Source organism: Clostridium sp. (assembly GCF_050717515.1).
GTDB lineage: Bacteria > Bacillota > Clostridia > Clostridiales > Clostridiaceae > Clostridium_AD.
In genome coordinates this window covers 230,686-288,356 of the sequence record NZ_JBOITL010000042.1, presented here as the reverse complement: position 1 = coordinate 288,356, position 57,671 = coordinate 230,686, and the positions used below count along the sequence as shown (strand labels likewise).

51 protein-coding genes and 2 riboswitches (2 of these 53 only partly in view) are annotated in these 57,671 nt (G+C 31.1%); of the genes, 10 read left to right on the top strand and 41 right to left on the bottom strand.

Going from position 1 to position 57,671, the window contains the following annotated elements; translation table 11 throughout:
• The 3 genes from rnr to ACREV6_RS25645 form a co-directional block, all read right to left on the bottom strand.
• On the bottom strand, nt 1–2,182 hold the 5' portion of the coding sequence (rnr, locus tag ACREV6_RS25655; RefSeq protein ID WP_431580872.1) for a ribonuclease R. 11 nt of this gene lie to the left of the window's left edge; the window shows 2,182 of its 2,193 coding nt (coding positions 1–2,182); the start codon lies at nt 2,180–2,182; its stop codon lies beyond the left edge, outside the window.
• A gap of 499 nt (nt 2,183–2,681) precedes the next feature.
• Nucleotides 2,682–3,398: a pseudouridine synthase gene (locus ACREV6_RS25650; RefSeq protein ID WP_431580871.1), complete on the bottom strand. Its 717-nt coding sequence runs from the start codon at nt 3,396–3,398 to the stop codon at nt 2,682–2,684.
• Nucleotides 3,399–3,521: 123 nt separating this feature from the next.
• The gene (locus ACREV6_RS25645; RefSeq protein ID WP_431580895.1) at nt 3,522–5,519 is read right to left on the bottom strand and encodes a triple tyrosine motif-containing protein; all 1,998 of its coding nucleotides are present in this window, start codon (nt 5,517–5,519) and stop codon (nt 3,522–3,524) included.
• Nucleotides 5,520–5,815: 296 nt separating this feature from the next.
• Here ACREV6_RS25645 and ACREV6_RS25640 point away from each other — a divergent pair, with 296 nt between their 5' ends.
• A complete protein-coding gene (locus ACREV6_RS25640) occupies nt 5,816–5,995 on the top strand; it encodes a hypothetical protein (protein ID WP_431580870.1) in 180 nt (59 codons plus the stop codon).
• Between the two features lie 202 nt (nt 5,996–6,197).
• On the opposite strand, the gene ACREV6_RS25635 is transcribed toward ACREV6_RS25640, so the two are convergent.
• Both ACREV6_RS25635 and ACREV6_RS25630 read right to left on the bottom strand, forming a co-directional pair.
• Nucleotides 6,198–6,638, bottom strand: coding sequence for a YaiI/YqxD family protein (locus ACREV6_RS25635; protein WP_431580869.1), 441 nt, complete (start codon nt 6,636–6,638; stop codon nt 6,198–6,200).
• Between the two features lie 4 nt (nt 6,639–6,642).
• Nucleotides 6,643–7,992 (bottom strand): glucose-6-phosphate isomerase, encoded by a 1,350-nt coding sequence (locus tag ACREV6_RS25630; RefSeq protein WP_431580868.1) that lies wholly within the window; start codon nt 7,990–7,992, stop codon nt 6,643–6,645.
• A 457-nt stretch (nt 7,993–8,449) separates the two neighbouring features.
• On the opposite strand from ACREV6_RS25630, the gene ACREV6_RS25625 reads away from it, so the two are divergent.
• Nucleotides 8,450–9,730, top strand: coding sequence for a LysM peptidoglycan-binding domain-containing protein (locus ACREV6_RS25625; protein ID WP_431580867.1), 1,281 nt, complete (start codon nt 8,450–8,452; stop codon nt 9,728–9,730).
• 98 nt (nt 9,731–9,828) lie between these two features.
• Here ACREV6_RS25625 and ACREV6_RS25620 read toward each other — a convergent pair whose 3' ends face one another.
• The 3 genes from ACREV6_RS25620 to ACREV6_RS25610 form a co-directional block, all read right to left on the bottom strand.
• Nucleotides 9,829–11,625 (bottom strand): ABC transporter ATP-binding protein, encoded by a 1,797-nt coding sequence (locus tag ACREV6_RS25620; protein ID WP_431580866.1) that lies wholly within the window; start codon nt 11,623–11,625, stop codon nt 9,829–9,831.
• A 1-nt stretch (nt 11,626) separates the two neighbouring features.
• Nucleotides 11,627–13,450: an ABC transporter ATP-binding protein gene (locus ACREV6_RS25615; protein ID WP_431580865.1), complete on the bottom strand. Its 1,824-nt coding sequence runs from the start codon at nt 13,448–13,450 to the stop codon at nt 11,627–11,629.
• Between the two features lie 224 nt (nt 13,451–13,674).
• Nucleotides 13,675–14,199, bottom strand: coding sequence for a hypothetical protein (locus ACREV6_RS25610; RefSeq protein ID WP_431580864.1), 525 nt, complete (start codon nt 14,197–14,199; stop codon nt 13,675–13,677).
• 189 nt (nt 14,200–14,388) lie between these two features.
• Here ACREV6_RS25610 and ACREV6_RS25605 point away from each other — a divergent pair, with 189 nt between their 5' ends.
• A complete protein-coding gene (locus tag ACREV6_RS25605; protein ID WP_431580863.1) occupies nt 14,389–16,104 on the top strand; it encodes a methyl-accepting chemotaxis protein in 1,716 nt (571 codons plus the stop codon).
• Between the two features lie 87 nt (nt 16,105–16,191).
• Here ACREV6_RS25605 and ACREV6_RS25600 read toward each other — a convergent pair whose 3' ends face one another.
• From ACREV6_RS25600 to ACREV6_RS25530, 15 genes are all read right to left on the bottom strand, one after another.
• A complete protein-coding gene (locus tag ACREV6_RS25600) occupies nt 16,192–17,799 on the bottom strand; it encodes a hypothetical protein (protein ID WP_431580862.1) in 1,608 nt (535 codons plus the stop codon).
• Nucleotides 17,792–18,502: an ABC transporter ATP-binding protein gene (locus tag ACREV6_RS25595; protein WP_431580861.1), complete on the bottom strand. Its 711-nt coding sequence runs from the start codon at nt 18,500–18,502 to the stop codon at nt 17,792–17,794. The genes ACREV6_RS25600 and ACREV6_RS25595 overlap by 8 nt, the downstream gene beginning before the upstream one ends.
• A 38-nt stretch (nt 18,503–18,540) precedes the next feature.
• The gene (locus ACREV6_RS25590) at nt 18,541–19,986 is read right to left on the bottom strand and encodes a sensor histidine kinase (protein ID WP_431580860.1); all 1,446 of its coding nucleotides are present in this window, start codon (nt 19,984–19,986) and stop codon (nt 18,541–18,543) included.
• A complete protein-coding gene (locus tag ACREV6_RS25585; RefSeq protein ID WP_431580859.1) occupies nt 19,983–20,690 on the bottom strand; it encodes a response regulator transcription factor in 708 nt (235 codons plus the stop codon). Before ACREV6_RS25585 ends, ACREV6_RS25590 begins: the two co-directional genes overlap by 4 nt.
• A gap of 138 nt (nt 20,691–20,828) precedes the next feature.
• Nucleotides 20,829–21,944: a LolA family protein gene (locus ACREV6_RS25580; protein WP_431580858.1), complete on the bottom strand. Its 1,116-nt coding sequence runs from the start codon at nt 21,942–21,944 to the stop codon at nt 20,829–20,831.
• Between the two features lie 243 nt (nt 21,945–22,187).
• Nucleotides 22,188–23,264 (bottom strand): hypothetical protein, encoded by a 1,077-nt coding sequence (locus ACREV6_RS25575; protein ID WP_431580857.1) that lies wholly within the window; start codon nt 23,262–23,264, stop codon nt 22,188–22,190.
• Between the two features lie 129 nt (nt 23,265–23,393).
• A complete protein-coding gene (locus ACREV6_RS25570; RefSeq protein WP_431580856.1) occupies nt 23,394–24,527 on the bottom strand; it encodes a hypothetical protein in 1,134 nt (377 codons plus the stop codon).
• 113 nt (nt 24,528–24,640) lie between these two features.
• Nucleotides 24,641–25,813 (bottom strand): ABC-2 transporter permease family protein, encoded by a 1,173-nt coding sequence (locus tag ACREV6_RS25565; RefSeq protein ID WP_431580855.1) that lies wholly within the window; start codon nt 25,811–25,813, stop codon nt 24,641–24,643.
• Complete coding sequence (locus tag ACREV6_RS25560; RefSeq protein ID WP_431580854.1) at nt 25,810–26,694, bottom strand: ABC transporter ATP-binding protein; 885 nt, start codon at nt 26,692–26,694, stop codon at nt 25,810–25,812. The genes ACREV6_RS25565 and ACREV6_RS25560 overlap by 4 nt, the downstream gene beginning before the upstream one ends.
• 61 nt (nt 26,695–26,755) lie before the next feature.
• Nucleotides 26,756–27,646 carry an ABC transporter ATP-binding protein gene (locus ACREV6_RS25555; RefSeq protein ID WP_431580853.1) on the bottom strand — a complete coding sequence of 297 codons (891 nt, stop codon included), beginning with the start codon at nt 27,644–27,646 and terminating at the stop codon, nt 26,756–26,758.
• The gene (locus ACREV6_RS25550; protein WP_216274345.1) at nt 27,631–28,431 is read right to left on the bottom strand and encodes a hypothetical protein; all 801 of its coding nucleotides are present in this window, start codon (nt 28,429–28,431) and stop codon (nt 27,631–27,633) included. Before ACREV6_RS25550 ends, ACREV6_RS25555 begins: the two co-directional genes overlap by 16 nt.
• The gene (locus tag ACREV6_RS25545; protein ID WP_431580852.1) at nt 28,397–28,978 is read right to left on the bottom strand and encodes an RNA polymerase sigma factor; all 582 of its coding nucleotides are present in this window, start codon (nt 28,976–28,978) and stop codon (nt 28,397–28,399) included. The genes ACREV6_RS25550 and ACREV6_RS25545 overlap by 35 nt, the downstream gene beginning before the upstream one ends.
• Before the next feature lie 121 nt (nt 28,979–29,099).
• Nucleotides 29,100–29,384: a hypothetical protein gene (locus ACREV6_RS25540; RefSeq protein WP_431580851.1), complete on the bottom strand. Its 285-nt coding sequence runs from the start codon at nt 29,382–29,384 to the stop codon at nt 29,100–29,102.
• Nucleotides 29,385–29,687 (bottom strand): DUF2089 family protein, encoded by a 303-nt coding sequence (locus ACREV6_RS25535; protein WP_431580850.1) that lies wholly within the window; start codon nt 29,685–29,687, stop codon nt 29,385–29,387.
• Nucleotides 29,688–29,980: 293 nt separating this feature from the next.
• Complete coding sequence (locus tag ACREV6_RS25530) at nt 29,981–30,397, bottom strand: hypothetical protein (protein ID WP_431580849.1); 417 nt, start codon at nt 30,395–30,397, stop codon at nt 29,981–29,983.
• Between the two features lie 459 nt (nt 30,398–30,856).
• Between ACREV6_RS25530 and ACREV6_RS25525 the strand changes: the two genes are divergently transcribed.
• Nucleotides 30,857–31,084: a hypothetical protein gene (locus ACREV6_RS25525; RefSeq protein ID WP_431580848.1), complete on the top strand. Its 228-nt coding sequence runs from the start codon at nt 30,857–30,859 to the stop codon at nt 31,082–31,084.
• Between the two features lie 254 nt (nt 31,085–31,338).
• On the opposite strand, the gene guaA is transcribed toward ACREV6_RS25525, so the two are convergent.
• The 4 genes from guaA to ACREV6_RS25505 form a co-directional block, all read right to left on the bottom strand.
• The gene (guaA, locus tag ACREV6_RS25520) at nt 31,339–32,871 is read right to left on the bottom strand and encodes a glutamine-hydrolyzing GMP synthase (RefSeq protein ID WP_431580847.1); all 1,533 of its coding nucleotides are present in this window, start codon (nt 32,869–32,871) and stop codon (nt 31,339–31,341) included.
• Nucleotides 32,872–32,905: 34 nt separating this feature from the next.
• Nucleotides 32,906–34,360, bottom strand: coding sequence for an IMP dehydrogenase (gene guaB, locus ACREV6_RS25515; protein WP_431580846.1), 1,455 nt, complete (start codon nt 34,358–34,360; stop codon nt 32,906–32,908).
• A gap of 348 nt (nt 34,361–34,708) precedes the next feature.
• Nucleotides 34,709–34,806, bottom strand: a riboswitch (purine riboswitch).
• Nucleotides 34,807–34,981: 175 nt separating this feature from the next.
• A complete protein-coding gene (groL, locus tag ACREV6_RS25510) occupies nt 34,982–36,610 on the bottom strand; it encodes a chaperonin GroEL (RefSeq protein WP_431580845.1) in 1,629 nt (542 codons plus the stop codon).
• 119 nt (nt 36,611–36,729) lie between these two features.
• A complete protein-coding gene (locus ACREV6_RS25505; RefSeq protein WP_164945202.1) occupies nt 36,730–37,017 on the bottom strand; it encodes a co-chaperone GroES in 288 nt (95 codons plus the stop codon).
• Nucleotides 37,018–37,338: 321 nt separating this feature from the next.
• On the opposite strand from ACREV6_RS25505, the gene ACREV6_RS25500 reads away from it, so the two are divergent.
• On the top strand, nt 37,339–37,995 hold the full coding sequence (locus ACREV6_RS25500; RefSeq protein WP_431580844.1) for a TIGR01906 family membrane protein: 657 nt from the start codon (nt 37,339–37,341) through the stop codon (nt 37,993–37,995).
• Nucleotides 37,996–38,077: 82 nt separating this feature from the next.
• On the opposite strand, the gene ACREV6_RS25495 is transcribed toward ACREV6_RS25500, so the two are convergent.
• From ACREV6_RS25495 to ACREV6_RS25435, 13 genes are all read right to left on the bottom strand, one after another.
• Entirely contained in the window at nt 38,078–38,791 is a 714-nt protein-coding gene (locus tag ACREV6_RS25495) for a TVP38/TMEM64 family protein (RefSeq protein ID WP_431580843.1), read from the bottom strand.
• A gap of 86 nt (nt 38,792–38,877) precedes the next feature.
• A complete protein-coding gene (locus ACREV6_RS25490) occupies nt 38,878–39,759 on the bottom strand; it encodes a DNA-3-methyladenine glycosylase family protein (protein WP_431580842.1) in 882 nt (293 codons plus the stop codon).
• Between the two features lie 19 nt (nt 39,760–39,778).
• On the bottom strand, nt 39,779–40,192 hold the full coding sequence (locus ACREV6_RS25485; RefSeq protein WP_431580841.1) for a C-GCAxxG-C-C family (seleno)protein: 414 nt from the start codon (nt 40,190–40,192) through the stop codon (nt 39,779–39,781).
• Nucleotides 40,193–40,564: 372 nt separating this feature from the next.
• A complete protein-coding gene (gene gap, locus ACREV6_RS25480; protein WP_431580840.1) occupies nt 40,565–41,605 on the bottom strand; it encodes a type I glyceraldehyde-3-phosphate dehydrogenase in 1,041 nt (346 codons plus the stop codon).
• Between the two features lie 327 nt (nt 41,606–41,932).
• Complete coding sequence (gene gltA / locus ACREV6_RS25475; RefSeq protein ID WP_431580839.1) at nt 41,933–43,315, bottom strand: NADPH-dependent glutamate synthase; 1,383 nt, start codon at nt 43,313–43,315, stop codon at nt 41,933–41,935.
• On the bottom strand, nt 43,315–44,184 hold the full coding sequence (locus ACREV6_RS25470; RefSeq protein ID WP_431580838.1) for a sulfide/dihydroorotate dehydrogenase-like FAD/NAD-binding protein: 870 nt from the start codon (nt 44,182–44,184) through the stop codon (nt 43,315–43,317). Before ACREV6_RS25470 ends, gltA begins: the two co-directional genes overlap by 1 nt.
• Before the next feature lie 237 nt (nt 44,185–44,421).
• A riboswitch (glycine riboswitch) is annotated at nt 44,422–44,524 on the bottom strand.
• A 315-nt stretch (nt 44,525–44,839) separates the two neighbouring features.
• A complete protein-coding gene (locus ACREV6_RS25465) occupies nt 44,840–46,006 on the bottom strand; it encodes an iron-containing alcohol dehydrogenase (RefSeq protein WP_431580837.1) in 1,167 nt (388 codons plus the stop codon).
• 216 nt (nt 46,007–46,222) lie between these two features.
• Nucleotides 46,223–47,071: a 3-hydroxybutyryl-CoA dehydrogenase gene (locus tag ACREV6_RS25460; RefSeq protein WP_431580836.1), complete on the bottom strand. Its 849-nt coding sequence runs from the start codon at nt 47,069–47,071 to the stop codon at nt 46,223–46,225.
• Nucleotides 47,072–47,193: 122 nt separating this feature from the next.
• Nucleotides 47,194–48,201 (bottom strand): electron transfer flavoprotein subunit alpha/FixB family protein, encoded by a 1,008-nt coding sequence (locus tag ACREV6_RS25455; protein WP_431580835.1) that lies wholly within the window; start codon nt 48,199–48,201, stop codon nt 47,194–47,196.
• A gap of 19 nt (nt 48,202–48,220) precedes the next feature.
• Nucleotides 48,221–49,003 carry an electron transfer flavoprotein subunit beta gene (locus ACREV6_RS25450; RefSeq protein ID WP_431580834.1) on the bottom strand — a complete coding sequence of 261 codons (783 nt, stop codon included), beginning with the start codon at nt 49,001–49,003 and terminating at the stop codon, nt 48,221–48,223.
• A 13-nt stretch (nt 49,004–49,016) separates the two neighbouring features.
• Complete coding sequence (locus tag ACREV6_RS25445) at nt 49,017–50,156, bottom strand: acyl-CoA dehydrogenase (protein ID WP_431580833.1); 1,140 nt, start codon at nt 50,154–50,156, stop codon at nt 49,017–49,019.
• 62 nt (nt 50,157–50,218) lie between these two features.
• Nucleotides 50,219–50,998, bottom strand: coding sequence for a short-chain-enoyl-CoA hydratase (locus ACREV6_RS25440; RefSeq protein ID WP_431580832.1), 780 nt, complete (start codon nt 50,996–50,998; stop codon nt 50,219–50,221).
• A 197-nt stretch (nt 50,999–51,195) separates the two neighbouring features.
• Nucleotides 51,196–51,834 (bottom strand): redox-sensing transcriptional repressor Rex, encoded by a 639-nt coding sequence (locus ACREV6_RS25435; RefSeq protein WP_431580831.1) that lies wholly within the window; start codon nt 51,832–51,834, stop codon nt 51,196–51,198.
• A gap of 265 nt (nt 51,835–52,099) precedes the next feature.
• On the opposite strand from ACREV6_RS25435, the gene abc-f reads away from it, so the two are divergent.
• Complete coding sequence (abc-f, locus tag ACREV6_RS25430; protein WP_431580894.1) at nt 52,100–54,025, top strand: ribosomal protection-like ABC-F family protein; 1,926 nt, start codon at nt 52,100–52,102, stop codon at nt 54,023–54,025.
• On the top strand, nt 54,012–54,287 hold the full coding sequence (locus ACREV6_RS25425; RefSeq protein ID WP_431580830.1) for a hypothetical protein: 276 nt from the start codon (nt 54,012–54,014) through the stop codon (nt 54,285–54,287). The genes abc-f and ACREV6_RS25425 overlap by 14 nt, the downstream gene beginning before the upstream one ends.
• A gap of 271 nt (nt 54,288–54,558) precedes the next feature.
• Here the strand turns inward: ACREV6_RS25425 and ACREV6_RS25420 are convergent, their stop codons facing one another.
• Nucleotides 54,559–55,830, bottom strand: coding sequence for a M14 family metallopeptidase (locus ACREV6_RS25420; RefSeq protein ID WP_431580829.1), 1,272 nt, complete (start codon nt 55,828–55,830; stop codon nt 54,559–54,561).
• 353 nt (nt 55,831–56,183) lie between these two features.
• Here ACREV6_RS25420 and ACREV6_RS25735 point away from each other — a divergent pair, with 353 nt between their 5' ends.
• The 3 genes from ACREV6_RS25735 to ACREV6_RS25410 form a co-directional block, all read left to right on the top strand.
• Nucleotides 56,184–56,318, top strand: a complete 135-nt coding sequence (locus tag ACREV6_RS25735) for a PTS sugar transporter subunit IIB (protein ID WP_503417277.1) — start codon at nt 56,184–56,186, stop codon at nt 56,316–56,318.
• A 72-nt stretch (nt 56,319–56,390) separates the two neighbouring features.
• Nucleotides 56,391–57,368, top strand: coding sequence for a mannose/fructose/sorbose PTS transporter subunit IIA (locus ACREV6_RS25415; protein WP_431580828.1), 978 nt, complete (start codon nt 56,391–56,393; stop codon nt 57,366–57,368).
• A 36-nt stretch (nt 57,369–57,404) separates the two neighbouring features.
• A protein-coding gene (locus ACREV6_RS25410) for a PTS mannose/fructose/sorbose transporter subunit IIC (RefSeq protein ID WP_431580827.1) crosses the window boundary here: on the top strand, nt 57,405–57,671 show its 5' end (the start). Its footprint extends 540 nt past the window's final position; only the first 267 of its 807 coding nucleotides appear in the window; the start codon lies at nt 57,405–57,407; its stop codon lies off the right edge, out of view.

The following is a 57,671-nucleotide window of genomic DNA, read 5'->3' as shown; positions in this document are numbered from 1 at the left end:
AATCATCTTTTATAAGTTCATTTAAATCTTTAACGGAATATTCTTCTTCTTTATCTTCTTTACCTTCATCATTTTTAATTATATCAAAATAAACCTCATGAGAAGCTAAATCAACTTTACTAACTATGATTCTTACCTCTTCGCCCAATCTATACATGTTCTTAGTTCTCTCACCTACAAGTGTTAAATGTCTTTCATCAAAAACATAATAATCATCATCTAAGCTGCTCATATGAACTAACCCTTCTATAGTATTTGGAAGTTCCACAAACAATCCAAAATTAGTTACTGAAGAAATAATACCGTCAAATTCTTGACCTATTCTTTCATTCATATATTCTGCTTTCTTTAAATCGTCTACTTCTCTTTCAGCTTCCATTGCTATTCTTTCCATATCTGAGGATTGTTTTGATGCTATCTCTACTTCTTTTCTTAATTTTTCTGTTCTTTTTTCACTTAAGCCTTCATTTATAACCTCTTTAATTACCCTATGGATCATAAGGTCTGGATATCTTCTAATTGGTGAGGTAAAATGACAGTAATATTTGGATGCCAATCCAAAATGACCGCTACATTCTGGAGAATATTTTGCTTTCATCATAGAACGAAGTAACAATGTACTTAGCACCATTTCTTCTTTCTCACCTTTTACTCTTGCTATTACTTCCTGAAGCATTCTAGGGTGTATCTCTTTTCCCCACTTTATAGGGTATCCTAAATTATGTGCAAACTCACTAAAGTGTATTAATTTTTCTTCATCTGGATCCTCATGGATTCTATACACAAAAGGTACATTAAGCCAGAACATATGCTCAGCTACAGTTTCATTGGCGATTAACATAAATTCCTCAATTACTCTATTAGCAATTCCTCTTTCATAAGGAACAATATCTACAGGTTTTCCAAATTCATTTAATAATATTTTACACTCAGTAAAATCAAAATCTATAGCACCTCTTCCCATTCTCTTTTTATTAAGAATGGCACATAAATCTTCCATATGCTTAAAATCTTCATATAAATAATCATATTTTTTGATTGTTTCCGCATCTTTATCACTTAGTATTTTTGTAACATCAGTATAAGTCATTCTCTCATTAGTTTTTATAATGGACTCCACTATCTCATGATCTACAGTTTTACCATTCTTGTCTATTTCCATAAAGCAAGTAAGAGCCAGTCTATCTACTTTAGGATTTAAACTACAAACTCCATTAGATAATTTTTTAGGAAGCATTGGTATAACTCTATCGATTAAGTATACTGAAGTTGCTCTAGTTAACGCTTCTATATCTAGTGGGTTTTTCTCTTTAACATAGTGAGAAACATCCGCTATATGAACTCCTAAACGATAGTTGCCATTAGCTAAAATCTCAATAGATACAGCGTCATCTAAATCTTTAGCATCCTCCCCATCTATAGTTACCATCTGCAAGTCTCTTAAATCTTTTCTTCTCGCATATTCTTCTTCTGGAATTTTTTCAACTATGTTATCTGCAAAGGCCTCAACTTTTGCTGGAAACTCTTCTGGCAGCTTATGTTTTTTAATTATAGTTAATATATCAATTCCTTGATCCCCTTTATTTCCAAGAATCTCTACAATTCTTCCTTCAGGATTTCTTCTTTGTTCTGGCCACTCAGTTATTTCAGCTATTACTATTTGCCCTGTTTTGGCACCATTTCTTTCTGCTTTAGGAATAAATATATCCTGAGCAATCCTCTTATCATCTGCTACTACAAAACCAAAGTTTTTGCTATCATCGTAAGTTCCTATTATTGTTTTATTAGATCTTTCTATTATTCTTGTAATTTCACCTTCACATTTCTTACCATTATTTACTTCTTTTAAAATCTTCGCAAGAACTATATCACCATTCATTGCTCCATTTACATTATCTGCTGGAATAAATATATCTGGTCTTTCTTCCTGCGCTATTACAAATCCAAAACCTCTTTGATGACCTTGGAATTTACCAATTACAATACCCATTTTCCCTGGAATACCGTAGTGCTCTGTGCGTGTTTTAACTATATCTCCGCTTTTCTCCATTTCAGATAATAAATTAGTGAACTCTTTTATATCTGCTTTTTTAATATGAAACATTTTTGAAAGTTCTGCTATGTTCATAGGTTTGTATGCTTGTTCTGTCATAAAACTTATTAGTGTTTCTTTTATCTCCATAAGATTTTCCTCCTATATAATGTTAAAATTAATTTATATTTTAAATTTTTCTGAATAATATTCATTATAGCTTTAGTATTAACTAACTATTATGGCGAATTATACATCTAATTCTATATTTACTTATCTTTATTATAATCCAAAAAATACATCTAGTATATACTATATGATTATATACTTCCCCATTTCCCATTAAAAAATGCCCACATTAAATAATTTTATTTAATGTGGGCATTTTGTCGAAATATATGTATAAACATTTCTTATCAGAAATCGACTTTTTTTTGCAAAATAAAACAGCCCTTGGGGTTGGGCTGTTTTATAATAAATAAAAAGGGGGCTATTTATCTCTCTATTTATCTTTACTCTTTAATTATATTAAACTTAACTAAATTTTGCAAGGGTTTTTGAAGATTTTATTATAAATATTTTTTAAATTCTAGGTATTTTATTCATGTTTTATTCATTTTTACCTTATTCTATTATATTATTGATTCAATTAAACCTGTTTTAATGAATTTATTTCCTCTTCTGACAACTCTCTATATTGTCCTTCTGATAAATTTTCATCTAATTTTAATGGTCCAAAGCTAATTCTTCTTAGAAATACAACTTTTTTATCTACACTTTCAAACATTCTTTTTACCTGATGAAATTTACCTTCTTGAATAGTAACCATTACTTCAGATCCATTCTCATTGGCATTTAATACTTCGAGTATTGCTGGCATACATTTATATCCGTCGTCTATTACAACACCATTCTTAAAGGTAGAAATATCCTTTGCATCTATAAATTTATTGATTTCAGCATAGTATACTTTATCTACATGATTCTTAGGCGCTATTAATTTATGATTCAATTCCCCATCATTAGTAATTAGTAGTAGTCCTACTGTATCTTTATCAAGCCTGCCTATAGGGAACGGCTTGAAGGAATGATACTGCTCATCTAGTAAATCAATTACAGTTTCATCATGATTGTCTACAGTAGCAGAAACAACACCCGCTGGCTTGTTCATAATTAAATATATGTATTTTCTATATTTAATTTCTTCACCAGATACTTTTATTATAGCCTTATCTGGATCAATCTTCATGGCACTATCTTTTGCTATGATTCCATCAATCTCTACTTTTCCTTTTTTCAATAATCCCTTTACTTCTTTTCTTGTTCCATGACCTAAATTCGATAATATTTTGTCTATTCTTTCCATGTAAATTCATCTCCTCAACTGTTTCTTAAAACCACCAGTAAAACCTATAGAATAGTAATTGTATACAATTAGTATAAACCCTTTTCTCATAAAAAAAACAGCCTTGAAAAGCTGTTTTAAATTTTATTCTAACACTTCTATCTCCATTATATCATAATCCTCATATGAAATACTCTTATAAAAATTTTTTGATAATACTAGCACTCTATACATACCCTTAATAAATGGCATAAATATATAATCATTTTTCTTACTAAATCTTTGTACTAAGGTCCATTCGCCCTTTTCCATAAGATAGAACTCATACACAACATCTCGCCCTCCAAGACTTTGCGTTACAAATGTTATCGCTTCATTAGCCCTAAAATTTGTCTTATCGCATAAAATCCTTGTATCTGTTATAGGTAATGTCTCATGTACTTGTATTTTTATTTGCTTCATACAATCATATGCCTCTATGCTAGCTTTATTTTTCGCTCTAAGCTCTATTACATAAGTTCCACTGGATTTAGGTTTAAGCTCGTAATTTTTATGCTCTACAAAATTTGTTTGTTCGACTAAATGACCATTTATTTTCAAAACATAATTCACAAGGGTATTTCTTGTATTTTCAGATATTACTTCTAGTGCAATAGTATCGCCTACCATATAATATTCTCGTGTGGGCATTAAAACATACTCTATTTTAGCTGGAATACACACTAACGCCTCAATATATACCACTGCGTGACAATCAAATTCTCTTTTAGAATATTTATCTTTTACTCTTACCTCTAATTTGAATTTTCCACTTTTCTCCGGAATAAAATCTACAAAGTCATGTGTTCCAAATTCGATTTTTTCTATTTCACTATTATTCTCAAAAATAGTAAAACTGTATCTTAAAGAAGTTCCTCCTGTGGCTTTAACTTTTACGTGAACAATTTCATTTATTAGTACGATGTTTTTCTTATCCAAAATTATATCTTCTATAATAACATTTGTATTCCCTATATCATCAATCATAAAGTCTAAACAAACACTCTTTTCATATTCTCCTTGAAAAGATAAGTCCTTAACCCATAAACAAGCTTTATATTCTCCTGCCTCGCTTGGTGTCCATACATAATTGTTTTTTCTAGTATAACCTGAATCCTCCCCATAATTTCCATTGATTTTAAATTTGTACAATAATTCTTTCCCACCTCTAGCAATACATCTCAAATTAATAGGAGTATCGCATAGTTGTGGAGAGCTTAAATCACTAGTAAAACTTTGTATGTTTATTTCTTCATAAGGCTTTACGGTATAATGAATCAATGCTCTATCATCAAATTCATGAAGTGAATACATATCCTTTGCCATACATAATAGCTTATAATTACCCATATTTTCTTCAACATAACTAACCAATTTTTTAGTTGAATAATCTTGTATACAAATACTATTCCCGCAAGGATTAATTTTTACAAATTTGTATAAAATCATTCTGCTATCCTCATGGCTTGCCTCTACGTCAAAAACTAGTTCCCTGCCTGAAAACAAATCTTTGGTCAAACATTTAAATGTCATAATTTCTAAGGATTGCACAGGCTTTACATTAAATTGTATTTTCATAAAGTCATCAAAAACATTTTTAGAATCTAAATTCTTGCATTCTACCAAAAATTCCTGCTCACCAGAATATTTTGAAGCCCAAGTCATCATATTTTCTGATGAATAATCCTTTATAAGTAACCAATTCCCCTTTTTACGTATCCAATATCTATACATAATAGGATTTTTTTTGGTTTCTACTGTTAAGGTGATTTTTTCACCTACCATTACTTCTTTTTTGTCTATGTATATATCACTTATTAACTTTTCTTCAATATCTCCAACTACATATTCTGTTTTCGACATAAAGTCAAAGGCTTTTTTGCTTTCTTTTCTTTTAGCTTGTACCATTATTGAGTACTTAGCCTCCCTTTCCGGTTTCCAAATAGCGGTGCTAGTTGCACTTAATTCCTTTAAAGTAGCCCATGTACCTTCCAGTCCTACAAGAAATTTATAGTTCAGATTATCCTCTAATTCATTTTCAACACTTATTACAATTTCCTTATGTTTTTCTTCAGGATTTTCTGTGCTAAACAAAATATTCATTTCATTCACTTAAGTTCACCTACCTTTATAAATAAGCTACAAGCTGTACATTTATTTTTTAAAAAATGTCCTCTATAATGCTATATTATACTATACTTACATTATTTGTAACAGTAATTACTTTCTTTTTTTTCTTTTATTAAATGACATAAATACTTATGATTTTAATTTAAAATAATAATTTCACAAATTTTATAATTTTTTATGGTAGTGATATTGTTATTATAATATTTATTAATAGGGTAAAACTATTATAAACTTAAAATGTTTTAGTAATTTGTGAAAGGAGAGATATTATGACCAAGGAAAAACTAGATCATTATAATCCTAATTATCCTTACAAAAAAGAAAATATAACTGTTGATAAAATCAATAAGGCTGGCTATCCTATGTTAGAGCAAGTAAATAATGCTTCACTATATCCGGAAGCTATTAAAAACAGCATAGATATGCAAGATATGAATACCTTTGATTAATTATTCACTTTAAAATTATTCGAAAAATCGCCACACACTCTCGTGGCTGTAGCCATGGTAGGTCCACTTAAACTATGCCTTAAGTTAAAAATTTTAGAGGGCTAAACAATTATAAATTGTTTAGCCCTCTAAAATAACCTTTAAAATAGCTATCACCAACAGTTCCTAGCTATGCTTATATAATATAGCAGTCATTTTACTGCTATGATTGTGCTTTTAAAATCAATTTAATTAAATTGTGATAAAGCTTTTCATCATCTTCTGATGTTCTTTTTTTAGGGCCAAAGGTTTTACCTCCACTACGTCTTACTTTACCAGACATATGCCTTTCAAATAATAGCTTATCAATGTTATCATCATCATAGATATGTCCTTTAGGTCCCATAGCATAGGCTCCTTTAGCTAAAACCATAGCAGCAACTCCAAAGTCTTGAGTAATTATTATATCTTTAGATTTTGCTTCATTAGCTACTTTCATATCAACACTTTGAAACCCACTATCCGCATACCTTATTTGCGCATAATCACTATTTAAAACATGATTAATATCACAATACATAATGAGTTCTATAGAATGCTCTATAGCCGCTTTTTCTATTAGATTTTTTCCAGGACACCCATCTGCATCAACAATAATTCTCATTTTTCTAAAGCCTTTTTTCTAGGTCTGCTTTAATATCTTCATATCCTGATTTTCCAAGAAGAGCAAACATATTCTTCTTGTATGCTTCTACTCCTGGTTGATCAAAAGGATTAACCCCTGATAAATATCCGCTTACTGCACACGATTTTTCAAAGAAATAAGCCATATATCCAAAATTATATGCTGTGAGTGTTGGCACATTTAAAATAATATTAGGTACATCTCCATCATTATGAGCAAGTACTGTTCCTTGGAAGGCTTTTTTATTAACGAAATCCATAGTTTTACCTGCTAAAAAGTTCAATCCATCTAGATCTCCACTTTCTTCTTTTACTACCACTTCTATTCTTGGCTTTTCTACATTGATAACTGTTTCAAATATATTTCTTACACCTTCTTGAATATATTGTCCCATAGAATGTAGATCTGTAGAGAAATTAACCGCTGCTGGGAATATTCCCTTTTGGTCTTTTCCTTCACTTTCGCCATAAAGCTGTTTCCACCATTCTCCAAAATATTGAAGTGCTGGCTCATAGTTAACTAGGATTTCAGTAACCTTGCCTTTTCTATATAGTGCATTTCTAGCGGCTGCATATTTATAACAATCGTTGTTATTTATATCTTCAACGCTGTATACTTCTCTAGCATCCGCTGCGCCCTTCATCATTTCATCAATGTCTATACCTGCTACTGCTATTGGAAGTAATCCTACAGGTGTTAGCACTGTAAATCTTCCACCTATATCATCTGGAATCACAAAAGTTTCGTATCCTTCTACATCTGCTAATTTTTTTAGAGCTCCTTTAGACTTATCCGTAGTAGCAAAAATTCTTTCTTTTGCTCCTGCTTTTCCATATTTCTTTTCTAATAGTTCTTTGAATATTCTAAAGGCAATAGCTGGCTCTGTAGTAGTTCCTGATTTTGATATTACATTTACTGAAATATCTTTTCCCTCTACAGCATCTAGTAAATCTGCCATATATGTAGAACTTATATTATTTCCAGCAAAAAATATTGCCGGAGATTTTCTTTTTTCGTTTGAAAGACTGTTATAAAAACTATGAGATAATGCTTCTATCGCAGCTCTTGCTCCTAGGTAAGATCCGCCTATTCCAATTACTATTAAGACTTCAGAATTACTGCTTATTTTTTTAGCTGCCTTTTTAATTCTATCAAATTCTGATTTATCATAATTTACAGGAAGGTCTATCCATCCTAAAAAATCATTTCCTGGGCCTGTTTTATCCCTAAGCATTTTGTGCGCTGTAGATACCATTGGTTGAAAATATGAAACTTCATGTTCACCTAAATAGGGAACTGTTTTGCTTAAATCTAAAGATAAAATCTTTTCCATTAATATTCCTCCTTATTTGTCTCTTGAAATCAAAACAATTATTAGTTGTTTTACTATATATATTTTCATTTAGTATATAAAATCTATAAACTTTTATTAAATTGGGTATACAACCGGTATCCTTTAGGACAGCTGGCAGTTGCCTGGCTTATAGGTTAGCTTAGTGAAATAACATACAATAATTTTAGTTTATTCACTTAAATAAATCAAGTTTTTAAATAGAATTTAGTATTTATAACATATTATGCTACTGTAATCTGTGGAACATTATAAAAATGAATTTTTAAAAAAATATCATAATTAAAGTTTTCACCTGCTTGATAGCTTTAGTATTTTCTGCGAATCTTTTTTTATTCTAATAATCTTTACATATAATAAATTAAAAATAATATAGGATGTACTTCACTGCATTATGTTGCATATATTAAATTATATTACTATATAAGGTGTGATTTTTTTGATTATTCATGTTGTAAAAAGCGGAGAAAGCTTATATGAAATTTCTAAATTATATGGAGTTTCATATAGAAAAATTGCTTCTGATAATGAGCTTACAAATCCAAATGACCTTGTAGTAGGTCAAACCCTTGTAATACTTCAGGGGACGAGGTCACATAAAATCCTTCCTGGTCAATCTCTTTACATGATAGCTAAAATGTATGGTGTAACTGTTTCAAATTTAATTGATGCAAATCCTAACCTTACAAACTCTACGCTAATTTATCCCGGTGAAATTATTATTATACCACCATCTACGCAAAAATTAGGTTCACTTGAAGTTAATGGCTATGCTCTTCCTACTACAGATATGGATGTTCTTGTAAAGACTCTTCCTAGTCTCACTTACCTTAGTATATTTAGTTATCAGATACTAGCTGATGGGACTTTAAAAGGCATAAATGATGTTCCTTTAATTGAGGCTGCTAGAAAGGCTAAAGTAGCTCCTATGATGGTAATTACAAATTTAAAAGAGGGTGGAGGCTTTGATAGTGACCTAGCCCATATTATACTTACAGATGAAATAGTGCAAAATACACTACTTAATAACATAATTAATATATTGAAAAACAAAAATTATTACGGTCTAGATATAGATCTAGAATATATCTACCCAGAAGATAAAGAAAACTATAATAATTTTTTACGTAAAACAGTAAGCAAACTAAAACCCTTAGGCTATATTGTTACAACAGCCCTAGCGCCTAAAACCTCCGGCGATCTAAAAGGATTACTTTATGAAGCTCATGATTATCCAGTTCATGGTCTTGTAGCTAACCATGTTATACTGATGACTTACGAGTGGGGATATACTTCTGGCCCTGCAATGGCAGTAGCTCCAATTAATCAAGTAAAAAAAATCCTTGATTATGCTGTAACAGTAATACCAAGCAAGAAAATTTTTATGGGAATACCCAATTATGGTTATGATTGGACGCTGCCTTACGTAAAAGGAACTAAAGCAACTGCACTTGGTAATGTAGAAGCAGTAGATCTTGCAAGAAAAGTATTTGCCTCTATTCAATATGATTATATATCTCAAGCACCATTTTTCAACTATTACGCTGCTAATGGGAAAAGACATGTAGTTTGGTTCGAAGATGCTAGGAGTATGGACGCTAAACTTAGGACTGCTCATGCATATAATTTAGGTGGGGTTAGTTATTGGACAATAGGCAAATACTTCCCTCAAGCTTGGCTAGTTCAAAATTCACTATTCGATGTAAAAAAATTGCTTTAGAGGTTTTTATTGGATTACACTATAACGAAAAGGATATGTTGCTGGAATGCTTTCCAAGCAACATATCCTTTTATTAGCATAATCTAAGAAAAAATATTCTAAACATAATACTGTGCCTGTGCTTTATACATACTTTCATACTGACTCCCTTGCTCTTTTATTAATTCCTCATGAGTTCCCAGCTCAATAATCTCCCCCTTATGAAATACGGCAATTCTATCGCAGAGCTTACAGCTTGATAATCTATGTGAAATATATATTGCTGTTTTTTCTCCTATTAGCTCATTAAATTTACTGTATATCTCAAATTCAGAAATAGGGTCAAGTGCTGCTGTTGGTTCGTCTAACACTACTATTGGTGCATCTTTATATAACGCTCTTGAAATAGCTAGTTTTTGAGACTGGCCTCCTGAAAACTCTATACCATCTTCTTCAAAGATTTTATATATATGAGTGTTTATTCCTTTTGGGAGTTTCAAAATATACTTTTCCATCCCTGCCTTTTTAAGAGCTTTTTCAATATCCTCATCCTTTGAAGTTTCATAACTATTAAGGGCTATATTTTCTTTTATACTAAATGCCATTAGCTTAAAGTCCTGAAATACTACAGATAGCAATTTCATATATTCTTCATAAACATAAGATCTTATGTTTATACCATTTAATAAAATTTCTCCTTCTGTAGGCTCATAAAGTCTTGTAAGTAATTTAATAAAGGTAGTTTTCCCTGCTCCATTTAGTCCTACTACCGATAGCTTTTCTCTATCTTTAATAACAATAGACACACTTTTTAAAGTATACTCTTTGCTTCGTGGATACTTAAAGGATACATTTTTGAATTCTATATTAAATTCATTTATACCTTCGGTTTTCTTATATCCTTCTATATTTTTAGATTTAATTTGTTCAAATTCCATATATGACTTTAATAATTTACACATTTGTCCTAACTCTACAAACGTAGTGCTAAGCTCCGATATTGCATTACTAAAATTAATAGCTGAAGATACATACATTGTATAAGAACCTATGCCTATAGCTTTTATATATACCTTATACGTCATATAAGCATAAATAACTGCCATCTGAATTTGAAGATTCACCTTATTAAATCCAGAATATTTCCATACACTTTTAAACATCTTCTTAAATTCCTTTACTGAATCTCTATAATATACTTCATATTTTTTCATAATCAAAGGACTCATATGGTATAACCTTATATCTTTACCCATAGAAAAATCTTTAATTACACCATCAAAATATTGGCCGATTCTATTTAGTGGAATTAATACTTTATACATTCCATTCCCTGCTTGCTGATATTTTTTATAGTTGAAGGAATTTAAGAATACTATAAAAAATATAAACAAAACAATATATAAATCTAAGGTTGCAATTACTGCTATAAGTCCTATAATAGTTATACTCTGTGTGAATATTTTTACTGTTGCACTTATCATTCTTCCTATAACACGATGATCATTAATGAGATATATAGCTTTTTCCTTTAAATCTAAAACTTCAGGGTCCTCTATTTTTTCAAAGTCCATGTTCATTATTTTTTTTCCTATTAATAAGTTAAACCCATTTAAAATTTCCATATTTCTTATATAAACTATAACGTCTAACCACCTATTAACTAAATTCAATATAAAATTTCCGATTATAATTATGAGCACTAGAGCTATAAACACCTTTATTCTCTTTTGATTAGTTAACTCATCTATAATAAACTTAGGTATTATTATATAAATAAAAGGAATTAACGCCTTAAATATTGATGATACAATTAAGAGAGGAATATACGACTTTGATATTCCATGGGTTAACTTTAGAAAATGTATAGTAGTACTAAAATCCTTTTTAAATCCTAAAACCCCTTCTTTGTTCATATTATGCCCCCTCATTTTCTAAGCTTTCTTCTCTGTAGTAGGAAGCTTGTACATTAAACATTTCTGCATATTTCCCATTTTTATTTAAAAGTTCCTCATGGGTTCCATATTCTTGTATTTCTCCATCTTCAAAAAAGGCTATAACATCACAAAAACGTGTACTTGCTAATCTATGAGATATAAAAAGAGCTGTTTTACTACCAATCATACTATTAAAACTTTTATATACCTTGTATTCTGCAATAGGGTCCAATGCTGCTGTAGGTTCGTCTAAAATTACAATAGGTCCATCTTTGTACAAGCCTCTTGCAAGTGCTAACTTCTGGTTTTCGCCTCCTGAAAGTTCTGTACCAGTTGAATCTAATATTTTAAGTAAGGATGTATCTATCCCATTTTCTAAAGAATTAATTTTTTCCTCCATTCCAGCGCTATGAACACTCTTTAATACCTTTTCTGTATCTATTTTATCTGTATCTTTAAGCGCAATATTTTCAGCTATAGAAAAAGCAAATATTTTTATCTCTTGGAATACTACTGAAAATAACTTATAATATTCCTCCTTACCGAAGTTTGCAATTTTTACTCCATTTAGTAATATTTCACCCTCTGTAGGCTCGTATAATCTAGTTAGTAGTTTAACAAATGTGGTTTTTCCTGCTCCATTAACTCCTACTATAGCTAATCTCTGACCCTTATTTATTTTTAAGGAAAGATTTTTATAAATATACCTTTCACTACTGGGATATTTAAAGGATACATTTTTAAATTCTATTTCATAATTCTCTTCTTTAGGAATATCTACATAATTGGAGTTTTCTACATTTAAATCAGTTTCCAGAAAATTTCTATAGTCGTTTATATATAAATTCTGTGCATTTATATGAGCTATATCATCTAATATTTTTTGCATCCAGGCTGCAAATCCTGCAATTATAGCAGAGTACATAGCGAAATTTCCTATACTCATGCCACCATATATTACCTTGTAAATTAAATAGACATATACTAGCCCTTCCCTAATAAAGAGAAGAAAAGCATCAACTACGTCTACCTTAAAATACTTATATTTAATATCCTTATGAATTTTAACTTGCTCTATGTTAAATCCTTGAAACTTATTAGCTATCCGCTGACTTAAATTAAAAATTCTTATATCCTTACCATAGGCAAAGTTATACATAATATCATAAATATATTTACCTTTTCTATTTAGTTCTGAAATATCATCTTTTTTGCTGTACTCATATTTTTTCACTTTAATAGTCAAACAATAAATAGTAGCTACATTAACTATTAAATATAATAGAACCCATGGACTTAAGGTAACTACAATAGTTACATATCCGAGAAATGCAATGCCTGCACCAAATAGTCCGAAAAGTTTGCGAAGCACTCCTTGAATACCAGTAACAGCACCACTTACAGCTATTCCTGCAGTTTCTATATCATTTAAGGTTTTAGGGTCCTGCGTATATTTAAAGTCCATATTCATACACTTTTCATTTAGAAGACTTTCAAACCTGAATCCTATATCCATTAACCTGGGAGAATAAGCCCCTTCTAAAAATGCATTTAAATAGTTTAATGCAGCAGATATAACAAAATAACTTAATAATATGGTGATTAAGCTTTTTGCTCTATTAGCTCCCATTAATTCATCAATTAAAAATTTAGGAGCAAATATACTTATAAATGGTAATATAGCTGTTACTATTGTACATAAACCAAAATAAAACAATACTTTCTTATCCCATTTACAAATGTTCTTAACTAAAAAACCAATATTATTCATAACACCTCGCTTATTGTTTTTATTATTATCCATTAATTACCTCCTTTTTTATTATGCAATTATGCTTTTAACATGTTTAAACTGCTTAAATATTCCAATACAAAAATAATCAAATTTAGCAATATTTTCTTGTACTAATAATATACCATAAACAAATGAAAATAAAAATCATCTTATGAAAACTTTAATATTTTAAGCAAAACTGTCTCCATAACTAAAATAAACCTGCATTATAATTGCAGGTTTATTCATTAATTCTAAAATATATTTCTCATTATATCTAAAAAACTTACTTTCCTTGTAACACTAAAATTAAACTTCCAGACAGCTGTATTTCCTGCATACATACCTTTATTTTCAGCAACTGTAACATCAATAGTGTATGTATTTTTTTCGGGTAGTTTTAAATCCGCAATGTTTATACTTATACCTCCAGCCCCTGTGTCGGGTACGAAGTCACGTTCTTTTGCACTTGCACTAAAGCTAATCTTTTCCTTTGTTGTACCTGTTATATTTGTTTTTTTACCTTCTTTAATCTTTTTACCGTTAATCTTTACTTCAAAACTCCACTTGTTCCCTACACTGTTGTTTTGTATTAAATTCGCACTACAAAATTGAGCCGTAAATTTCATGTTATCATCTTTAGGTATTGTGCTTAATGCCTTGCTCTTTCCATAAAAATATAAAAACCTTATTGATATTATTCCTATTATCAAGATAGTTATTAATATAATTTTATTTCTTATATTGATACCTGATGGAACAAATTTTTTAGCTCTCATTATCTACTTAAATCTCCCTATACATTTGATATATATAACTTATATTCGTAGATTTAAGTAATAATTCCACATATAAAATCAAAAAAATATTATGCTAAAATTTAAGTATTTTGTATCTATGCACGAAAATATTGTCATATTTTGCGGTCTAGAGTATAATTATTACAAACACAAAAGAAGGAGATTAAAATGAATAATTTAAAGGTGAGATTTAAACTTATAGTTTTTTCAAGCGTAGCATTATTACTTATTATCATGATGAGTGGGGTTGGATATTATTATCTTTCAAAGTCACACGAAGGTATGGCAACAATGTATAATGAACAGCTATTGAGCATTCAATACCTAAATGATAATAGAAATCAAGCTAGGGGCATAGAGGGAGATACCTATTATATATTATTGAATACATCAGATAAAGATAAACAAAATGAAAAATTTAAAGACATAGAAGTTAGGCAAAAAACATTTGCAACAAACTGGTCAAATTACAAACAAATTGATAATGATCAATTTGAAAATGATAGAATTCCTGTTATTGAAGCCAATCAAGAAAAATTTATAAAAGGAAGAGATATCGCTATTAAACTAGCAATGTCGGGAAAACGCGAAGAATCTATGGCAGAATTAAGCACTGTTGAAAATTATGAAGTGGAATTTCAAAAAGGCTTAAAAGAACTGGCCCAATATAATATAAAGCTATCTAATGCTTTAAATGTACAAAACGATAAAGATTTTAATGATTCAAAAAAAGTAACTGGGGCATTATTTTTACTTTCCTTATGTATGGGTGCAGGCTTAAGCCTTATTATAAAAAAAGCTATTTCAAATCCCTTAGTTTTAGCTGTAAATCATTTAAATCTCATAGCTAGTGGCGATTTTACAATGGATGTTCCAGAAGAGACTAAAAAAAGAAAAGATGAAATGGGAGATATAGCAAATGCAATTAACGGTATGCAAAATTCATTAAAACTTTTAATTACAAATGTAAGTCAAGAATCTAATATTATTAAAACAGTAGTACATAGCGTTTCAGAGCATGTAAAGATTTTAAATATGAATATAGAGGAAGTATCTGCAACTACGGAAGAATTATCAGCAGGAATGGAAGAAACAGCAGCCTCCACCCAAGAGATAAATGCAACAGCTGATGAAATAGAAAGAGCAGTTCAATTTATAGCAACAAAAGCACAAGAAGGGGCTATAGAAGCTCAAGAGATAAACAAAAGGGCAACTGATACTAAAAATAATGTTACAGCATCAAAAGGCAAAACATTACAAGTATTTTCAAAAACAAAAGATAAATTAGAAATAGCAATTGAAAATTCCAAAGTAGTAGCACAAATTAATGTATTATCTGAATCCATAATGCAGATATCATCACAAACTAATCTTTTGGCATTAAATGCATCTATTGAGGCAGCAAGAGCAGGAGAAGCAGGACGTGGTTTTGCAGTAGTTGCAGATGAAATAAGAAAACTTGCAGAAGAATCAAGGAATACAGTGACTGAAATACAAAGTATAACAGAAAAAGTAACTGGTTCAGTAAGGGATTTATCCGCAAGCTCTAATGAATTGTTAAATTTTGTATCGAAGGATATTCTGAATGATTATAATGCATTGTTAAATATGGCAGGGGAATATAGCAATGATGCAGACTTTGTAAACAATCTTGTATCAGAATTTAGCTCAACTTCAGAGGAGCTTTTAGCTTCGCTTCAAGAGGTGGTAAAGACCATTGAGCAGGTATCACAGGCTTCAAATGAAGGCGCAGAAGGAACCACAAACATTGCCCAAAAGGTATCTGATGTAACTGAAAGATCCAATGAAATTATTGAGGAAGTAAAAAAAACCACAGACAGTGTAGAAGTATTAAATATAGGCATCTCTGTGTTTAAAATTTAATATCTGGTTGTTCCAGGTTAAAATATAATTAAAAAGCTGTGAATTGTTAATTCACAGCTTTTTATATTGTGTTAAAGTCACATATCTCTATTTCAACTTAAAAGTTTTTGGAGCTACTCTATAGGTTAAAATCAATGCAACTCCCATATATACAATAGTCGTTATAATAATCCCTGCTGTAAAATAATATGGTGGAGTCTTAATTTGAAGACATATATAACTAGCAATATACACCACCATGTTTACAAATTTAAATAAGGGGCTTTTTACAGTTAACTCTGCTGTATAAGGTTGCAACACATAGTACATAAATAAATGATGTATAGAGAAGAAGCAAGCTAAGCAAATGACACACAAAAATAATGGCATCATGTAAATAAGCTCTGAGCTATAACCACTAGCTACTATAATACAAGCTATTGCAAGGCATAAAGTTAAAGCTGGTATCAGGTTAAGAATAACTACTCTCTTGAGCCTTGAAGTGAAGTTTGCTAAAATCACATTTGCTTCTCGATAATAACCATATCTTAATAGACTTGCATCACAATTATAAAACATAGCCTTGCAAATTCTTTCTCCCGTTGACATGAAATACATTATAAATACCAGCATGGGGATACTTTTTTTGATTTCCCTCAATAGCTCTCCCTTTTTACTTGGCATAAAAAACACCAAAGACATCCCAATCAAAAATACGATACCTATGAAAACAACTCTTCCCACTATAGGTTTTACCATTATTCTTCTAAAACGAAGAAAAAATATTGAGTTTAAATATTCATATCCCTGCTTCTTGTTATATTCCTTTGTGTTTAAATCTTCCTTACTCATTTTCTTTTCATCTAATTTTACATTTCCAAAATTCATATCTACTTTAAAAGCCTCTTTATTAAATAATTTATCTTTAGTTAATAGTGTTTTTGCTATTGTGGCATATTTATTAAATTTCCATATGTATATAAATGCTACCACTCCTAGACTTAATACAATTGTTACCACAAAAACATTAAATAATATTAAATTAAAATCAATAGTAAAGCCTAATAATGGTAATGCATATGCAAGCACAAGTCCACAAATGATTACTACCGATAAATATACACCTTTCTGTGCTAGCATTACTTCTGTCTTATCATATATATAAAGTTGTAGCCACTCCCCTACCAATTTAAGAGCTATTAATTCCCCTACAAGCACTATAGCTTTTAGTGGTGAAAATCCTATTATTAAACCTATAATTATTACTGGAAGAAGAAAGTATATAAAGTTTGCTATATTTTTATATACTACTTCTTGAAGATAGTATTCTTTTGCATCAGCCTTCATTAGGGTTATCATATTAAAGGCCGGTTTGTTGTTTTCATTAAAAATTATAGATTTCATAATTGTTCCCAAAGCAAAGCTTAAAAAGAAAAATATATGCAGAAAAATAGGTTGCATCTTTGCTACGTCCTTAGTCATTAAATAGGTGGGTAGAATAATCATTATTCCTAAATATGCAGCTTTCCCTACAAATCCACCAAGCACCCCTAAAATCTCACGTATAACCCCTATAATTATTTTAGCATGAGTTTTTTTATATATATTATCAGGAATCTTTTTTCCTAAAAGGGGTATCCTTTTAAGGAAATATATAAAGGTATTAGCTTGCTCTACAAAAGAGACTTTAAAACTATTTATAAATGTATTAATCATTACCTCCCTCCTTCAAAATCTCCATAATTCTCTCTTCAAATTCAGTACTCTTTAGAATCTCACTGTCCACTTCTTCTAAAATGCAATTATTTAAGACCAATATTTCATCACATAAATCTGTAGCCAGTTGAAGAATATGAGTGGAAAAAATAATAATGTGCTCACTTTTCATTTCCTTTAGCAAATTTTTGATTTCCAGTGCCACCACCACATCGAAAGAAGTTAAAGGTTCATCTAGCAAAATTACAGGGGGTTTAGTAATTAAAAGGCAAACCATCTGCATTTTATTTTTCATTCCATGAGAATAACCCTTCATTAAACGATATCTGTCTTCTTCTTTAATCTTTATAATATCAAAATACTCATCTATGGTAAGTAAATTTTCAATTTTATCCTTATTAATATCAATATAAAATTTCAAAAACTCATATCCAGTCAAAAACTCTGGTAGCACTGGCTCTGAAAAAACATACCCTACCTTTTTGTAATCTATTCCCTGGCTAGCTTGTCCCCCTTCAATGATACTCACGCTACCATTCTCATATTTAAGATCCCCACTGATGCAGTTAAAAAGAGTGGTCTTGCCTGCTCCATTTCGTCCTAATAGTCCATAAATTTTCCCTTTTTCAAAGGTATAAGATGCTTTTTTTAGCACCTGTTTCTCTCCATAACTTTTTTCTATATCTTTAATTACTAATTTCATTTTATTCTGCCCCCTTAATTATTTACTATTTCACAGTTTTATTTTTGTGGAATCCAGCAAGCGAAAACTGTACTATTATCCTCTGAAAATATCATTACTTCTCCTTCATGCCTTTCTATTACCAAATTAACAATGCTAAGGCCCAGGCCCACACCAGTACTTGCTTTTTTGCTTCTAGAGTCATCGCACTGGTAAAAAGGTAAAAACACTTTATCTTTATCCTCTTTTGAAATACACTCACCTTCATTTTTAATTAAAAGTATACACCCCTCATTTTTATAGAGCTTTATCTTTTCAATATCCCTCTGCTTAAGCCATTGTGTAAGATTTTTATCCTTCATTGAAAGTGCACCCATATAAATATGGCCGTTTTTAGGGGTGTATCTTAGAGCATTAGACATTAAATTATCCACCACTCTTGTCATCTGGTTTACATCCACCCTATATTTACCCTGAAGACTTATTTCGGCGCTAAGCACAATTTCATTTTTTTCACAATCTTCCGCGTAGCCTGAAAAGAGCATTTCAAAAAGTTCATGACCTTCAACCTCCACAAAATTCATTTCGTAATTTGTAGTTAGTAAGTTGTACATCAAGAGATCATCTATCATTTTTTTCATGTAATCACTTTTATTTAATATAACCGAAGCTTTATTTTTAATTTTCACCATATCTGAATCCTTTTCATTAATAATAGCTTCCGAATAAGCTCTTATAGCTGTCAAAGGGGTTTTAAGATCGTGAGATATTGCAGAAATCATATATTCTTTTGTCTTTTGCTGTGTTTCTATAGTTTTTCTTTTATCTTCTATATCTTTTTTCATGGTATTAAAATTAGTAATTATTTCGCCTATTTCATCTTTATTTTCGTACTTAACCGTATTTTCATTTCCCGTGGCAAAATTATTCATTCCCTCTACTAACAGTTTTATAGGCTTATTAAATTTTCTATTAAGTAATAATATTACTGCTACATAAATTATTATAAGCACAGCTATGAAGCACATTATTGCAATTATAGTTTTATTGTTTACCTCCTTAACAAAACTATTTCTTGCAATAGTAATTTTATAAAATCCTACTAAAGTACTATCTACAAATACTGGTTTTTTTAAGGTATAAGCCTTATATCCAGTAATCACCTTGTACAAATTGGAATACAATTCTTGTTTTGAACTATAGAACATACTACTTTTATTAGAATTATATATTTCTCCTCCTGCATCATTATATAATTCTATTAGTACTGAATTTTTATCTTTGCCTGTTACAAATTCTCTATCTTTTACTAAGTTCAAATTATATATTTCAGGGCTTTGTATTTTATCTTCATAAACTTTAAATTTACTCATAATGAGTAAATAATCTTTTAAATCATTATTTTTATTATAATCAATGATAAATTGAAACAATAATGCAGCAGTAATTATTGGTGCTAACATTACAATTAAATGAGATAAACTAAGCCATTTTTTTAGTTTCATATATTCCGCTCTCCTATAAACTTATACCCGGTACCCCATATCGTCTGAATATATGTAGGATTTTTTATACTATCTTTTATTTTTTCTCTAAGAGCTTTAATGTGCACCGTAACAGTGTTATTGCCCTTTACGTCAATATTTTTCCATATATGTTTATAAAGCTCTCCTTTTGAAAATACTTTATTGGGGTTTTGAGCCATTAAAAGCAAAATATCAAATTCTTTTGAAGTTAAGGATATTTCATAGTCTTTAAGCATCACTCTATTATCTTCTAACATTATTGTTAACCCTTTATTAAATTCTAATTTTCTATCTAGTGGAATAGTGTTTTCTCTTTTTCTATTCCTTCTCAAATGAGCTTCGATTCTAGCAGATATCTCCATAAGGCTAAAGGGTTTTGTTATATAGTCATCCGCCCCTGATTTTAGACCCTTTACCTTATCTAAATCTGTTTGTTTTGCACTCACAATTATTATGGGTACATCTTCATTTAACCATCTTATATTTTTACACAAGGTAAATCCATCCATTTCCGGAAGCATAACATCTACCATAACTAGCTGAAACTCTTCTTTCTTAAAATCTTCTAGCCCTTCTTTACCTGTAGACGACCAAAATACTTTATAATTTTCTTTTATCAAATGCTCTTTAATTATGCTGGCAATGTCCTCATCGTCCTCGACTATTAATATTTTTTCTTTCATAGGTTAATCCTCCATAATATGCTTATATATACAATATTATACCATTTTATATCTATTTAGAGGTGACAATTGCTTTTTAATAAAATTCATTGTAAAAAAACATTATATGTACAATTACTGCACATATAATGTTTTTTATTAATTTGTAAGCACTAAACCTTCCACTAACTTCTTAGCATCTTCCATGGTAAGTTTCGGATTTTCTACAATTATACTATAATTAAGATCATTTTCAATCCACCACATGCATTTAATAGACTCCATAACTGATGCTTTTTTACCTCTTATACTTATTTCCTTTTCACCTGGTATTTTTAAACTTTCTTCATTGCTATCAGTCTTTTTATTACCATCCATTACGGTAGTTAAAGTAAATGCTACAGCTCCATCTTTTTCGTAAATTTGATTTATTTCTTTATGCTCGGTTTTTTCAATATTTAAATACTTAACCTCTTTTAACTTATAAGATGCATTTTCTTTCATGTGTAATAGGGGTTTTCCTGCTATTTTATCAGCCTGCTTTAAATCTATAGTAGTTTCATTGTTTTTTGCAATATCATCTATACTTTCAACCTTAACCTCAGCTGGGAGCTTTTGTACAAATAAACTAGCCTCCAATTTAGGTGAGAAATCCAGTTTTGTATATTCTACAATTGATTTGTTATTTCCAATCTCTGAAGAAGCTTTCACTAAAAACCAATTTGACTTTTCTATCCAATAATCTTGATTTCCCATAATACTATTCTTTTCTTTTGGCACTGCTGAAACATGATAGGTTTTAAAGCTTCCAATATTTTCTTCACCTTTTAAGGTTAACCCGTGTGTTTTACTTATGTTTCCCAGTTGACTAATTAATTGATCCTTGTAGTTTGCATTTGAACCTAGGTCTAACTCAGCGCCTATTTTCATACTAAGAGCTTTTTTATCTTTTTGCGTATAGGATATAAGTTTATCTCCATCATTTGTGGTTACAACTTTTCCTGAGGTCTTATCCTCTGTTTCCATACGTGTTTTTATTTTACCGCTAGAGTTATCATTCCATTGTTTAAAAAGCATGCTTTCTTTTAGCTTGTCATTTTCGTAGCTATCCATTTTAAATTCCCCATAATAAGACTTAGTTTTCTCATTTGCTTTCATTACATTTGTTATTACATCTTCTGGTATTATTACATCCCCTTTAAGGCTGCATCCTGTAAATAATGATGCTACAAGTGCTGCTCCGATAAATATAGTCATAATCTTTTTCTTAATCATAATAATCTCCCCTTTTCTATTTTCTTAAATTAATTTTACGTATTTATTAGGTATTCGCGTAACCCCTAGTGGATATTTAATATTGCATCTCTTACAATTTATATTATATAGGAATATTTTATCTTCTTATAAAACTTAATAAATTCTTTATAATTAGAAAGCATAATTGTAAGTAGGATTTTATTCTAAGCAAAAAAAACAACCAGTATTTCTGCTAGTTGTTTTTTTATCATATTATTATAATTATTTAGTTTTTGGATCAATTAATTTCATAATATTCAATGTCTTATCAGCGTTTTTATCTGGCATAACTATAGAAGTTACTTTATTAATATCACTTAGTTTGCTATCAATTTCAAATGTTACATTACCATCCGTGTTAACAACAGCAAATTTAATGTTTATTTTAGTTATAATTTTATCTTCTATTGTAAATGTTGATACTATATCCACAGCTTTAGCAGTATCCAGTGACTTATTACACTCTGCAATAACTGTTTTTGCATCAGGGACAGTTACAGGTTCTACTTTTTCTCCAACACTTGCTGAAGATAGCCCCTCATTCTCCTTTACAGCATCTTTAAAATTACTAAAATATGTTTCATTACCGAAATAATTAGAAATTATAGTTTTAAGGTGCTCTTTTGAAAGCTTAATAGTGTATACCCCATTATTTGAAGCTGATGTATCACCAAGCTTTGCAAAGGTTTCTACTTGTTTCTTATTTTTATCTAAATAAGAATTGAATGTAAGTAGCATATCTTTTGATACTTGAGTATTCTTATTACTCTTACTGTCAAACATCTTTGTCATTGAATCCTGAAACTTTTTATACTCTTCAGCAGAACCAGCACTCTTTACATAGCTTTCTAAATCCTTAGAATTCAAGTGTAAATTTGCTATACCTGTTAAATCAGCACCTATCATACCTTTTAAAATATCAGGTACTCCTACAAATAAATCAAAGTCTAATTTAGTATTGGAACTATCAATATATACTGGTGTTTCAAAAGATACTCCTCCACAGGATACTTTTACATTGCTGCTAAGCTTCGACCTGTCGTCTGTCTTTAACATCTTTCCATTAAAATTTAAAGATACCTTTGCTGCGCTTAGCATATTTGACACACTTGAATCTAATCCTGTAGCTACTTCTTTCTTAAGCCCTGTTGTATCAGCAGATACTGTCGTGTTATAAGAACAAGACTTAATGGCCGAACTGTTTGCCATACCCGTTTCCAATTTTATTTGTTGACTGCAACCAGTGAGCCCAACAATCAAAGTCATTGACAAAACAAATAATAAAATTGATTTCTTCATAAGTTAATTCCCCCTTTATATCTATGTTCCTACCTATTATTACATTTCTTCCCTCGTTTTTCAACTAAACTATTTTCATTGTTAATTTGTATGTTATATATCATTTATGATTCTATAAATAACATCTCTCTAATATTTTATCTTCCCATAAAAATTTTTATAAGTAAATAAAACTCCTATGATTAAGATGATCATTAAAACAACTACAGCAACTATTGGATAAATAACGGGATTGTTTAAAATATTATAAGAACCATAACTACTAAAAAGATTTATGCTTGATATAGTTATTGAAGGCCATAGGGCTACAATTTTATTGCCCTTTATAAGTAATGCACCAAATGAAATCCCAAGGCCCAAGGCAAGACTTACTATGCTATTTTTTTGCCAGGCTGATATTGCACAGAATACAGCCCCTAATGCCAAGGCTGATAAAATAGTCGTGATATAGCTAATGCCGAGCCCTTGTAACACTGTGAAATTAAAAGGTGTAAACCCATAGCCTCTGATACTGTTTAATGGTATATTTATAGAACTTAAATTTTTATATGGAATTAAGCGTACAAGAGTATTGCATGCATAATAGATTGTTGTCCATACTATAACAAACATAAAAGAAGTTGCTATCTTTGCTGATACAAATTTACCGCGCCCCATTTTTGTACAAAGTATAATTCTTTCCATATTATTCTCATTTTCCTCTGAAAAAACAGGAGTAATAGCTAATATTATTGCTATTAGCATTAATGAAATACCTTTTCTAGATGTAAGAAATATATAAACTACCTGCCATCCCACATTATTATAATATCCCGGTTCTCCTATAGAACTTATCATTTTTAAATTCTTTGAGGTATCTTTATATAAATAGGTATCTTTCTTTTCTAAGGCACTACATAAATTACTTAAATAACTTACAGTGGATTTATAATCCGGATTTTTTTCTATTTTATTATTATACAGGTCAGCTAAATATATAGACCTGCCATATTCACTTTTAAAGGTTAAGCTCCTTCTTTCTTCAGGTTTAAATTTAGGATCTGCATAATAACCAGAGGTTGAATCTCCTTCTAGCTTCTTATCTATTTTGCCTTCATAGGGTTTTACCATTTCATTATATACTGCTACATTTTCAACTTGCTTATGAAAATGGTATCCATCTAGTAGACCTAAACTAAGACCAAGTATTAAAATGGCTAAGGTTGCAATTATTGTCCGCTTGCTAAAAAATAATTTACGTATTTCCCAAATAATTAATCTCATGCTTCTCCACTTCCTTTCCTTAACCACATTTTGAAGATAAATACTTCCACTTTTATATGTAAGTCTAAATCACCTTCTGAAGTGGTTAGCATTCAAGCACCCTCCGTGATAATTTAAATTTTAATTTTACGACTATAAGCTTTAAAGGTAAGAAGAATTGCTACTAATGAAGTTATTAGCAAAACTATAACAGCTAAATTCGGATACATAACAGGTGTATTCCTTATGTCAAATGAAATATAGCTCTTAAAAGGTACATTTCCCGACATAATTATTGAAGGAAAAAGAATTAAAGCCTTAGCTATTTCACCATCATCTTTTATATACATGGGAACAACCACAAATACTAAAGCACATACAATACTTGTGAAATTCTTCTTTGAAAGTGATGAAATCAGACAAAATATAATTGTTAGTGTACAAGCTGATAAGATTGTTATTAAATAAATTATTCCTAAGGCTTGCATTACTGTGAAATTATAAGGTGTAAATAAATATCCATATAAGCTGTTTAAAGGTATATTCCCACGGGTTAAAGCTCCGTAGGGTATTAGATTTACAAAGCACATTACCACATAAAACAAAGTAACCCAAGCTATTGTAAAGACTAAAGAAGCTATTATTTTAGCTGACACTATTTTACGCAGCCCTCTTTTTGTAGAAAGAATAATCTTTTCCATGTTATTCCTCTTTTCATTTGAAAATATAGGACCTATTACCATTATAAGTACAATAGAAATATATATAACTGCTGGCAAACCTGCAATATCTGTAAAAACATTCGCCCAGCCAGTAGTATTATAATATCCAGGTTCTTTAGTAGCTTTTAACATATTTAAGTTTTTTAATGTATCCGAATATAAGTAACTATGCTTTTCGCCTCTGGATTCTAGGGTGGAACATAAATTACTTAATCCTGTTACAGCATGAGGGTTATCAGGATTTTCATATTTATTGAAATTCCATATTTCAGCGTCCTCTGTTGCATAATAATAGTCCTCTTCAAAAGATTCTTTTCTTCTTTGCTCGTAACTTAAACTGCTGCTCGTATCATATCCATCTGATGATCCTGGTGGGGTTTTTATTTTGCTTGCTAATTCTTTATCTAGCTTGCCTTCGTAGGGTTGTACCATTTTATTATATATATCCACATCACCTATGTATTTATGCCAAGTATGGGCATTCGAAAGAGCACTACCAATATTTATAATTAAAACCAGCATAACTGTAATTATTGTTATTTTACTACAAAATAATTTTCTCATTTCGAAAGAAATCAATCTCATTTTGCACTGCCTCCTTTAGAAATGTGGTTAAAGTAGTATAGATAAACATCCTCTAAGCAAGGTTTTACATTGATAGCATTTGGCGTTGGCATTATTTCACTAATTATTCGAACCAAAATAAGCTCATCCTTTTGCTGCATATTCGCCACTCTATACTTACTTTCTATTTCATTTAAATCACCACTACTTACTTCGCTCTCCCAAACTTTACCCTGCATATTATTTAGAATTTTCTCAGTAGAACAGTTTTCAATAATTTCACCCTCATCAATTAAAATCACCTTATTTGCAATCCTATCAACATCAGAGACGATGTGAGTAGATAAAATTACTATTCTATCTGATGATATTTCTGATAACATATTTCTAAACCTTATGCGTTCCATTGGATCAAGCCCCGCAGTAGGTTCGTCTAAAATAAGCACCTTAGGATCATTTAATAAGGATTGAGCAACGCCTAATCTACGTTTCATGCCTCCAGAATATTTGCCACACTTTTTATCTAATACATCTGTCAAGTTAACAGCTGCTGCTAATCGCTCTATTTTTTCCTCTGTTTCTTTTTTATCTAAGCCTTTTAAAGTAGCTATATATCTTAGAAAATTGCGCCCAGTAAAATGAGGATATAAGCCTACATCCTGTGGTAGGTACCCTAGTATTTCTCTATATTTCTCTCCAAATGCTTGTACATCTTTGCCATTCCATAGGACATTTCCGTGAGTTGACATCATTGTATTTGTCATTATATTCATAAGTGTTGTTTTACCTGCCCCATTAGGTCCTAGTAAACCATATACCCCTGGAACAAATGTAATTGAAATATTCTTCAGTATTTGTGTTTTACCAAAAGATTTATAAATTTTATTTAATGTAAGTTCCAAAATTCTACCTCCCTTAACAAACTAGTGCCACCCACGTGGCAAGTGGCAAAAGTGACAAGCTCTAGTGTATAGATGTTGTCAACTTCCGCAAGCTGTTTCCTATATAATAAAAAAATACATCTTCTAAATTAGCTTCCTGAGCCTTGGCATATTCCAGTGGCTTTTCATCTCCAACTATTCTTACTACAATAGAATCCTTCTCTCTATAAGTATTTACAATCTTATATTTTGAATCTAATTCATATAGTTCATCTTCTGTAATAGTCAGCGACCACACTTTTCCCCTTAACTTCTTTATAAATTCCGAAGGTGTAGCTTTTCCTATTAAAGCACCCTCTTTCATAATTAAAATTTCATTTGCTATAAATTCTACATCTGAAACTATATGAGTAGATAAAATAACAATTTTGTCTTTTGATATATTAGATATAAGATTTTTAAATCTTATTCTTTCATTTGGATCTAATCCTGCTGTTGGCTCATCTAATATAAGTATTTTAGGATCATTTAACAAGGCTTGAGCAATTCCCAGTCTTTGACGCATTCCTCCTGATAATCTTCCTATTTTCTTATTTTTATCTTTTTCAAGATTTACAAATTTTAATAGCTCTCCTATTTTCTCTTTAGCTTCTCTTTTATCAATACCTTTTAATTCTGATATATAATATAAAAATTTTTCTGGGGTAAAGTTCTTATAAAAGCCCATATTTTGTGGCATATACCCAAGCAAATCTCTATAATCCTCTTCTAAAACTTTTTTACTCTTTCCATCTAAATATATATTTCCTTCTGTTGGAGTCATAACATCTGCAATAATTCTAAGCAGAGTTGTCTTGCCTGAGCCATTTGGTCCAAGTAGTCCATATATCCCATTACTTAAGGAAACCGATAAATTATTTACTGCTAATATATCCTTGAATTTTTTAGTCACTTTGTCTATTCTAAGTTCCATCTTGTCTCCTCTTCCAAATTTATGGTTCTTTTGTAAAATGCATGGATGCAACATAGAAATACTAAGCTTGATATTACTATAGCCACAATTAAGGAAAGAACTCCTGCACTTTCTACAAATCTTATTAAAAACTTTTGAGCAAAAGCCAGGGCGATTATCCATGCACAAATGCAAATAATAATTGAATTGTTACCAGGTAGCCTTGACACCATTAAGAAAGAAATAGAAGCCACTAGGGAAAATGGGGCCATCCAAGTAGTCATAAGCTTTAGCAAAATTTCAGTCGAAGTATTATTTGCAAAGATTCCACATAAAGTTAAATTTATAATTATTGAAAATGAACTTATTATAATTAGTCTTGATAAAACAATTTGATTGTAATTATATTTTAAACTCTTTTCTAGTTCCCACATTTTTTCTTCCCTACTTTTTATTAATTCAAATAACCCCAGAAAAATAGGTATTGGCGAGCTACAAATTAAATATTTATAGTATGATAACTCATCCTTTGAAGGTAAAAATAGAGCTATTAAAATTAAACTTAGAGATGCTAAAAAGTAAAATTTATTAATATATGTGACTTGATTTTTAATCATCATAAAAATAATCGATTTCTTTTTCTCCTTAGGCATATATTGCCTTAGCTTTTCAACAGTATCTTGAACCTCTTCTTCGCTAGCTTTTGGCACTATATAACTTTGTAAAAATCCTTCTATATCTTTATCAAATTCTTCACTACAGTTTAATGGGTCATAGGTATTTATTAATTTTATCTTTTTCTTCACACTTTCCACCTCCCATTATTTTTCTTAAATTTCCCATACCACTAAATAATCTTGATTTAATAGTTGACTCATTAAATCCTGTTACCTCGCTTATTTCTCTTATTTTCAGGTTATTGTAGTATTTCAAAATAATAGCCTCTCTTTGAAGCGTCGGCAGATTATCTACAGCTTTTTTTACAGCTTTTCTACTTTCATTTTTCTCTAATATATCAACTACTGCCTCATCTGCATAAATTTCTTCTCCATCTATATCTTTATTATTAATTCTTTGTTTATAGGCTGAACTTCTAAAATAGTCTTTACAATGATTACTAGCAATTTTTAAGATCCAGTGAGTAAAGTTACCATTTTTACAATCATACTTATCTATATTTTTCATCATTTTTATAAATATTTCTTGAGTTAAATCGTAGGAAATATTATAGTCCCCAACACTTCTAAAAACAAAACTATGTACCATGTTATAGTTATTTTTAACTAATAGTTCCATAGCCGCTTCATTACCTTTAACTATTTCTTTAATTAATTGATTACAAGATTGTGCCAAGTCTCCTCCCCCTTTCACTTATATAACGAAGTAAAACAAAAAAAGGTTTTATATAAAGCAAAAGCCATAAATACTATTTTATAAAGTATTCATGACATCTATTCTTTTATTTTAAATAATATTATAAATCCTTTATAGTCATTTTTTCTAACTCTTTTTTCTTTTTCTTTTTAACTCTATCTCTTCCACTAAAATAATCTGACATACTAAATCCTAATACCAATACCATTCTAAAAATCCATTCATTTTCTTCTCCATGTGGGACTTTGAATTTCAAAAATAAAACACCACCAATTAAAATAAATGTTGGTATTATAAGTCCAAAAATAAAGTTATTCCTTTTACTAAGAAAATCTTGAAGTACTAACCATAATATTGTAATTAAAATTAAAATTGCTATTTTCATTTACTTATCCTCCTTTTTTTCTTTTTTATATTGATCAATGATAAGTTTTGCTGTCTCCAAATCTAATTTTTCATCCAATGCCAGTTCTTTGATAAATGATGTAAAAGGTTCACTAAAATTTTTATCGTTAATTTCAATTTTCTGAATAAGTTTATCTAAGCGAAGCCTCACCGTTGGATATGAAACTTCGTAAAGCGTGGCAATCTCTTTTAAAGAACCCGAGGCTAATATAAACTTCTTTATGAATTCAGTATCCTGATTTTCCAAGTTAGCCAACCAATTGGGTAACGTTTCTATTGTCATATAGTACTCCCTTCGTTAATAAATTAATAGTAATGTAAATAATATGTTCAATAATGTTAATTATAACCTTAGTTTTATTAAAGTCAATATTAAATCAAAAATGAATTTTATTGATTGTATTGTTTTATTAGAATTACCCTATTTCCTACCTTTTTGTAACCGACATACCGAAAAGTGGCCTCTATGAAAATGCCTACTACTTTAAAAGAATTTGGAGTATAAAAAAAAGATTCAGCCTAAGCCAAACCACTTTATATAATAATTACTAATTGTTGAACGACTATTCTTATATATTATTCTTTGTATTTCTCAATATATTCTAGAAGTGCCATGCTAACTAAATCCATGCTTTTATAATCTTTATATGTCTGAGTAAAATCCTTAAACTTCTCCCAAACTTCTGAATACAATCTAACAGTAGTTGTGGTCTTAAATTCCCCATTAAGCATATCTTCATCAATTTTTAATTCTTGTGTTTGTGGTACATCAATTATAATTTTATAATCTGTTATTTGCTCTTCTTTTTCAGTTTTATCTACTACTTTTTTCTTTTCTTTTACAAAATCATAAGCTGAATCAATAGCTTCCTCTATGCTATCCGAATTAAAGCTCATACAAGGTGTTTCATCATCTAAAGTTAAACAAAATTTAGAACTTGATTGGATTTTCACCTTATATCCCGCATCTATTAGCTTTTCTAATTTATTCATTTTTCGCACACCTTTCAATTATATATTTGTTTTTAATTACTTTTTAAACCTCTTTTGAGCCATATTGCATTCTTCAGTTTGCTACCTAATATTTATTATGCCATACTTTAATATATATTATGTTTTATAATCAGCATCTTATACATCAATTAGATGGCAACTTTTCACTTATGAAATAGGGCATCTTAATCCCTTACAAAAGAAATTTTATTCTCCTTACACCACTAAAGCACACAAATGACAGTATCATATGCTTTTTAAGCTATACAAGATTAAACTTATATAACCTAAAAACACATAATTTTCTTTAGCTTAAATTCACTTTGAATATTTAAAACATTATGTAAAATAATTACAATAAAGCACTTGCATTCCAATTGGACAAGCATTATAATTAAATTGTAACTATTTTACAATTTAATTTGTTACAATCATACAAAATATTAGGAGGTAATTATAGTGAAAAAGAAATTATTAAGTTTAACTTTATCTGCATTAATGTTATGTTCTGGTGGGGTAATAGCTTCAGCAAAAACAATAGAAACTAATCATGCAAATACTACAATACAAAGTGCCACGCATACTCATCGTTGGGTGAAAGTCGGTTATTCTATTGATGATAATGGTAATACTGTAGTAGTCTTCCAATGTAAAATTTGTGATGAAATAAAAATGTCACTTAAATAACTTTAAATTTAATAGTTTTATAATTATAAGCCTATACTATTTATAGGCTTATAATTATTTTCCAAATAAATTAATCTCCTTTAGATAAATTTTTTCTTTTTCATAATTCCTAAAGAATAACCTGTTTTTCTTCCCTTTTGAAGCATTTTATTACCTCCAAATAAAAAAAAATGAAGTAGTATATAACTTACAAACTTTACGCTTGAAATCATACACTACTTCATTTTTATAAACGGCTCAAACCCTTACTAAGTCTATTCCCACTCAATAGTTGAAGGTGGCTTAGAGGTTATATCATAAACAATTCTGTTTACCCCTTTAACTTCATTAACGATCCTTCTAGATACCTTATCTAATACTTCATATGGTATCCTAGCCCAATCTGATGTCATTCCATCTGAACTAGTTACAGCTCTTAGGGCAACTGTATGACAATAAGTTCTCTCATCTCCCATAACTCCAACGGATTGGATGTTAGGAAGACATGCAAAGTATTGCCATATTTCACTTTCTAGTCCTGCTTTAGCTACTTCATCTCTGAATATTGCATCCGCTTCTCTAGTTATAAATAATTTTTCATCTGTTATTTCTCCAAGTACTCTTATAGATAAACCTGGTCCTGGGAATGGCTGTCTCCATACTAGGTAATGAGGAATTCCAATTTCTTCTCCAACTGCTCTAACCTCATCTTTAAATAATTCACGCAGTGGCTCTATTAGTTTAAAGTGCATATCTTCTGGAAGTCCACCAACATTATGATGACTCTTTATAGTAGCTGAAGTAGCAGTCCCACTTTCAACTACATCTGGATATATTGTTCCTTGCACAAGAAAGTCTAATTGTCCTAGTTTATTAGATTCTTCTTCAAAAACTCTTATAAATTCTTCTCCAATTATCTTTCTCTTTTGCTCTGGATCACTTATACCCTTAAGTTTACCTAAGAATCTATCTTGAGCATTGACTCTTATTATATTCATATCAAATTCGCCTTTGAATATTGTTTCAACTTGGTCGCCTTCATCTTTTCTGAGTAAGCCGTGATCTACAAATACGCAAGTTAGCTGCTTTCCTATAGCTTTATGTACAAGCATCGCCGCAACTGAGGAATCTACTCCACCAGACAAAGCACAAAGTACCTTTTTATCTCCAACGAGTTCTTTTATAGCTTTAATTTTTTCCTGCGCAAAAGATGACATTGACCAATCACCCTTAACTTCGCATACATCATATAGGAACTTTCTAATCATTTCTTCACCAAAAAGAGTATGTTTTACTTCTGGGTGAAATTGAACTCCATAGAGTTTTTTAGAAACATTAGCCATAGCAGCTACTGGGCAATCTTTAGTAGTTGCAATTATATCAAACCCTTCGGGCACTTTAGCTATATGGTCTGTATGACTCATCCAGCATTGATTTGCTTCTATTTCTTTGAAAATAATAGCATCTTTGCATAGGTCAACTTCTACTTTCCCATATTCCCGAACATCAGGTGTTATAACTTCTCCACCAAAGGACTGTGCCATTAATTGAGCACCGTAGCATATTCCTAAAATAGGAATACCCATCTCAAATATTTCTTTTTCCACTTTTGGAGCACCGCTGGCGTATACACTATTGGGACCACCAGTGAATATTATTCCTTTTGGATTCATATTTTTTATTTTTTCCGCAGAAAATGTGTATGGTATTATCTCGCAATATACATTATTTTCTCTAACTCTTCTTGCTATAAGTTGATTATATTGACCACCAAAGTCAACTACTAAAATTAATTCTCTATTGTTCAATGTTTTTCCTCCTTGTAGGCTTAAGGCTTTTTTCTTAGTTATTTACGCTATAATTTGGTGCTTCTTTTGTAATGTGTACGTCATGTGGATGACTTTCTCTTAGTCCTGCTGAACTTTGAATAACAAAGGTTGAAGTCTCAAATAATTGTTCTAGAGTTGCTGATCCTAAATATCCCATTCCTGAACGTATACCGCCAATCATCTGATATATAGTTTCTACAACGTCTCCTTTAAATGGTATTCTTCCTTCTACGCCTTCTGGCACTAATTTTTTATTTCCTTCTTGGAAATATCTGTCCTTACTTCCGCAAGCCATAGCAGCTAGTGAACCCATGCCTCTATATACCTTATAGCTTCTTCCTTGATAGATTTCCATTTCACCTGGTGCTTCAGTGCATCCTGCAAACATAGATCCCATCATAACTACTTTAGCTCCCGCGGCTAGGGCCTTAACTATGTCTCCTGAATATTTAATGCCACCATCTGCAATTACAGGTACTCCATATTTATTTCCCTCTTCTACGCAGTCCATAACTGCTGTGAGTTGTGGAACTCCTACTCCAGCTACAATCCTTGTAGTACAAATTGATCCAGGACCTATTCCTACTTTTATACAGTCAGCTCCTGCCTCAATTAAATCGCGAGTTGCCTGGGCCGTAGCAATATTTCCTGCTATTATTTGAAGTTCTGGGTAAACAGATTTTATTTTCCTTACTGCGTCCATTACTCCGAGTGAATGACCATGAGCTGTATCTAGAGTTACTACATCTACTCCAGCCTTTACTAAGGCTGTTACTCTCTCCATCATGTCTGAAGTTACACCAACAGCCGCCCCACACAGTAATCTTCCTCTAGAATCCTTTGCAGCAATAGGGAATTTTATAGTTTTCTCTATATCTTTTATTGTGATAAGTCCTCTTAAATTGTTTTCACTATCTACTAAAGGTAATTTTTCTATTTTATGTTTTTTAAGAAGTTGTTTAGCCTCTTCCATACTTGTTCCTTCTGATGCAGTAATTAAATTTTCACTTGTCATTATGTCTTTAATTTTTTTACTATAATCAGTCTCAAAAACTATATCTCTATTAGTAATTATTCCAACCAATTTACCCTTTGTTGTAATTGGAACTCCTGATATTCTATATTTACTCATTAATGCTAGTGCATCTTCTAGAAGGTTATCTGGTGATAGAAAAAACGGGTCTGTAATTACGCCATTTTCTTGTCTTTTTACTCTATCCACTTCAACTGCTTGTCTTTCAATACTCATGTTCTTGTGTATAATCCCTATTCCGCCTTCTCTAGCCATAGCAATAGCCATTCTAGACTCAGTAACAGTGTCCATACCCGCACTAATTAGAGGTATATTAAGTTTTATTTTTTTTGTAAGGTAAGTAACTAAGCTAACATCTCTAGGTAATACTTCTGACTTATTTGGAACTAGCAATACATCATCAAATGTATATGCTTGTTTTAATATTTTTGCCATTTAATCAACATCCTTTCACAATTCCATTTTAAATTTATAAAATTAGGTGTAAAATTAATATCCTTTTAGGATATTAATCGTTCACCTTTATAATTAGCATAAAAATACTTATATATACAACATTTTAAAATATGATAGCTTCAAACCCTTAAAATATGGGGTAAATTAAAAGTTTAAAGCTATCTAGCAAGACCTTCTAAGCAATTGAGAATTACTATTATTCTCTCTTCCTATAGTTTTGTGACTGCAAAATATAATTTTGCACTCACAACTCTACATGAGGTACAAATCATAAAAAGGCATACTAATCCTACTTTGGCTAAAGTAAAATTAGCATGCCTAAAATAAGCTCACACTAAGATTACTCATAGTGGTCAATTTGCGGCTGACCGTAGATACTCCTTGCCATATTCAAGGGATATATGAGTGACGCTATTTTTTTTAAAGTTATTATTAATAATAGTAAATGTTTAAGAATTTGTCAATGACTATTTCTTACTAATTCTATTAAATATTAAAAACATGATTTTTATTTTTAATAGAATAAAAGAATTAACTAGTTTAAACCTAGTTAATTCTTTTATTATAATATATTTTTTTAAATGATTTTTTAAATTACTTCTAGTACATTCCATCCATTCCCATTCCTGGTCCGCCACCCATTGGTGCTGGATTTTTTTCTGGAATATCCGCTACTGCAACTTCTGTTGTTAAGAATGTTGCTGCAACAGACGCAGCGTTTTGAAGTGCTGATCTTACAACCTTTGTTGGATCTACAATTCCCGCTTTTATCATGTTTACCATTTCTCCACGTAATGCATCATATCCAACTTCTCCAGCGCTTTCTCTTACTTTTTCTATTATAACTGAAGCTTCTGCGCCAGCATTTGTAACTATTTGTCTTAATGGTTCTTCTAAAGCTCTTTTAATTATGTTGATACCCACTTGAACATCTGATATATCTGATGTTAATTTGGCAATCTCTAGAATAGCATTAATATAAACTGTTCCACCACCAGGTACGATTCCCTCTTCAACTGCTGCTTTTGTAGCTGCAAGAGCATCTTCTATACGGAGTTTCTTTTCTTTAAGTTCTGTTTCAGTAGCAGCTCCAACTTTTATTACAGCTACTCCACCTGCAAGTTTAGCAAGTCTTTCTTGCAATTTTTCTCTATCGAAATCTGATGTAGTCTCTTCAATTTGTCTCTTAATTTGAGAAACTCTATCATGTATTGAATCTTTTTCACCTTTTCCGTTTACTATTGTAGTGTTTTCTTTAGATATTTTAACACTTTCAGCTCTTCCAAGCATATCAAGAGTAACATCTTTTAGTTCTCTTCCGAGTTCCTCACATATAACTTCTCCACCAGTTAAGATTGCTATATCTTGAAGCATTTCTTTTCTTCTATCACCAAAACCTGGAGCTTTAACAGCTACGCAAGTAAATGTTCCTCTTAATTTATTAACAACTAGTGTAGCTAGTGCTTCACCTTCGATATCTTCAGCTATTATAAGTAGCTTTCTTCCTTGTTGAACAATTTGCTCAAGTATTGGAAGTATATCTTGTATGTTAGTAATTTTCTTGTCTGTTATTAAAATATAAGCTTCTTCAAGGTTTGCTTCCATTTTTTCAGGATCTGTAACCATATATGGACTTAAATATCCTCTATCAAATTGCATTCCTTCAACTACATCAAGCTCTGTTCCCATAGATTTTGATTCTTCTACAGTTATAACGCCTTCATTTCCTACTTTTTCCATAGCATCAGCTATAAGAGTTCCAATTTCTTCATCACTAGCTGATATTGCAGCAACTCTAGCTATATCTTCTTTACCATTAACTGGTTTAGAAGATTTTTTAATTTCTTCAACTGCTTTGTCAACAGCCATTTTTATACCAGTTCTTATTAGCATAGGATTGGCACCAGCTGTAACATTTTTCAAACCTTCTCTTATTATAGCTTGAGCAAGAAGTGTAGCTGTCGTTGTTCCATCTCCTGCTACATCATTTGTCTTTGTAGCAACTTCTTTAACCAGTTGTGCTCCCATATTTTCATAAGGATCTTCCAATTCTATTTCTCTAGCTATAGTAACACCATCATTTGTTATTAATGGTGAGCCAAATTTTTTATCTAAAATAACATTTCTTCCTTTGGGTCCTAGTGTAATTTTAACTGTATCTGCAAGCTTATCTACACCTCTTTGCATAGCTCTTCTTGCGTCTTCTCCAAATAATATACTTTTAGCCATTTAAAACCCTCCTATACGCTAATAATCAAATAATAATTTATCAATAATTAAACAATAATAATTTAATATTATTGTTTAATTGTAGAATTATCACTTAATCATTATTGCGTTTAATTAAATTATTTTTCAATTATAGCTAGTAGTTCTTCTTGTTTTAAAATGATATATTCAATGCCATCATATTTTATTTCGCTTCCTGAATATTTAGAGAATAATATTATATCCCCTACTGTAACTTCCATTTTAATTAGTTTGCCATCCTCAACTTTTCCTGGTCCTACAGCAACTACTTCAGCTTCCTGCGGTTTTTCCTTTGAAGCCCCTGCAAGAAGTATTCCACTTTTTGTAGTTTCTTCTGCTTCTAATCTTTTAATTAATACTCTATCACTAAGTGGTCTAATGTTCATTTTAAACCCCTCCTTATATATTTTTTTTATTTTTGTTAGCACTCCGCACATCTGAGTGCTAATGTAACCTATAACTAATATAGTAATTAATAATGGGTATAATATCAAATTCGTCTATCCTATATATTATACCATTTATAGCCAATTAACCAAACTGTGTTTGTTTATCATGGATTTCTATAGTTTCTCTCTTGTTTACTTTATATTTCAATAATTTGTATTGTTATTGCATTTTAATAGCATTTAATATGTCTTTTGTATAATTATAATCATTGAATATGCTTTCATATATTGTTAAAATTAATAAACAGGGGTGATTTTATGATTATAAAAACTTTTCTTAAATTTTTGTTGAAAACCTTTTTTGTTTTGTGTTTTACTTTTTCTTTTATAGCCTTAAGCGTTTATTTTACTTTGCTTTTTAAGCCATTATATTATATGGATATTAATGTTTTAAATATTGAAAGTTCCACCAATTTAAATAAAGAGGAACTAAAGGCTAATTATGACTATCTAATTACATATTTAACCAAAAACACAAGTGAAGAATTCAATCTTCCAACACTTCCTTCATCTAATAATGGCAAAACTCACTTTAAAGAAGTTAAAGTAATATTTGATAAACTTAAGGTAATGCTGATTTTCTCCATATTAGTAAGTATTGCAGGTGTATTAGTAAACAAGAGCCATAAAAAAATAAAGTACTTGTTAAGTAGTTCCATAGTTTTAATAATCATGCCAATAATGTTACTTATACCATTTTTAATTAATTTCGATAAAAGTTTCACTATTTTTCATCAAATCTTCTTCAAAAATGATTACTGGCTATTTGATATTAAAACTGACCCAATAATAACGATCCTTCCACAGAATTTTTTCTTTCATTGCTCACTATTAATAATTTTCTGCATTATTATAATCAGCATAACCTTAAGATGTATATATAAATCACAATACAAAAAACAGTATTCTTTATAATATTTTGTTATTAAATCATCGCCTGCGGAGCTGAAAATACTCACTACTTATGAAATGCCTTTAAATATAATCTCGTTAATTTTTAATTAGTTTTTTTCCTTTTAATCATAGCCTTGATTATTGAATTCCCTTTAAATATCCCTATAAGGGATAAAATAATCATGGTTATACCTATAGTTATTAAACTTGTAACATCCCAAGCATATATTTTTTGACCAAAGTAAGAAGATATAAAAATACCTGGAATTCTACCTAATGTTGAATATACAAAGAAATCTTTAAAAGAAATATCTGATACTCCACATATATATGCTAGAGCATCTTTTGGTATTCCCGGGATTAAGTAAAAGATAAATACAACAAATTTTTTACTTCCTGCTTTTAATATTCTCCTAAAAAATTTTACTTTCTTATTTAATATCAATTTTTCTACAAGAAGCTTACCATAGTTATTAGATATAAAATATACTGCTATACTTCCTAAGGTAATACCCATTAAAGATACTATCCCACCTAAAAAAGTACCAAAAATGTAACCTCCAGCCACTTGTATAAATTCCCCCGGAATAAAAAAAACAACAACTTGTATAACCTGCATCAGAATAAAAACTAAAATACTGAAATTTCCATAAGAACGAATAACTTCTTTTAATATATTAGGATTTTTCAATATATATGAATACTTAAAATAATATTCATATCCAATATATATGAAAAATAGTAAAACTGATGATAGTACTATATATTGTTTATATTTTGATAGCTTTATTGTAATAGCATCCCATATTTTTTTCATTATCTTTTATCCTCTTCATTTTTATAAAATTCAACATACATCCGTATGCTTATCCCCTATTAGTATTTTGCTTAATTTTTATTATTTTATTCGATTTTAATATTATTTTCCCTTGCGTAATAAAATAAATACTGTTGTGCAAACCCTGATGTGTTTTTAAATTTATCTCTAGCAAAGATTCTTATCTTGGGTAGCGACACATCTGGTGCTAAATAAAAAAATTGCATTGCTCTTTTAACCCATACATCCACTGGAAAAGCAGAATATTTTTGCATAGAAAATAACATGATACAATCAGAGACCTTTGGGCCAATACCGTTAAGTTTTTTTAGTTCTTCATGACAAATATCATCTTCCTGGGCTTTAATAGATTCCAAACTCACTTCACCAGTATATACTCTATGCACTGTGTCTTTTACGTACTTAGACCTAAATCCTAGACCACAACTCTTTATATCTTCTAGCGACGCCCCTTCTAAATCTGAAACCGTTGGAAAGGTGTAGTAGGTTTCGCCTTTATATTCTATTGCTTTTCCCCATTTTTTGCTCAAATTGTCTATGGCTCTTTTTATCATAGGGATTCTATTATTTGAAGAAATTATAAATGACATGGTAAGTTCAAAAGGCTCCTGTTGCAATAATCTGATGCCATAACCAAAGTCAACGGATTTTTTAAGAAGAGGATCCTTCTGAAATTCATCCTTTATAACTGTATAATCTCTTTTAAGATCAAAATAATCACACCAAAGCAGATTAAATTCTTCTTCATTTATATTATATATTTTTACCTGCGTATTTTTCTTTTCTACTTCTATTACCTTGCCATATGCCACTCCTATGTAGTTACCACTGGCTTGTTTGTTCCATCTAAAACATTGACCGCATTCGAATATATGGTCTAATTCAAAATTCCCTACATCTTTTATAATGATACCTTCATTAAATGATTCAACATTTTTGTAATCCATAATTTTCCCTTTCGTTAATTCAGTTATTTATTTTTAATTCTCTTATAACAATTTCATCTAATATCTCAGTAGCTGTTTCAATCATAACTCGGCATCCAATATCTTGCTTTTTATATTTTGCTTTAAGCGCCCCGCAATTATCTGTACCTAATTTTGCTTCAAACTTTTGGAAGAACTCCTGACATAGCTTCTTAACTCGCTCTCCTTCATGTGCTCTTTCTTTAGTGAATAGTATACCTATAACTGCTAAAGAACCTGTTATAGCTCCGCATACGCTTTCTATGCCCATTCCACCACCAAAGGATGACATAACTTTAAAGGTTTCACTTTTCAAATTCATATTATATTCATCACTAGCAGCATAAATCATCACCTCAGAACAACTTAAATCACATTCTTTAGTATAATATTTGTTTATTTTATCCATCAACATACATGTCCCTCCTTATATTGTTTATTATTTAAGTTTATTATATCAAATTATTATCCCTTAGTTATGAATTTTTTGTATTTTTTGCGTTTTTTTTGGGGACAGTTAACAACTTTTAATCCTTTTAGCTCTTTAATGTCAAATAGTTGTTAACTGCCCCTTATATTTTACCCATTTCCCGCTTAAGCAACTCCACAATTTACTGTTTAAAACTAGAGAAGGACGGTTAACAATTATTAACTAATAAACTAGCTAATAATTGTTAACCGTCCCCGTTTCTCCTACAAAAATCATTTATGAAACGCAACTAATTTTCTTATTTGATTTACAATGGTTATAAATCATTCCCCCATTTTAGATACTAATCTTTTGCATCTATATTACCATTTTCATACTTTTTGTATTACTTATTTTACTTGCTACAAGATTTACTAAATCTACTGTTCTAGATGAATATCCCCATTCATTATCATACCATGCTAGTACCTTTAAAATGTTTTTGCCTATGACCATGGTTGAAAGTCCATCAACTATAGACGATCTATCATCACCCTTATAATCTATAGATACTAATGGTTTTTCTGAATAACCTAATATACCTTTAAGCTCATGTTGTGATGCATATTGGAATGCACTATTTACTTGCTGCACAGTTACTTCCCTTGACATTTCACATATAAGCTCTGTTATAGACACTGCTGCGGTAGGTACCCTTAAAGATGAACCATTGATTTTGCCTTCAAGACTAGGAATTACCTTTGCAAGCGCTTTCGCAGCACCAGTAGTTGTAGGAATTATCGATTCCCCTGCGGCTCTAGCACGCCTTAGATCTTTATGAGTTTTATCTAGTATTTTTTGATCATTAGTATATGAGTGTATTGTTGTCATACATCCATTAACTATACCAAATTGTTCATCTAATACCTTAGTAAAAGGTGCAAGGCAATTGGTAGTACAAGAGGCATTGGAAATAATATGGTGTTTTTGAGGATTATATTTTTCGTCATTAACTCCCATAACTATTGTTATATCCTCATTTTTTGCTGGTGCGGTAATTAGTACCTTTTTAGCCCCTGCTTCAATATGTTGCATAGCCTGCTCTCTCTTCGTATATATGCCTGTTGATTCTATAACAACATCTACGCCTAGTTGCTTCCAAGGCAAATTCTTAGCTTCTTTTTCATTAAACACTTTAATTTCTTTACCATTTATTATTAATGAGTTACCTTGTGTTTCTACTTTGCCTTTAAATGTTCCATAACAAGAATCATAGGTAAAAAGATGTGCAAGAGTTTCTACATCTGCTCTTGCATTTATAGCTACTATTTCTGCTCCTTCGTATAAATTTTCTTGTGCAATTCTTAATACAACCCTTCCTATTCTTCCAAAGCCATTTATAGCGATTTTTACACACATATTTACTCCTCCAATATACATTCTATTTTATGTATTGTGATACACTATTTCTTTATATAATTTTAAATAAGCACATATTTTCATATAGTTTTTTACAATTCATTAAATCGTTTACAATGTAATGTAGTTTATATAATTATATGTGCTATACTATTTATATCAATATACTGCACTTTTGTCAATAGTAAATGTGTTAATATTTTTCTAAATATGTAATTATATATTTAATTTCCCACTTAATACTTATATTTTTTGTTTCTCAAGCATAGAAATAATAAAAACAACTCCATAAACCTTAGTTTATGGAGTTGTTTAAGTTGAACTCTATTATTTTGTTAGCATTTCATTTATAGCTTTAGCAGCTTTTTTGCCTGCTTCCATTGCCAATATAACTGTAGCAGCTCCTGAAACAGCATCTCCACCGGCATATACATTTTCTTTAGAAGTTAAGCCAGTTTCATCTTCTGCAATTATACATTTCCATTTATTAATTTCTAAACCTTCTGTTGTTGACGCAATTAATGGATTTGGTGATGTTCCTAGAGACATTATAACTGTATCTACATCAATTATAAATTCTGAACCTTTAATAGCTATAGGTCTTCTTCTGCCTGAAGCATCAGGCTCGCCAAGTTCCATTTTTATACACTTCATACCTATAACATTTCCCTTTTCATCTCCTAGGATTTCAACTGGATTCACAAGTAAATCCATTATAACTCCTTCTTCTTTTGCATGATGAACTTCTTCAGCTCTTGCTGGAAGTTCTGATTCTGATCTCCTGTATACTATATGGCCTTCTGCACCTAGTCTTACTGCTGTACGCACAGAGTCCATCGCAACATTACCTCCACCTACAACAGCTACCTTGCTTCCTGTTCTAATAGGGGTACGATAGCCCTCTTTGTATGCTTTCATTAAATTGTTTCTAGTTAAATATTCATTAGCAGAGAATACTCCATTTAAATTTTCTCCCGGTATTCCCATGAACATTGGCAGTCCTGCACCTGATCCAATAAATACAGCAACAAAATCTTCTTCTTCCATTAACTGATTTATTGTTACGGTTCTTCCCACAATAACATTCGTTTCTATTTTAACACCTAATTTTTTTACATTTTCAACTTCATGTTTAACAACTGTTCCTTTTGGCAATCTAAATTCTGGAATTCCATATACCAAAACTCCACCAGCTTCATGCAGTGCTTCAAAAATAGTTACATCATATCCATCTTTAGCGAGTTCCCCTGCACAAGTAAGTCCAGCAGGGCCGCTTCCTATTACAGCAACCTTCTTACCATTCTTAGGCTTTGTTTGTGAAATATCAACATTATGTACTCTTGAATAGTCACCTACAAATCTTTCAAGTTTACCTATAGCTACAGCTTCTCCCTTTATTCCAAGTACACATTTGCTTTCACATTGGGTTTCTTGTGGACAGACTCTTCCACAGACAGCTGGTAATGCACTATATTTTGCTATTACTTTAACCGCCTCTTCAAATTCCCTATTCTTAACATGTTGAATAAACCCAGGAATATCTATGGCTACAGGACATTTAGTAACGCACTTTGGATTTTTACAGTTTAAGCATCTTGTAGCTTCTTCAACTGCCTCATCTTCTGTATACCCTAGACATACTTCTTCGAAATTAGTTGCTCTTATTTTTGGATCTTGTTCTGCTATTTTCACTCTATTCATTTTACTCATTATTTAGTACCTCCTAAGCCACAGCCTGGTTTAATTCCTTCATTTTTAGAAACTTCTTGGGTTTTGTACATTGTTTGTCTTCGCATTGCTTCTTCAAAATTAACCTTGTGGCCATCAAATTCTGGTCCATCTACACATGCAAACTTAGTTTCACCGTCTACAGTAAGTCTGCAAGCTCCACACATTCCTGTGCCATCTACCATAATAGGGTTCATGCTTACAATAGTTGTTATTCCAAGTTCTTCTGTTAATTTGCAAACAAACTTCATCATTATCATTGGTCCAATAGCAATAACTAAATCATATTTTTTGCCTTCATTTTGAACTAATTCTTTTAATTTATTTGTAACAAGTCCCTTATATCCATAAGAACCATCATCAGTACATGGATAAACTGTGCCTGCTACGCTCTTCATTTCTTCTTCCATAATCACATACTCTTTAGCCTTTGCGCCTATTATTACATCTGCTTTTACGCCCTGCTCATTTAACCATTTAACTTGAGGATAGACTGGAGCTGTTCCAAGTCCACCTGCTATAAACATGATTTTCTTATTCTTTAGCTCTTCAATGCTCTCACTCATTAATTCTGATGCTTGTCCAAGGGGTCCTACGAAATCTAAAAACGAGTCACCAATTTCATAGTTTTCCATTTCTTTTGTTGAACATCCTATTGTTTGAACTACAATAGTAACTGTACCTCTTTTAGTATCATAATCAGAAATTGTGAGTGGTATTCTTTCACCTTTTTCATCCATTTTGATAATTACAAATTGACCTGGTTTTGCTGATTTAGCTACTCTTGGCGCCTCAATATCCATTAAAAATATTTGGGGTGCTAATGCTCTTTTGTCAATGATTTTATACATTTTTATTCCTCCATATTCATCTATGATTTTGTATCTTTATAATAAGTACATTAAAACCTTAATTATTGTAATATATACTTTGCTCATTATAACTTCATTTTACCACACAGGGTTAATTTACATGGATTAATATCCATTTTTTTATATCACCTTTATTAGTAAAACGATTGCAAGGCATCTTTGTTTAGATACCTAAAGTAAATAGACAGGTGGTAAAGAGCATAGAAATACTAATGCTATTTACCACCTGTCCTTTTATCTGAAAGTTTCGTCAAAGCTAACTTGCTTTGAGTTTCTTCTTCGATGCCCATATTAAATGGATCTCTCCAGGGACATGTCCAATTATTGTACTCTACCTGAAAGCTTCCGAGTAATTCTTAGCAAAATTCACTCGTTTCTTCTTCGGTTACCCCAAAATATATGGGATATCTCCAACAATTATCATCCACCCATATTAAATTACATTTATAGTTTAAGTCTTTCTACATGTATAGTCAACATAAACTACCTTATCTCTTATTTGTTTTTTCTATAAGTAGCATAAAAATAGCATAGATTTGCAATTTAGAATTATCTTCTAAAATTGCAAATCTAATTTATATTAGTGTGCTCTAATCATTTAAGTTAAATCATCACCTGCGCAGCTGAACTGTCGTTAAAAAGTAACTTTTTCTCCTGTAAAGGTGCAATTGAACACTTTTTTCATTTCATCAACATTTATTGGTCTTGGGTTAGATCCTGTGCACGCATCTTTTATAGCATTTTCAGCCATAAATTGTACATTTGTCTCAAATTCTTCTTTAGTTATACCATATTCAGCTAAAGAACATGGTATATTCATAACTTTATTTAGATCCCTTATCATATTAGTTAGTGAATCTATTAATTCATCTTGTGAATTTCCAGCTAATTTTAAGCTTCTTGCAATAGCCGCATATCTATCTCCACAAGCTTTTTTGTTGAAATCAATAACATATGGAAGGAATATTGCGTTTGCACAACCATGAGGAATATGTAAGACAGCGCCTGTTTTATGTGCCATACTATGAGCAATTCCTAGTAATGCATTTGAAAATGCCATTCCAGCTAAGCATTGCGCAATGTGCATTTCATTTCTCGCTTCCTCATTTCCTTCAAAGGACATTAATAAATTTTCTTTAATCATAGTTATAGCTTGCATTGCTAAGGGATCTGAAAAACTTGAATGAAGTCCTGCTACATAAGCTTCAATTGCATGAGTTAATGCATCCATACCTGTATGTGCTACTAATTTAGGTGGCATAGTTTGAGCTAGTGCTGGATCAACTATTGCTATATCTGGTGTTAGATTAAAATCTGCTAGTGGGTATTTTATTTTTGCTTTATAATCAGTAATTACTGAAAATGCCGTAACCTCAGTTGCCGTTCCACTAGTTGATGGTATAGCTATAAATTTAGCTTTTTGTCTTAGCTCTGGAAGCCCAAATGGTATAACCGCTTGTTCAAAAGTAAATTCTGGATATTCATAAAAAATCCACATAGCCTTTGCTGCATCTATTGGTGAACCGCCACCTATTGATACTATCCAGTCTGGCTGAAATTCTCTCATTACTTTTGCACCATTCATAACTGTTTCTACTGATGGGTCTGGTTCTACACCAGTAATATGCTTAACTTCAATTCCTGCCTCTTTTAAATAAGCTTCAACCTTATCTAAGAATCCAAATTTTTTCATAGAGCTTCCACCAGTAACTATTACTGCTTTTTTACCCTTTATAGTTTTTAAAACTTCTAATGAATTTTCTCCAAAATAAATATCTCTTGGTAGCGTAAATCTGTTCATTATATTTGCCTCCCTATTTAAAATAAAATTATATGTTTTTACACTTATGTATTTATCAATGTGTTAGCCTTGTTATTTGTTTAACTACATTGTTAATTATATAACGCAGGCAATATAAAGTCAACCTTTTAGCAAGTTCTAATAAAAACAAGAGCATTATAACTTGTTATAAGTTATAATGCTCTCTAAATTCATGTTTCATATTAAAATACTATATTATCTTGTATAAACAAAGAATCCTTTTTTAGTTTTTCTTCCTAATAATCCACCTCTAACATATTTTCTTAAAAGACTATGAGCTCTGTATTTAGAGTCTCCAGTTTCTTTATATAAAACATCCATTATCGCAAGGCATACATCTAGTCCTATAAGGTCTCCTAGTGCTAGTGGTCCCATTGGGTGATTAGCTCCGAGCATCATTGCCTTATCAATATCTTCTGCTGATGCGATGCCTTCAGCAAGTATTCCTACTGCTTCATTCACCATTGGGATTAGTATTCTGTTTACCACAAATCCTGGTGCTTCTTCCACTTCTACTGGGTCTTTTCCAATAGCTATAGCTACTTCTTTTACAAGACCAAAAGTCTCTTCAGATGTAGCCATTCCTTTAATTATTTCTACAAGCTTCATCATTGGCGCTGGATTAAAGAAATGCATTCCTATAACTTTATCAGGTCTATTGGTAGCTGCTGCTACTTCTGTTATAGAAAGTGAAGATGTATTTGATGATAAAATAGTTTCTGGTTTACAGATTGTATCGAGCTCTGCAAAAATTTGTTTCTTGATTTCCATGTTTTCTACAGCAGCTTCAACTACTAAATCACAATCTGCTGCTAAACTCATATCAGTAGTTCCTGTAATTCTTGAAAGTATTTCTTCCATTTGATCGTTTGTTATTTTTTCCTTACTAACTAATCTTTCTAGGTTCTTTTTGATTCCAGCAAGTCCTTTATCTACAAATTCATCTTTTATATCTCTTATTATTACTTCATATCCCTTAGCTGCAAATGTTTGAACAATTCCAGCTCCCATAGTTCCAGCTCCAAGTACAAAAATCTTTTCCATAATAACACACTCCTCGAATTTTATTTTGTCAAAATTTAAAAGTAGTATCTATTTTTAAAACTTACTTTAACACTAAATTTCAGCATTAAAGTAAGTTCAATTAAGATATATTTAAAATCAAATTATTTACTTTTTAATGCATTAATTTGAGCTATCATTTCTGGAACAACTTTACTATAATCTCCAGCTATTGCTACATCAGCAACTTTCATGATAGGTGCTGTTGCATCTTTGTTTATAGCTATTATATAATCAGAATCTTGCATACCAGCTAAATGCTGAATAGCTCCTGAAATACCACAAGCTATGTACACGTTTGGTCTAACAGTTTTTCCTGTTTGACCTACTTGAACTGCTTTATCTACCCAGTTATTTTCAACTGCCGCTCTTGATCCTCCAATAACCCCACCAAGGGTAGTTGCAAGTGATTCAAGTATTTCGAAGTTTTCTTTACTTCCAACTCCACGACCACCAGATACAATAATATTAGCATCTGCAATATCTGCTAAAACCTCAGCAGCTTTTACAACTTCTAAACTTTTAGTTCTGATATCTGATTCAGTTAAATTCACTTTAACTTTTTCAATTGCACAACTTCTATTTGCATCTCTAGATAATTTTTCAAAAACTCCTGGTCTTATAGTAGCCATTTGTGGTCTATGATCACCACAGACTATTGTAGCCATTAAGTTTCCTCCAAATGCTGGTCTTGTCATAAGTAAATTGTTGTTTTCTGCATCTATATCTAATGATGTACAATCAGCAGTTAATCCTGTTGAAAGTCTTGCTGATACTCTTGGCCCTAAATCTCTTCCTAGGTAACTAGCTCCTATGAAGATTATTTCAGGTTTTCTATCATTTGCTAAATCACATATAACTTTTGCATATGCATCAGTTGTAAAGTGACCGAGTAGTGGATGATCAGCAACTATTACTTTATCAGCACCATATGCTACTAGCTCTTTAACCATATCATCTGTTTTATTTCCAAGGAGTACAGCTGTTAACTTTTCTCCTAATTTATCCGCTATTTCGCGTCCCTTACCTAAAAGTTCAAATGAAATTTTTTGAAGTTCTCCATCTCTTTGTTCAGCGAAGACCCATACACCTTTGTAATCTGCTATATTCATGTTAAATCCCTCCTACTTCTTAAATAAAGTGATTTTCTTTTAATTTTGAAACTGCATACTCAGCAGCTTCTTTAGCTGGTAATTGTATTAATTCTCCGTGTCCTTTAGGTTCTTTAGTCATAGACTTTTTAACCTTTGTTGGTGAACCTTTTAGACCAAGAACCTCTTTATCTGCTCCAATATCATCTGCATTCCAAACTTTAACTTCTTTATTTTGATACATTTCAAAAATATTTTTTATGTTCATGTATCTTGGCTCATTTAACTCTTTTATAGCTGTTAAAAGAACAGGAGTTTTAACTTCCATGTCTTCATATCCATCTTCCCAAGCTCTTCTAACTTTTAATCCGCCCTTAATTATGTCAACTTTTTCAACATAAGTTATTTGTGCAAGATTTAAGTGTTCTGCTATTTCTGGTCCAACTTGCGCTGTATCTCCATCTATAGCTTGTCTACCTGCAAAAACCACATCATAGTCTAATTTCTTTAAAGTTGCTGCTAATGCATGAGAAGTAGCTAATGTATCTGCTCCTGCAAACGCTCTATCTGATACTAATATTGCTTCATCAGCACCCATAGCTAGTGCTTCTCTCAAAGCTTTTTCTGCTTGTGGTGGTCCCATGCTTATTACTGTTACATGAGCACCATGTTCATCTTTCAATCTTAAAGATTCTTCCAAAGCATTTTTATCATCTGGATTTATTATAGATGGAACTCCTTCTCTTATGAGTGTTCCTGTTTTTGGATCTATTTTAACTTCATTTGTATCTGGAACTTGTTTTAAACATACAACTATATTCATTCTTAATTCCCTCCTACTTTAATAAATTTCCAGCTATAACCATTTTTTGAACTTGTGAAGTTCCTTCATATATTTCAGTTATCTTAGCATCTCTCATCATTCTTTCTAATGGATATTCTTTAGTATATCCATATCCTCCGAAGATTTGAACAGCTTTAGTTGTAACTTCCATAGCTGTTTCTGACGCGTATAACTTCGCTCTAGCAGCTTCTACTGTATATGAAAGACCATTGTCCTTATTCCATGCTGCTTTATATACTAAAAGTCTAGTAGCTTCAATTCTAACATCCAACTCAGCTACCATCCATTGCAAACCTTGGAATGCTGAAAGTGGTTTCCCAAATTGTTTTCTTTCTTTCATGTATTTAGTAGCTTCTTCTAATGCTCCTTCTGCAATTCCTAAAGCTTGAGCTGCTACACCAATTCTTCCGCCATCAAGAGTTTTCATTGCGATACCGAAACCTCTTCCTTCTTTTCCAAGTAAGTTTTCTTTTGGAACTATACAGTTTTCAAATACAAGTTCAGTAGTTGATGATGCTCTTATTCCTAATTTATCTTCTTTTTTACCAATTGAGAAGCCTTTAAATCCTTTTTCAACTATAAAAGCAGTAATTCCTCTTGTTCCTTTGCTCTTATCAGTCATAGCAAAAACTATAAATATATCAGCTACTCCACCGTTGGTTATAAATATTTTTGAACCATTTAATATATAATTATCACCATCTAAAGTTGCTGTAGTTTGTTGTTCTGAAGCATCTGTTCCTGCGTTAGGCTCAGTTAACCCAAAGGCACCTAATTTCTCTCCTTTTGCAAGTGGAACTAAATATTTCATTTTTTGATCTTCTGTACCAAACGCATCTATTGGTCCTGCACATAATGAAGTGTGAGCTGATAGTATAACTCCTGTAGTTGCACATGATTTTGATAATTCTTCAACAGCAATAGTGTATGATAAATTATCTCCACCCGCTCCACCATATTTAGTAGAAATCGGAATACCCATCATATGGTATTTAGCCATTTTTTCTACAGTTTCTGTAGGAAATCTTTCTGTTCTATCAATCTCCGCAGCCAATGGTTTAACTTCATTTAGCGTAAATTCACTTACCATTTGTTTTACAAATTCTTGTTCTTTCGTCAATGCAAAATTCATTAATCTTCCTCCTCGCTATTTCCTAAGTTAGGTAACAATTGTTATCTACCTATTTTTTTAATTTATTTATTTTTAAAGCATTTCTCTGATTTTTCAAGAAATGCTGTCATTCCACTTTTTTGATCATCAGTCGCGAAACACGCGCCAAAAATTTCAGCTTCATAAATTAAAGCTGTATCTATATCCATTTGCATACCCCTGTTTATTGCTGTTTTACATAACTTAACAGCTATAGGTGCATTGCTTGCAATTTTTTTAGCTAACATTTTTGCTTCTTCAACTAAATTTTCAGGCTCTACTACCTTATTGACAAGCCCTATTCTTAAGGCTTCCTCTGCATTAATAATTTCTGCAGTAAATAGTAATTGTTTAGCCATACCTGTGCCCACAAGCCTAGCGAGTCTTTGAGTACCTCCAAATCCAGGTGTTATTCCAAGGCCGGCCTCTGGTTGTCCAAATTTTGCTTTTGATGAAGCTATTCTGATATCACAAGCCATAGAAAGCTCACAACCTCCACCTAGCGCAAAACCGTTTACTGCTGCTATTATAGGCTTTTCTATAGTTTCTAGTTTTCTAAATACACTGTTTCCTAAATTACCAAATCTTCTAGCACCCATTACATCAAGGTCTTTCATTTCTGAGATATCCGCTCCTGCAACAAAAGCTTTTCCCTCTCCTGTTATAATCACTGCGTAAATCTGGTCATCACTTGCAATTTCATCAATTGCTAGTTCTAGCTCTTTTAATGTTTCTGTGTTTAATGCATTTAGAGCTTTGGGTCTACTAATTGTAATAACTGCAACTTTGTCTTCTTTTTGAAGAACAACATTTTTGTATTCCACAACAATCCACTCCTTACGAATTAATCCATTATTAACTATTCGTTAATAATATAACAATTAAAATTAAAAATAGTTGAAGCACTTTGCCTCAACTACAGTATATCTCTTTACAGTGCTTATTTCAACAAAAAAAACACTTTTTTATTTAAAAACAGTGTTTTTCAACTTATAATTATGCTAAATGTTCCACCATAATTTTATGGATATGTCCTATCATTCATTAAACAACTGAGGGTTAAAAGGCTTTCACTTAAATGGACATTCTCCACTATTATTTCTTCCGGTACCTCTAAATCCACAGGTGCGAAATTCCATATACCCTTAACCCCATTTGTTACCATCATGTCAGCAACTGTTTGAGCATTGTTTTTTGACACACAGATTACACCAATGTCTATGGGAGTGGCTTTTAAAAATCCCACTAATTCATCTATGTCTATTACTTCAACATCTCTAATTTTGAGTCCTATTAGCTTTGGATTAATATCAAAAATACCAGCTAAATTAAATGCCAATTTTTCAAAATTAGTATAATTAGCAATAGCTTGCCCAATATTGCCTGCACCTACTATTATCATCTTATACTCTTTTGACAATCCTAATATTCCGCTAATTTCATTTAATAATTCTTTAACATTATATCCGTATCCCTGTTGCCCAAAATCTCCGAAACAGTTCAAGTCTTGTCTAATTTGAGATGCTGTAAATCCAATTTTTTCCCCTAATTCTTTTGAGGATATTCTATCTACATCATTTTTCAAAAGTTCTCTTAAATATCTATGGTATTTAGGCAATCTTTTAATAACTGCCATTGATATATTTTTTTTTCTTTCCACAATTTCACCCCTCTGCGAACATCATAAATTTCATATTATTAATATTACCACACTATTATAAATTAACACTACTTTTTATTACAAATTTAATAGCTCTTATGATATTTTCGCCATTTTACTCCATTTCTACACTGTTTTTTAAAATTAATCCAACATATATTTATTTTTCACTACAAAAATTTCAATATAAATAGTACAATAATATAGGAATAAGATTTAATTAATATTATAATAGTAATACTACGAAGCAGGGAAGGTGAACATAATAATAGTTCTAAGTTGCAAAGATATTCACAAAAGCTACGGTATAGATGTTATTTTAGACAAAATAACTTTTAGTATAAATGAAGGTGAAAAAGTCGGTTTTATTGGTGCTAATGGAGCTGGTAAATCTACACTTTTTAAAATACTTACAAACCAATTGGATTCTGATAATGGTGAGCTATTTATAGATAAAAACAAAAGAATTGGTTATCTATCTCAGGATTTAACATTAGATTCAAATAATACTATATACGAAGAAACACTTTTAGTATTCGATAATCTATTATCATTAGAAAATAACCTTAAAGATTTAGAATCAAAAATGAATGAACCTTATGATGCTTCAAAAGAGGAATATACTAACAGAATAATAAAAGAGTATACATTAACTTATGACCTTTACAATAATCGCGGCGGATACACCTATAAAGGAGAAATTAGTAGGGTTCTTAAAGGTCTTGGCTTTATGGAAGAAGATTATAATAAGCCAATTAACATATTAAGCGGGGGTCAAAAGACTAGAGTTGCACTATGCAAGTTATTACTTAAAAATCCCGATGTACTTTTATTGGATGAACCTACTAACCACCTAGACCTCGATGCTATAGAATGGTTAGAAGATTATTTGAAATCCTATAAAGGAACTATGTTTATAATATCCCATGATAGATTCTTTTTAGATGCTATTTCTAATAAAACTTTTGAGCTTCTTAATGGTCATGTAGATTGTTATAATGGGAACTATACAGCTTTTATTGACTTAAAGAAAAAAAATTATGAGATTCAGTTAAAAGCTTACCATTTGCAACAATCAGAAATAAAAAGGCAAGAAGATATTATAACTAAGTATAGATCCTTTAATAGAGAAAAAAGTGTAAGAGCTGCGGATAGTAGACAAAAATCTTTAAACAAAATGGAAAAGATTGATCTTCCTGATAGGGATCCTAGGGAAACTCGTATGAATTTCGAAACAGAAATTAAAAGTGGAAATGACGTTCTTCATATAGAAAATTTATCAAAATCATTTGGAGACAATCTTTTGTTCCAGAATCTAAATTTAGATATGAAAAGATCAGATAAGATTGCTCTTATAGGTGAAAATGGCCGAGGAAAAACCACGCTTTTTAAAATTATTATGGATAAAATGGCCAGCGATACAGGCATCAAAATATTAGGAAAAAATATTTTTGTAGGATATTATGACCAAGAACAATCAAATTTGAATGAGGAAAAAACTATAATAGATGAGGTTTGGGATGAATTTCCTAAACTTACTACCACAGAAGTGCGCACTGCCCTGGCTGCATTTTTATTCATAGGAGAAGATGTTTTTAAAAATATCTCCACCTTAAGCGGCGGAGAAAGATGCAGGATAAATCTTCTGAAAATCATGTTATCTAAATCCAATTTTTTACTATTAGATGAACCAACAAACCACTTGGATATTATGTCCCGTGAAGCCTTAGAAGACTCAATCCTGGGATATGACGGCACCGTTATTGTAATATCCCATGATAGATATTTCCTAAACAAGGTAATTACTAAAATACTTGAATTAAATCAAGATGGTCTCAAAGAGTTTTTAGGTAATTATAATTATTATGTGGAAAAAAAGAAAAATCCGCTTAGATTCCAAGTAGAAGAAGCACAGGCCGGAATGTCAAAAACTCAAATTAATTTTGATAAAAAGAAGAAAAGAGAAGAATCAAAATTAGAAAAACAAAAGAAAACGGACTTAAAAGATCTGGAAGATAAAATTTCTTCATTGGAACAAAAATCAGAAAAATTAAATAACGATTTATGCCTAGAAGAGGTCTATTCAAACCCCGTTAGAAGCTCAGAGGTAAACAATCAGCTTGCAAATGTTAAAAACGAACTTCAAGATCTTTATGCAGCTTGGGAAGACTTTATAGATGACGCAGAATAAAAATAACGCCATTAAATATAATATAAAAAAAAGCATGAAATTTATCCTACGTGCCTTGCAAACGAGCTCAAAACTGGAAATTCCATTTAAAATTCTAATCTTTTGCGATATAAAATTTCCTATCGCTCACATTCGCCATCCTGGCTCAGGTTCGCTAGCCTGTCGTCCTGACAGGCTTACGGAAATTTTATATCGCAAAAGAAGAATTTTTAAATGGAATTTCAATGTTTCTTCGCTTCTTATTGCAATGCACTACGGATAAATTTCATACTTAGTTACTTAACTACTATCTTAATAACCATTGAATGTTCGGCATGTAGGATGTGACCGATAGTATATAATGAGTTTTACAGGCTCTTAGTTTATGTAGTGAAAAAGTTCCGTAAGCAGACCAGGACGGTCTGCTAGCACTTCTGAGACAGGATGTCGAATAAGTGCGTTAGGAACTTTTTCATGGAATAAACTTAGAGTCTGTTAACGAATGCTCTACTATCAGAACAGCCTACATGCCGAACTTTGATGATCATAAAGGTTTAAACCAATGCTCCTTCTAATAATACTTTAATGTTATCCTTATAAATTTTATTGAATTGGCTTATTGGAAGAGGATTTTCTCCGAGTCCAACCTCAATGGTGTAGCCAGGTTTTCTATATTTATCTATAAACCAATCCTTATATCCTGCAAAACTTGTAATTCCATAGGTTTCTGCGAGTTCATAACCACTTAGGCCTGAAAATATCTCTCCTATTTTTCTAGCTTCCGGACTAGCTAAATTTTGAAAATTCCAGTATATTACCTCCCCTTGACTATGATAAGCTATCACTAATCTAAAATTATTTTTTCTCGTAAAATCTGCTACAGCTTTAGATTCTGATTCTGATTCTGGCGCCGTACCTGAATATCTTGAAGGCCCTGGTCCATATACTCCATAGCTTTTTTCTGCCTCCTTTGACTCTAGCCATAGAGCATCGTAATTATGATTAAGGTCTACCCCCCTTATATTTGCACTCCAAGTTTTAGAAAAATCCGTACTTCCATTATTCCACTTTATTAAATCATTGTAGTATGGGTTACTCCTATCTAGCCCATTAAGCACTAAGTTAGCTCCATCTGGATTCACCATAGGCATCACATATATACTGCTTTTATTCCATATATCCTGGACATTGTATCCCTCTAAAGTTTGTCCTGTAGCATAGGCTTTAGAAAAATTTTCAATAAACTTCATTAAAAGTACAGTAGTTATCCATTCAATAGCATGATGAGACCCATTATAAAAAATTTTATTAGGTCCATTCCCGAGTTTTATATAATAAAGTTCTTTTCCTAGCTCACTTTTGCCTGCACTGTCAACTTCAATAAATGGATACCTAGCCTTTAGTCCTTCTAAATCTTTTTTCATGATGTCATAAGTGTAGTCAATATTTGTATAAACCACCTCCAATGAATAAGGCACTATAATCTCACGTCCAACTTGCAAATTATTAGGATTTATTTGAGGATTGGCAGTAATTATACTTTGAAGGGTAGTGTAATACCTCCTTGCTATAAGATATAGTGTATCGCCGGGTCTAATTCTATAAGTATCATAACCTATTAAAAATCTATTCATGAGTTTGTAAGTATCATCATTTATTACTCCTGTAGGTGATAGGCCAAAATATCTTTGGAACATGGATACTCCTGCTGCAGTTTTAGATCCATAAATTCCATCTATCCCGTCCACACTATAACCTAATTTATTAAGTAGTGCTTGTATTTCCATTACCTCGGTTCCTCTTGAGCCTATCTTTAGGATTTGCAAATTCCCCCCTCCTAAAATTTCTTATACTACTATTTTATGAAATTTAATGAAAAACGTTACAGTTTTAAATGAACATATTAAAAAAATAAAATAATTTATTAAATATTTGAATCAATATAACATTTGATATGTTTATAATAATATTTTTGTTTCGTTATGTAATACTATTATATAGAAGAGAATAACGAATGTGGTGAAATTAATTTTCACCACATTATCATTTTATCATGTATAACAAGTGTTCATTATGAATTTAATATTAAAAACTTATTTGTATAATATTGCATATAAGAATATACTAAAAATAATACTAATAAATTCAATATGTAAAATATATAGGGGACACTTATTATATGGTGATGGATATGGGATTGATGATTGCTTGTGATGAGCTCCAATTTTTTTTGTTAAAACAAGCATCTCCACCTGGAGTAAAATCAAATGTCATTACAATTCGTAAATTAATTGAAATATATCGTAATTATTAATTTTGGTTACAGGTTTTTCGGAACTTTTATATAAATTTTACTGTAACAAATAAAAAATAGGAGGTATAAAAGATGGTAGGAATAATTCTTGCTAGTCACGGAGAATTTGCTAAAGGCATCTTGCAATCTGGTGCGATGATTTTCGGAGAACAAGAAAACGTACAAGCTGTTACGTTGATGCCTAGTGAAGGCCCTGATGATCTTAAAGCAAAAATGAAAGACGCAATCGCATCATTTGACAACCAAGATGAGGTTTTATTCTTAGTTGATCTTTGGGGCGGTACACCATTCAACCAAGCGAATGGTCTATTTGAAGAACACAAAGATAAATGGGCAATCGTATCTGGTATGAATCTACCAATGGTGATTGAAGCTTATGCTTCACGTTCTTCAATGGAGTCCGCACAGGAACTTGCGGCTTATATCTTAAAACCAGCTAAAGAAGGAGTTAAAGTTAAGCCAGAAGAATTAGAACCAGCGGATAATGCTAAATCTTCAAATGCGACTGCTCAAAAATTGAGTGTAGGTGCACCTGGGTCATTTGAATACGTTTTAGCTCGTATCGACTCCCGTTTACTTCATGGACAAGTTGCGACTGCTTGGTCAAAAAGTGTGCTACCGACCCGGATTATTGTGGTGTCAGATGCAGTATCCAAAGATGAGCTTCGTAGGAAATTGATCCAACAGGCTGCTCCACCAGGTGTTAAAGCTCATGTTGTTCCAGTTAATCAAATGATTAAACTTGCAAAAAATGATCAATCTTTTGGTGGACAACGCGCATTGCTTCTTTTTGAAAATCCACAAGATGTACTTCGCGCGGTAGAAGGTGGAGTACCACTTAAGACAATCAATATTGGCTCTATGGCTCATGCTATAGGTAAAGTTCAACCAAATAAAGTACTTGCTTTCAATCAAGACGATATTGATACCTTCAATAAGCTTAAACAAGCTGGACTTACTTTTGATGTTCGTAAAGTTCCAAATGATTCAAAAGGAAATATGGACGAAATCCTTAAAAAAGCACAAGGCGAATTAAATAAACTGAAATAATCTAACTATTTAAATGAAAAAGGAGGATTAATAATCATGGATCTAAATATTTTCCAAATGATATTAGTCGTTATCGTGGCATTTATAGCTGGTATGGAAGGCATCTTGGATCAATTTCAATTCCACCAACCAGTAATTGCGTGTACGTTAATTGGCTTAGTTACAGGTAACTTACTACCATGCCTAATTTTAGGTGGTACTCTTCAAATGATTGCTTTAGGTTGGGCAAATATCGGTGCTGCCGTAGCGCCAGATACAGCGCTTGCATCTGTTGCATCTGCAATTATTCTAGTTCTTGGTGGC

What these genes read in the sequence shown, in the direction of transcription:
- ACREV6_RS25500 (WP_431580844.1), top strand. Translation starts at nt 37,339, where the DNA reads ATGATTATAAAAACTTTTCTTAAATTTTTGTTGAAAACCTTTTTTGTT.
- ACREV6_RS25485 (WP_431580841.1), bottom strand. Translation starts at nt 40,192, where the DNA reads ATGTTGATGGATAAAATAAACAAATATTATACTAAAGAATGTGATTTA.
- ACREV6_RS25505 (WP_164945202.1), bottom strand. Translation starts at nt 37,017, where the DNA reads ATGAACATTAGACCACTTAGTGATAGAGTATTAATTAAAAGATTAGAA.
- ACREV6_RS25465 (WP_431580837.1), bottom strand. Translation starts at nt 46,006, where the DNA reads ATGAACAGATTTACGCTACCAAGAGATATTTATTTTGGAGAAAATTCA.
- ACREV6_RS25605 (WP_431580863.1), top strand. Translation starts at nt 14,389, where the DNA reads ATGAATAATTTAAAGGTGAGATTTAAACTTATAGTTTTTTCAAGCGTA.
- ACREV6_RS25630 (WP_431580868.1), bottom strand. Translation starts at nt 7,992, where the DNA reads ATGGAAAAGATTTTATCTTTAGATTTAAGCAAAACAGTTCCCTATTTA.
- ACREV6_RS25565 (WP_431580855.1), bottom strand. Translation starts at nt 25,813, where the DNA reads ATGAGATTGATTTCTTTCGAAATGAGAAAATTATTTTGTAGTAAAATA.
- ACREV6_RS25615 (WP_431580865.1), bottom strand. Translation starts at nt 13,450, where the DNA reads ATGGATAATAATAAAAACAATAAGCGAGGTGTTATGAATAATATTGGT.
- ACREV6_RS25600 (WP_431580862.1), bottom strand. Translation starts at nt 17,799, where the DNA reads ATGATTAATACATTTATAAATAGTTTTAAAGTCTCTTTTGTAGAGCAA.
- ACREV6_RS25635 (WP_431580869.1), bottom strand. Translation starts at nt 6,638, where the DNA reads ATGAGAATTATTGTTGATGCAGATGGGTGTCCTGGAAAAAATCTAATA.
- ACREV6_RS25540 (WP_431580851.1), bottom strand. Translation starts at nt 29,384, where the DNA reads ATGAAAATAGCAATTTTAATTTTAATTACAATATTATGGTTAGTACTT.
- ACREV6_RS25450 (WP_431580834.1), bottom strand. Translation starts at nt 49,003, where the DNA reads ATGAATATAGTTGTATGTTTAAAACAAGTTCCAGATACAAATGAAGTT.
- ACREV6_RS25575 (WP_431580857.1), bottom strand. Translation starts at nt 23,264, where the DNA reads ATGAAGAAATCAATTTTATTATTTGTTTTGTCAATGACTTTGATTGTT.
- ACREV6_RS25490 (WP_431580842.1), bottom strand. Translation starts at nt 39,759, where the DNA reads ATGGATTACAAAAATGTTGAATCATTTAATGAAGGTATCATTATAAAA.
- ACREV6_RS25585 (WP_431580859.1), bottom strand. Translation starts at nt 20,690, where the DNA reads ATGAAAGAAAAAATATTAATAGTCGAGGACGATGAGGACATTGCCAGC.
- ACREV6_RS25640 (WP_431580870.1), top strand. Translation starts at nt 5,816, where the DNA reads ATGACCAAGGAAAAACTAGATCATTATAATCCTAATTATCCTTACAAA.
- ACREV6_RS25580 (WP_431580858.1), bottom strand. Translation starts at nt 21,944, where the DNA reads ATGATTAAGAAAAAGATTATGACTATATTTATCGGAGCAGCACTTGTA.
- groL (WP_431580845.1), bottom strand. Translation starts at nt 36,610, where the DNA reads ATGGCTAAAAGTATATTATTTGGAGAAGACGCAAGAAGAGCTATGCAA.
- ACREV6_RS25415 (WP_431580828.1), top strand. Translation starts at nt 56,391, where the DNA reads ATGGTAGGAATAATTCTTGCTAGTCACGGAGAATTTGCTAAAGGCATC.
- ACREV6_RS25570 (WP_431580856.1), bottom strand. Translation starts at nt 24,527, where the DNA reads ATGAGATTAATTATTTGGGAAATACGTAAATTATTTTTTAGCAAGCGG.
- ACREV6_RS25530 (WP_431580849.1), bottom strand. Translation starts at nt 30,397, where the DNA reads ATGAATAAATTAGAAAAGCTAATAGATGCGGGATATAAGGTGAAAATC.
- ACREV6_RS25555 (WP_431580853.1), bottom strand. Translation starts at nt 27,646, where the DNA reads ATGGAACTTAGAATAGACAAAGTGACTAAAAAATTCAAGGATATATTA.
- gltA (WP_431580839.1), bottom strand. Translation starts at nt 43,315, where the DNA reads ATGAGTAAAATGAATAGAGTGAAAATAGCAGAACAAGATCCAAAAATA.
- ACREV6_RS25460 (WP_431580836.1), bottom strand. Translation starts at nt 47,071, where the DNA reads ATGGAAAAGATTTTTGTACTTGGAGCTGGAACTATGGGAGCTGGAATT.
- ACREV6_RS25735 (WP_503417277.1), top strand. Translation starts at nt 56,184, where the DNA reads ATGGTGATGGATATGGGATTGATGATTGCTTGTGATGAGCTCCAATTT.
- ACREV6_RS25425 (WP_431580830.1), top strand. Translation starts at nt 54,012, where the DNA reads ATGACGCAGAATAAAAATAACGCCATTAAATATAATATAAAAAAAAGC.
- gap (WP_431580840.1), bottom strand. Translation starts at nt 41,605, where the DNA reads ATGTGTGTAAAAATCGCTATAAATGGCTTTGGAAGAATAGGAAGGGTT.
- ACREV6_RS25455 (WP_431580835.1), bottom strand. Translation starts at nt 48,201, where the DNA reads ATGAATATAGCAGATTACAAAGGTGTATGGGTCTTCGCTGAACAAAGA.
- ACREV6_RS25445 (WP_431580833.1), bottom strand. Translation starts at nt 50,156, where the DNA reads ATGAATTTTGCATTGACGAAAGAACAAGAATTTGTAAAACAAATGGTA.
- ACREV6_RS25650 (WP_431580871.1), bottom strand. Translation starts at nt 3,398, where the DNA reads ATGGAAAGAATAGACAAAATATTATCGAATTTAGGTCATGGAACAAGA.
- ACREV6_RS25645 (WP_431580895.1), bottom strand. Translation starts at nt 5,519, where the DNA reads ATGAATATTTTGTTTAGCACAGAAAATCCTGAAGAAAAACATAAGGAA.
- ACREV6_RS25495 (WP_431580843.1), bottom strand. Translation starts at nt 38,791, where the DNA reads ATGAAAAAAATATGGGATGCTATTACAATAAAGCTATCAAAATATAAA.
- guaB (WP_431580846.1), bottom strand. Translation starts at nt 34,360, where the DNA reads ATGGCAAAAATATTAAAACAAGCATATACATTTGATGATGTATTGCTA.
- ACREV6_RS25620 (WP_431580866.1), bottom strand. Translation starts at nt 11,625, where the DNA reads ATGAACAAAGAAGGGGTTTTAGGATTTAAAAAGGATTTTAGTACTACT.
- ACREV6_RS25610 (WP_431580864.1), bottom strand. Translation starts at nt 14,199, where the DNA reads ATGAGAGCTAAAAAATTTGTTCCATCAGGTATCAATATAAGAAATAAA.
- ACREV6_RS25590 (WP_431580860.1), bottom strand. Translation starts at nt 19,986, where the DNA reads ATGAAACTAAAAAAATGGCTTAGTTTATCTCATTTAATTGTAATGTTA.
- ACREV6_RS25595 (WP_431580861.1), bottom strand. Translation starts at nt 18,502, where the DNA reads ATGAAATTAGTAATTAAAGATATAGAAAAAAGTTATGGAGAGAAACAG.
- ACREV6_RS25535 (WP_431580850.1), bottom strand. Translation starts at nt 29,687, where the DNA reads ATGACAATAGAAACGTTACCCAATTGGTTGGCTAACTTGGAAAATCAG.
- ACREV6_RS25470 (WP_431580838.1), bottom strand. Translation starts at nt 44,184, where the DNA reads ATGTATAAAATCATTGACAAAAGAGCATTAGCACCCCAAATATTTTTA.